General features: G+C 39.8%; 53 protein-coding genes (1 of these 53 running past the window's edge). 22 read left to right on the top strand and 31 right to left on the bottom strand.

The annotated features are described in order from the left end of the window. A protein-coding gene (locus AC2SLT_RS11435; protein ID WP_486547778.1) for a nitrite/sulfite reductase crosses the window boundary here: on the bottom strand, positions 1-1,466 show its 5' portion. 217 nt of this gene lie to the left of the window's left edge; the window shows 1,466 of its 1,683 coding nt (coding positions 1-1,466); the start codon lies at positions 1,464-1,466; its stop codon lies beyond the left edge, outside the window. A 300-nt stretch (positions 1,467-1,766) separates the two neighbouring features. Here AC2SLT_RS11435 and sat point away from each other — a divergent pair, with 300 nt between their 5' ends. Continuing rightward, positions 1,767-3,050 carry a sulfate adenylyltransferase gene (gene sat / locus AC2SLT_RS11430; RefSeq protein ID WP_486547777.1) on the top strand — a complete coding sequence of 428 codons (1,284 nt, stop codon included), beginning with the start codon at positions 1,767-1,769 and terminating at the stop codon, positions 3,048-3,050. A gap of 540 nt (positions 3,051-3,590) precedes the next feature. Here the strand turns inward: sat and AC2SLT_RS11425 are convergent. The 4 genes from AC2SLT_RS11425 to AC2SLT_RS11410 form a co-directional block, all read right to left on the bottom strand. Further along, the gene (locus AC2SLT_RS11425; RefSeq protein ID WP_486547776.1) at positions 3,591-4,526 is read right to left on the bottom strand and encodes a WG repeat-containing protein; all 936 of its coding nucleotides are present in this window, start codon (positions 4,524-4,526) and stop codon (positions 3,591-3,593) included. Between the two features lie 237 nt (positions 4,527-4,763). Beyond that, entirely contained in the window at positions 4,764-4,880 is a 117-nt protein-coding gene (locus tag AC2SLT_RS11420) for a YgjP-like metallopeptidase domain-containing protein (RefSeq protein ID WP_486547816.1), read from the bottom strand. Between the two features lie 257 nt (positions 4,881-5,137). Beyond that, on the bottom strand, positions 5,138-6,019 hold the full coding sequence (locus AC2SLT_RS11415; RefSeq protein WP_486547775.1) for a hypothetical protein: 882 nt from the start codon (positions 6,017-6,019) through the stop codon (positions 5,138-5,140). A 307-nt stretch (positions 6,020-6,326) separates the two neighbouring features. Continuing rightward, positions 6,327-6,824: a hypothetical protein gene (locus tag AC2SLT_RS11410; RefSeq protein WP_486547774.1), complete on the bottom strand. Its 498-nt coding sequence runs from the start codon at positions 6,822-6,824 to the stop codon at positions 6,327-6,329. 272 nt (positions 6,825-7,096) lie between these two features. Here AC2SLT_RS11410 and AC2SLT_RS11405 point away from each other — a divergent pair, with 272 nt between their 5' ends. Together AC2SLT_RS11405 and AC2SLT_RS11400 are read left to right on the top strand one after the other, a co-directional pair. Beyond that, positions 7,097-7,426 carry a hypothetical protein gene (locus AC2SLT_RS11405; RefSeq protein ID WP_486547773.1) on the top strand — a complete coding sequence of 110 codons (330 nt, stop codon included), beginning with the start codon at positions 7,097-7,099 and terminating at the stop codon, positions 7,424-7,426. 125 nt (positions 7,427-7,551) lie between these two features. Continuing rightward, entirely contained in the window at positions 7,552-7,950 is a 399-nt protein-coding gene (locus AC2SLT_RS11400; RefSeq protein ID WP_486547772.1) for a hypothetical protein, read from the top strand. 146 nt (positions 7,951-8,096) lie between these two features. Here the strand turns inward: AC2SLT_RS11400 and AC2SLT_RS11395 are convergent, their stop codons facing one another. Beyond that, positions 8,097-8,822 carry a hypothetical protein gene (locus AC2SLT_RS11395; RefSeq protein WP_486547771.1) on the bottom strand — a complete coding sequence of 242 codons (726 nt, stop codon included), beginning with the start codon at positions 8,820-8,822 and terminating at the stop codon, positions 8,097-8,099. 303 nt (positions 8,823-9,125) lie between these two features. On the opposite strand from AC2SLT_RS11395, the gene AC2SLT_RS11390 reads away from it, so the two are divergent. From AC2SLT_RS11390 to AC2SLT_RS11370, 5 genes are all read left to right on the top strand, one after another. After that, complete coding sequence (locus tag AC2SLT_RS11390; protein ID WP_486547770.1) at positions 9,126-10,238, top strand: sulfate ABC transporter substrate-binding protein; 1,113 nt, start codon at positions 9,126-9,128, stop codon at positions 10,236-10,238. 359 nt (positions 10,239-10,597) lie between these two features. Next, positions 10,598-11,728, top strand: a complete 1,131-nt coding sequence (locus AC2SLT_RS11385) for a sulfate ABC transporter substrate-binding protein (protein ID WP_486547769.1) — start codon at positions 10,598-10,600, stop codon at positions 11,726-11,728. 262 nt (positions 11,729-11,990) lie between these two features. Next, positions 11,991-12,881 (top strand): sulfate ABC transporter permease subunit CysT, encoded by an 891-nt coding sequence (cysT, locus tag AC2SLT_RS11380; protein ID WP_486547768.1) that lies wholly within the window; start codon positions 11,991-11,993, stop codon positions 12,879-12,881. A gap of 43 nt (positions 12,882-12,924) precedes the next feature. Beyond that, entirely contained in the window at positions 12,925-13,842 is a 918-nt protein-coding gene (cysW, locus tag AC2SLT_RS11375) for a sulfate ABC transporter permease subunit CysW (RefSeq protein ID WP_486547767.1), read from the top strand. A 103-nt stretch (positions 13,843-13,945) separates the two neighbouring features. Continuing rightward, positions 13,946-14,668, top strand: a complete 723-nt coding sequence (locus AC2SLT_RS11370; protein ID WP_486547766.1) for a sulfate/molybdate ABC transporter ATP-binding protein — start codon at positions 13,946-13,948, stop codon at positions 14,666-14,668. A 261-nt stretch (positions 14,669-14,929) separates the two neighbouring features. Here AC2SLT_RS11370 and AC2SLT_RS11365 read toward each other — a convergent pair whose 3' ends face one another. Then, positions 14,930-15,853, bottom strand: coding sequence for a universal stress protein (locus tag AC2SLT_RS11365; protein ID WP_486547765.1), 924 nt, complete (start codon positions 15,851-15,853; stop codon positions 14,930-14,932). 141 nt (positions 15,854-15,994) lie between these two features. Then, a complete protein-coding gene (locus tag AC2SLT_RS11360) occupies positions 15,995-16,324 on the bottom strand; it encodes an ArsR/SmtB family transcription factor (protein WP_486547764.1) in 330 nt (109 codons plus the stop codon). 340 nt (positions 16,325-16,664) lie between these two features. On the opposite strand from AC2SLT_RS11360, the gene AC2SLT_RS11355 reads away from it, so the two are divergent. The 3 genes from AC2SLT_RS11355 (at position 16,665) to arsH (ending at position 19,433) form a co-directional block, all read left to right on the top strand. Next, a complete protein-coding gene (locus AC2SLT_RS11355; protein ID WP_486547763.1) occupies positions 16,665-17,954 on the top strand; it encodes an arsenic transporter in 1,290 nt (429 codons plus the stop codon). Between the two features lie 108 nt (positions 17,955-18,062). Continuing rightward, positions 18,063-18,590, top strand: a complete 528-nt coding sequence (locus tag AC2SLT_RS11350) for an arsenate reductase ArsC (protein WP_486547762.1) — start codon at positions 18,063-18,065, stop codon at positions 18,588-18,590. Positions 18,591-18,665: 75 nt separating this feature from the next. Further along, positions 18,666-19,433: an arsenical resistance protein ArsH gene (arsH, locus tag AC2SLT_RS11345; RefSeq protein WP_486547761.1), complete on the top strand. Its 768-nt coding sequence runs from the start codon at positions 18,666-18,668 to the stop codon at positions 19,431-19,433. Between the two features lie 189 nt (positions 19,434-19,622). Here arsH and AC2SLT_RS11340 read toward each other — a convergent pair whose 3' ends face one another. The 3 genes from AC2SLT_RS11340 to AC2SLT_RS11330 all read right to left on the bottom strand — a co-directional run bounded on the left by AC2SLT_RS11340 (position 19,623) and on the right by AC2SLT_RS11330 (position 23,694). Then, on the bottom strand, positions 19,623-20,366 hold the full coding sequence (locus tag AC2SLT_RS11340; RefSeq protein ID WP_486547760.1) for a proteasome-type protease: 744 nt from the start codon (positions 20,364-20,366) through the stop codon (positions 19,623-19,625). A gap of 247 nt (positions 20,367-20,613) precedes the next feature. Further along, positions 20,614-21,399, bottom strand: coding sequence for a transglutaminase family protein (locus AC2SLT_RS11335; RefSeq protein WP_486547759.1), 786 nt, complete (start codon positions 21,397-21,399; stop codon positions 20,614-20,616). Between the two features lie 3 nt (positions 21,400-21,402). Further along, a complete protein-coding gene (locus AC2SLT_RS11330) occupies positions 21,403-23,694 on the bottom strand; it encodes a circularly permuted type 2 ATP-grasp protein (protein WP_486547758.1) in 2,292 nt (763 codons plus the stop codon). Positions 23,695-24,002: 308 nt separating this feature from the next. On the opposite strand from AC2SLT_RS11330, the gene AC2SLT_RS11325 reads away from it, so the two are divergent. Continuing rightward, complete coding sequence (locus tag AC2SLT_RS11325; protein WP_486547757.1) at positions 24,003-24,722, top strand: YidX family protein; 720 nt, start codon at positions 24,003-24,005, stop codon at positions 24,720-24,722. A 75-nt stretch (positions 24,723-24,797) separates the two neighbouring features. On the opposite strand, the gene AC2SLT_RS11320 is transcribed toward AC2SLT_RS11325, so the two are convergent. After that, positions 24,798-26,240 carry a DHA2 family efflux MFS transporter permease subunit gene (locus AC2SLT_RS11320; RefSeq protein ID WP_486547756.1) on the bottom strand — a complete coding sequence of 481 codons (1,443 nt, stop codon included), beginning with the start codon at positions 26,238-26,240 and terminating at the stop codon, positions 24,798-24,800. A gap of 154 nt (positions 26,241-26,394) precedes the next feature. Beyond that, positions 26,395-27,282 (bottom strand): alpha/beta fold hydrolase, encoded by an 888-nt coding sequence (locus tag AC2SLT_RS11315; RefSeq protein WP_486547755.1) that lies wholly within the window; start codon positions 27,280-27,282, stop codon positions 26,395-26,397. Between the two features lie 254 nt (positions 27,283-27,536). On the opposite strand from AC2SLT_RS11315, the gene yghU reads away from it, so the two are divergent. Both yghU and csdA read left to right on the top strand, forming a co-directional pair. Beyond that, positions 27,537-28,427, top strand: coding sequence for a glutathione-dependent disulfide-bond oxidoreductase (yghU, locus tag AC2SLT_RS11310; protein WP_486547754.1), 891 nt, complete (start codon positions 27,537-27,539; stop codon positions 28,425-28,427). Positions 28,428-28,908: 481 nt separating this feature from the next. Beyond that, the gene (gene csdA, locus AC2SLT_RS11305) at positions 28,909-30,435 is read left to right on the top strand and encodes a DEAD/DEAH box helicase CsdA (protein WP_486547753.1); all 1,527 of its coding nucleotides are present in this window, start codon (positions 28,909-28,911) and stop codon (positions 30,433-30,435) included. Between the two features lie 130 nt (positions 30,436-30,565). Here csdA and AC2SLT_RS11300 read toward each other — a convergent pair whose 3' ends face one another. Continuing rightward, a complete protein-coding gene (locus tag AC2SLT_RS11300) occupies positions 30,566-32,125 on the bottom strand; it encodes an L-serine ammonia-lyase (protein WP_486547752.1) in 1,560 nt (519 codons plus the stop codon). 533 nt (positions 32,126-32,658) lie between these two features. On the opposite strand from AC2SLT_RS11300, the gene AC2SLT_RS11295 reads away from it, so the two are divergent. From AC2SLT_RS11295 to AC2SLT_RS11280, 4 genes are all read left to right on the top strand, one after another. Further along, positions 32,659-33,507: an amino acid ABC transporter substrate-binding protein gene (locus AC2SLT_RS11295; protein ID WP_486547751.1), complete on the top strand. Its 849-nt coding sequence runs from the start codon at positions 32,659-32,661 to the stop codon at positions 33,505-33,507. Further along, positions 33,504-34,241, top strand: a complete 738-nt coding sequence (locus tag AC2SLT_RS11290) for an amino acid ABC transporter permease (protein WP_486547750.1) — start codon at positions 33,504-33,506, stop codon at positions 34,239-34,241. Before AC2SLT_RS11295 ends, AC2SLT_RS11290 begins: the two co-directional genes overlap by 4 nt. 40 nt (positions 34,242-34,281) lie before the next feature. Next, complete coding sequence (locus AC2SLT_RS11285; RefSeq protein ID WP_486547749.1) at positions 34,282-35,025, top strand: amino acid ABC transporter ATP-binding protein; 744 nt, start codon at positions 34,282-34,284, stop codon at positions 35,023-35,025. Positions 35,026-35,490: 465 nt separating this feature from the next. Beyond that, a complete protein-coding gene (locus AC2SLT_RS11280) occupies positions 35,491-36,912 on the top strand; it encodes an aldehyde dehydrogenase family protein (protein ID WP_486547748.1) in 1,422 nt (473 codons plus the stop codon). Between the two features lie 220 nt (positions 36,913-37,132). Here AC2SLT_RS11280 and AC2SLT_RS11275 read toward each other — a convergent pair whose 3' ends face one another. The 9 genes from AC2SLT_RS11275 to uraD all read right to left on the bottom strand — a co-directional run bounded on the left by AC2SLT_RS11275 (position 37,133) and on the right by uraD (position 45,350). Then, on the bottom strand, positions 37,133-37,786 hold the full coding sequence (locus AC2SLT_RS11275) for an anthranilate synthase component II (RefSeq protein ID WP_486547747.1): 654 nt from the start codon (positions 37,784-37,786) through the stop codon (positions 37,133-37,135). A 165-nt stretch (positions 37,787-37,951) separates the two neighbouring features. Further along, positions 37,952-39,361, bottom strand: coding sequence for an anthranilate synthase component I family protein (locus AC2SLT_RS11270; RefSeq protein ID WP_486547746.1), 1,410 nt, complete (start codon positions 39,359-39,361; stop codon positions 37,952-37,954). A 14-nt stretch (positions 39,362-39,375) separates the two neighbouring features. Continuing rightward, on the bottom strand, positions 39,376-39,672 hold the full coding sequence (locus tag AC2SLT_RS11265; protein WP_486547745.1) for a Trp family transcriptional regulator: 297 nt from the start codon (positions 39,670-39,672) through the stop codon (positions 39,376-39,378). Positions 39,673-39,921: 249 nt separating this feature from the next. After that, positions 39,922-40,437 carry an ureidoglycolate lyase gene (locus AC2SLT_RS11260; protein WP_486547744.1) on the bottom strand — a complete coding sequence of 172 codons (516 nt, stop codon included), beginning with the start codon at positions 40,435-40,437 and terminating at the stop codon, positions 39,922-39,924. A gap of 72 nt (positions 40,438-40,509) precedes the next feature. Continuing rightward, entirely contained in the window at positions 40,510-41,595 is a 1,086-nt protein-coding gene (gene alc, locus AC2SLT_RS11255; RefSeq protein ID WP_486547743.1) for an allantoicase, read from the bottom strand. A gap of 121 nt (positions 41,596-41,716) precedes the next feature. Then, positions 41,717-42,694, bottom strand: coding sequence for an allantoinase PuuE (puuE, locus tag AC2SLT_RS11250; RefSeq protein WP_486547815.1), 978 nt, complete (start codon positions 42,692-42,694; stop codon positions 41,717-41,719). 170 nt (positions 42,695-42,864) lie between these two features. Beyond that, positions 42,865-44,175, bottom strand: a complete 1,311-nt coding sequence (locus tag AC2SLT_RS11245) for a urate hydroxylase PuuD (RefSeq protein WP_486547742.1) — start codon at positions 44,173-44,175, stop codon at positions 42,865-42,867. Between the two features lie 194 nt (positions 44,176-44,369). Then, a complete protein-coding gene (gene uraH / locus AC2SLT_RS11240) occupies positions 44,370-44,774 on the bottom strand; it encodes a hydroxyisourate hydrolase (protein WP_486547741.1) in 405 nt (134 codons plus the stop codon). Between the two features lie 63 nt (positions 44,775-44,837). After that, positions 44,838-45,350, bottom strand: a complete 513-nt coding sequence (gene uraD, locus AC2SLT_RS11235; RefSeq protein ID WP_486547740.1) for a 2-oxo-4-hydroxy-4-carboxy-5-ureidoimidazoline decarboxylase — start codon at positions 45,348-45,350, stop codon at positions 44,838-44,840. Positions 45,351-45,762: 412 nt separating this feature from the next. Between uraD and AC2SLT_RS11230 the strand changes: the two genes are divergently transcribed. Then, positions 45,763-46,407 (top strand): TetR family transcriptional regulator C-terminal domain-containing protein, encoded by a 645-nt coding sequence (locus AC2SLT_RS11230; protein ID WP_486547739.1) that lies wholly within the window; start codon positions 45,763-45,765, stop codon positions 46,405-46,407. Between the two features lies 1 nt (position 46,408). On the opposite strand, the gene AC2SLT_RS11225 is transcribed toward AC2SLT_RS11230, so the two are convergent. Further along, entirely contained in the window at positions 46,409-47,815 is a 1,407-nt protein-coding gene (locus tag AC2SLT_RS11225) for a uracil-xanthine permease family protein (protein ID WP_486547738.1), read from the bottom strand. A gap of 311 nt (positions 47,816-48,126) precedes the next feature. Continuing rightward, entirely contained in the window at positions 48,127-50,400 is a 2,274-nt protein-coding gene (locus AC2SLT_RS11220) for an ornithine decarboxylase (RefSeq protein ID WP_486547737.1), read from the bottom strand. A gap of 379 nt (positions 50,401-50,779) precedes the next feature. Between AC2SLT_RS11220 and AC2SLT_RS11215 the strand changes: the two genes are divergently transcribed. From AC2SLT_RS11215 to AC2SLT_RS11205, 3 genes are read left to right on the top strand one after another with little or no spacing between them, the layout of a single operon-like run. Next, positions 50,780-52,039 (top strand): DUF819 family protein, encoded by a 1,260-nt coding sequence (locus AC2SLT_RS11215; RefSeq protein WP_486547736.1) that lies wholly within the window; start codon positions 50,780-50,782, stop codon positions 52,037-52,039. A 52-nt stretch (positions 52,040-52,091) separates the two neighbouring features. Beyond that, positions 52,092-52,835 carry a M90 family metallopeptidase gene (locus AC2SLT_RS11210; protein WP_486547735.1) on the top strand — a complete coding sequence of 248 codons (744 nt, stop codon included), beginning with the start codon at positions 52,092-52,094 and terminating at the stop codon, positions 52,833-52,835. Then, a complete protein-coding gene (locus tag AC2SLT_RS11205) occupies positions 52,836-53,024 on the top strand; it encodes a hypothetical protein (protein WP_486547734.1) in 189 nt (62 codons plus the stop codon). 96 nt (positions 53,025-53,120) lie between these two features. On the opposite strand, the gene AC2SLT_RS11200 is transcribed toward AC2SLT_RS11205, so the two are convergent. The 6 genes from AC2SLT_RS11200 to AC2SLT_RS11175 all read right to left on the bottom strand — a co-directional run bounded on the left by AC2SLT_RS11200 (position 53,121) and on the right by AC2SLT_RS11175 (position 57,605). Then, on the bottom strand, positions 53,121-53,294 hold the full coding sequence (locus AC2SLT_RS11200; protein ID WP_486547814.1) for a DUF711 family protein: 174 nt from the start codon (positions 53,292-53,294) through the stop codon (positions 53,121-53,123). An 11-nt stretch (positions 53,295-53,305) separates the two neighbouring features. Then, the gene (locus AC2SLT_RS11195) at positions 53,306-54,019 is read right to left on the bottom strand and encodes an aspartate/glutamate racemase family protein (protein WP_486547733.1); all 714 of its coding nucleotides are present in this window, start codon (positions 54,017-54,019) and stop codon (positions 53,306-53,308) included. A gap of 101 nt (positions 54,020-54,120) precedes the next feature. Then, positions 54,121-54,807, bottom strand: coding sequence for a LysE family translocator (locus tag AC2SLT_RS11190; protein WP_486547732.1), 687 nt, complete (start codon positions 54,805-54,807; stop codon positions 54,121-54,123). A 117-nt stretch (positions 54,808-54,924) separates the two neighbouring features. Continuing rightward, on the bottom strand, positions 54,925-55,794 hold the full coding sequence (locus AC2SLT_RS11185; RefSeq protein WP_486547731.1) for an EamA family transporter: 870 nt from the start codon (positions 55,792-55,794) through the stop codon (positions 54,925-54,927). Between the two features lie 195 nt (positions 55,795-55,989). Next, a complete protein-coding gene (locus AC2SLT_RS11180; protein WP_486547730.1) occupies positions 55,990-56,409 on the bottom strand; it encodes a hypothetical protein in 420 nt (139 codons plus the stop codon). Between the two features lie 30 nt (positions 56,410-56,439). Further along, positions 56,440-57,605, bottom strand: a protein-coding gene (locus AC2SLT_RS11175) for an IS3 family transposase (RefSeq protein ID WP_486547055.1) whose coding sequence is annotated in 2 segments (ribosomal slippage) — positions 56,440-57,335 and positions 57,335-57,605 — 1,167 coding nt in all. Because the reading frame shifts where the segments join, the coding sequence is not laid out codon by codon here. Between the last annotated feature and the right edge of the window lie 66 nt (positions 57,606-57,671).

Raw genomic sequence — 57,671 nt, 5'->3', positions numbered from 1 at the left:
CAATGTTCGCCTTTTTTATCGACACCTAAGATACCGATATCGCCAACATGGTGATGAGCGCAGGCATTCATACAGCCAGACATATTGAGCTGAATATCACCTAAATCATAGAGATAGTCTAAGTTATCAAAGTGCTTTTCAATTTGCTCGGCGATATTGTAAGTAGTGGCATTGGCCAGTGAGCACAAATCAAAACCTGGACAAACAATCATATCGGTTAACGTACCAATATTTGGACGCGCTAAATCAATGTCAGTCAGTGCTTGCCATAAGGCGTAAAGGTCTGTTTCTTTAACATCAGCAAATACTAGGTTTTGTTGATGGGTCGCTCTAATTTCACCGAAGCTATAGCTATCAGCAAGATCGGCGATACGATCAAGTTGATACTCCGTGACATCACCTGCCGGTACATATTTACCGTCTACTAGGCCTGCTTTTAAGGACACTATGACTGCCCGATAGCCTGCCACTTTATGAGCCACCGTATTACGAGAATACCAGTCAGCAAAGGCCTTTTCTTGCAAATGTTTGTTAAGTTCAGTCTTGCTGGCTAGCGCATCAATATTGTCATAATCAAATTCTGGGAAGTAGCTTTTAGCAGTGTCGAAGTTATCATTAGTCAGTGTTAAAGGCCCATCTTTGGTGAAGGATTCCCACTCTTTTTCGACTAATTTGCCAAACTCTCTAGCGCCCATACTATCTACTAAGATTTTGATACGGGCTTTATATTTATTATCACGGCGTCCATGTAAGTTATACACACGCAAGATGGCATCTAAATAGCTTAGTAGATGCTGGCGAGGCAAAAATTCACGGATGGTTTTACCGATAATGGGGGTACGACCTAGACCACCACCGACAATCACCTCAAAGCCGATCTCACCTTCTTCATTTTTTATCACGTGTAAACCGATATCATGGACCTGAGTGGCTGCACGGTCCTCATAAGTACCAATCACCGCAATTTTGAACTTACGCGGTAGGAAGGCAAACTCAGGATGGAAGGTTGACCACTGACGGATAATTTCGCAATATGGACGGGGATCTTCGATCTCATTGGCATTAACGCCCGCATAAGGATCAGTAGTCGTATTACGGATACAGTTACCAGATGTCTGAATGGCGTGCATCTGCACCGAGGCCAATTCAGCAAGGATATCCGGTACTTCTTCAAGCTTAGGCCAGTTTAATTGTAAGTTAGTACGCGTCGTGAAGTGCCCAAAGCCTTTATCATATTTACGCGTAATATCAGCAAGCTTACGTAGTTGATAGCTTGCCATTAGTCCGTAAGGCACCGCAATACGTAACATAGGAGCATGGCGCTGTATATAGAGACCGTTTTGTAAGCGTAACGGTAAAAATTGCTCTTCGGGTAACTCCCCGGCTAGGTAACGACGGGTCTGATCGCGAAACTGCTCAACCCGTTCATCGACCATGGCTTGGTCCGCATGAGTGTACTTATACATATCAATTATGCCTTTGATGAATAAAAATCATGGCACTATACTACCTATCCATTGTTAAATCTATAAATTCATAATAGTCATATCTATATCCAAAGACAGCATAGATAAGAATAAGCAAAGTTCGATAGTCTAGTGCAATCAAAATCTAGTGTAATAAAAGTCTAGTGCAATCAAATAATGAGCACTATTTAAACAGCTTATGTTCATTTAACAGCTTATGTTTAGCGGCTTATCGTTAATAGCTTATAGTTTATAACTTTTTTTAAAAACAAACTTACTTAAACAATCGCGGATGATGTTATGACCGAACTAACAACCGAACAAGCAACAGAACAAAAAATTGTAAAACGCCTAGGCAAAACCAGCATCGTACCCCCTCATGGTAGCGCTGAGCTAAAACCATTATTACTTGAAGGTGAAGCCTTAGAACAAGCACTTGAAGCGGCTAAGTCATTACCACAGATTACTTTAAGCTCAAGAGAGCGTGGCGACTTAATCATGTTGGGTATCGGCGGCTTTACCCCGCTAGACGGCTTTATGAATCAAGCAGACTGGCAGGGTGTGGTCGATGAGATGACCTTAAAGTCAGGCGATCACAAAGGATTGTTTTGGCCCATTCCCATTACTTTGTCGACCAGTAAAGAGCAAGCCGCAACGCTAGCTCCGGGTGATGAAGTGGCATTGGTAGCTACTGATGGCGAAATCATGGGGGTCATTACGGTTGAAGAGACTTACGAGATTGATAAAGATCATGAATGTCAGCATGTATTTACCACCACTGATCCAGCGCATCCCGGTGTCAAGCAAGTCCTTGAGCAAGGGGAGGTCAATGTCGCAGGGTCTGTTAAAGTATTTAGCCAAGGCGAGTTCCCAACGCTATATCCTGAAATCTACAAAACCCCTGCCGAAACCCGTGCACTATTTGAAGAAAAAAACTGGCAAACCGTGGCTGCGTTCCAAACCCGCAACCCAATGCACCGCTCGCATGAGTATTTAGCGAAGATAGCCATTGAGATTTGTGATGGGGTTATGATTCATTCTTTATTAGGCGCCTTAAAGCCTGGTGATATCCCTGCCGATGTCCGTCAAGAAGCCATTAAAACCCTTATTGACAACTACTTCAAAAAAGACACCGTTATTCAAGCAGGTTATCCATTAGATATGCGTTATGCAGGGCCACGTGAAGCGTTATTACATGCTTTATTTCGTCAAAACTATGGCTGTAGTCATTTGATTGTGGGCCGTGACCATGCCGGTGTCGGCGACTACTATGGTCCATTTGACGCACAAGCCATCTTCGACACTATCGACAAAGATGCTATGGAGACCAAACCGCTTAAAATTGACTGGACATTCTGGTGCAACGCCTGTCAGGCCATGGCTTCTACCAAGACTTGCCCACATGATGCACAGCACCATGTCAAAGTATCGGGAACCAAGTTACGCAAAGCCTTATCAGAAGATGAAGAGGTTCCGGAGAATTTCAGTCGTCCTGAAGTATTACAAATCTTACGTGAGTATTATGCCGGTATTGCAAAAGAAGACCGAGCTGAGATTAAACTAACTGGCGCTTCTGCTGTTTAGGATTTTAGCTGATTCACTTTTCTTATTGATATTATTAAAGCCAGCGCACTGCTGGCTTTTTGCTATTTGCAGCCAAACCCGCTTACCGCTATATCTGCTTAATTATGCTCGGCGTTGGCTAAGGGCTGGCATGTCTCTTGCTTCGCGTAGCCACGCCAGCCTTTGCCACCGCATCTCAAGACAACTATATTTTACTGAAATAATTTGGAATAACCTTAATTCAGGACAATCAACCCATAAAATTTAAGGTAATAGGCTTCCTCTTTTACAAAGCAATGCTTCTCACCTTTTAGACATATGATCTTCATCCCTTTTTAACTTTTGAAAGGTGAGCTCCCTTCCTTTTCCAAAGGAAGGGTTGGGGATGGATTTTTTAACCCAAATAAAAATAACGCCTAACAAAAACTGATATCCCGATTTCAGGCTATCAATGAAGGCGAGCGTTACGCTATAGACAGTAAGTTTAGTAAGCCTGACAAAGATAGGTTGTTATATAGAAAAGGTATACGTTTTATTATGACATCGATTGTGAAACAGACCTTAATCACAAGAGATTTTATGACCTTTTGTGTTAATGCAATAGAAGTTTCTATTACGATCCAGTACTTGAGCTTTACCATTTCTAAATGAAGGTAACTCACCCTCAAATGACTCAATGACGTAATTATAAGGGATAACAAGGTCGCCTTTGGTATTTATAAAGCCGTATGAATTATCATCTTTAATCACTGAAGCCACACCGTTTGAGAATTTACCAATCATCTGATCGAACTTTAAAGGGATTACTGTACGCCCATTTTTATCGATCACGCCCCACTTACCCGTATCGTAGTCGCCTTTTCGAACCGAAGCTAGGCCTTCTGAGAAGTCGCCTGCATAGTCATAGACAAAAGGAATAACAGTGGTACCTGTTTTATCGATATAGCCGTATTTTCCTTCTTGATACTCATCACCAACATACCTACCATTATTGACCGCTGCTAAGCCTTCTGAAAAATCACTGGCTGCCCCGTATTTAAATGGAATGACGGTTTCGCCTTTTGTGTTTTTAAAGCCATATTCCTGTTTATCATTTAGTAAGGCGACCAAACCTTCGCTAAAGCTATTGATGCCAATATCGTATTCACCTGTTGAAAGATATTTTACCGGTATTACCTCTTTGCCAGTAGCACCACTCACATAACCGACTCTAGTGTTATTATCGCCATCTTTGCCTACGCCAATAAGACCTTCAGACTCATTAAAGACATAGTCATATCGATGGTTAGGTATGATTAATTTTCCTTTATTATCATAAACTATAGATCCTGTCTCGGTATAAATGGACACCCAGTTATCACTAATACAGTGCATTTGAGTTTTACTAAATCCAGATAACGTTGGTTTGATGCAGTCATCATCAGCCAGTGCAAAGGATGCTGAAACTAAACACGTGGTTGCTATTGCAAGTTTAAATAATAAGTTGTTGAAGATCATTGCATCACCCTACCGTTTATTAATATTGTTTAAAACATATTGATTTATAACAGGTTATTAATTATTTCAGAATATCTTAGCATGACTTTTTAATCAAAATGAAGTCGTATTATCGATAAATTTTTAATTAGTAATGACACGACATTTATTAACGGCGACAATCTTATTTTTTGAGTACGTCCTAAATACTGTAGGTTAAGTCGTATAGGTTAAAAACGTGAATTACTCATTCAAATATTATTCATTTAAATAAAGCTCAGCCATACTATCCAGCTGGGTTTTAACCGCTTTCCAATGCGGCATAACTTGGGTTAGCAGTCGCCAAAATCGCTCACTGTGATTATGCTCTACGATATGACATAGCTCATTGTCGCCTTGCGCACTGTTATAGGATATTGTGTTTATCGGTGCGTGGGACGCACCCTACGCACCATAGTATGGATTTTTTCATGTTATCCCCACCGACTACGAACCTTAGTCTCAAAATGGTCAAGCAATCTTAGCTTTGTAATAAGAAACTCATGAGCGGTATCTTTGTCAAATCCAAAAATCAGACTACTGAGCCTAATAAGGTAGAGCAAGACCATTAATTGTATCGGTTTTTTTCAGTACTAGATTCGGAATGTATTGTGAACGACAGGAAACTGTTTAGATTTCTGTTGCCAATAATTCATCTGTTCCACATATTGATTTGGATATTCATTATTTAGAGTTTCATAAGTATCAGCAAGTATATCGATAGCAAGATGGCTACCTTTATCTGCTAAGGCGATCAAATCGGAAATTAAAACCTCACGACAGGTAGGCTCACTACCCTCTAACATTTTTTCTACTAATATTGCCTGAGCATCTACTGAGCCCGCTTTTGCAAGTAGGGCGAATAATCTATTTTCAAGCTCATCATTATATGATGCATCCGTATCGGATAATACGGCATCATACTCCTCTAGTAATGCAGGAACATCACTGTCTGATAAGGAGTACAAAAGAACAAGATACAATAAATCTGATATATTACCAGGATTTTCAAGTTCCCAATAATCTATAACTCTTGACAAATAAACGATCGCTTTAGCATCATCTCTAGGAATATATTCCCCCGTTATATGGGCTCTATATAAACCTAACAATAGGTCTATTGACTCTAATATCGAGAAGTTATCCGTCTCAAATAAAACCGTAAACTCATCATCAGAACCAAAATAAAAGCGATAAGGTGGGTCAGTAGGGTGAGTTGATAAAATATACTTATGTACAAATCGTCGCAATATATCTAATGCTTCAGCAGTTTCTTTATTCACAATCACCGGCTGACTACGTTTTATGATAGGTAGGGTAGGTGCTTGATGCTGTGCATGACATTTTGCGATAACCGCAGGCTCTGGTTTTATAATCAAAGCACTGTTATTGTTGGTATTTGCATAGCAGCTTATGCTGAATACTATGCTTGAGCAAAATAGGGGTGTTAATATGATTCTTGATATCGATAGCATGTCTGTCCTTAAACATTAATGTTTGGTAAGCGCTTGAAGAGATGTCTAACACAAGTAAGTACATTTAATTATAATAATGACGGCTAAGGTATTTAGGGAGCCAATCCCGCTACTATCTGCCCGACAGTACAGAGCAGTGGTGCAGCTTAGCATGTCGCTTGCTTCGCGCGCCATCCCAAGTCTGACCACTACACCCTGTGCCGTCCGTCAGTATATCCGCTGCAATCGTGGCTAAACCTCACCTAAGGCGGGGTTGATAGTTTAAACCGTAGGATGTCGCCTTGCGCATCTTTATAGGTTGTTATGTTTATCGGTGCGCGGGGCGCACCCTACGAATTGTAGAGCGAGCGGGACAAGTCTCATTATTAAGGTCTACAGCAGTGATTGTTTGGTGGTTAAGGTTTTTTATAGCATAGGTCACCGTGACATCATTGGCAGCGAGATACTTGTCTGTATAAAAAAAATTGTCGCACAGTATGCTAATACTACTGGGTCGATGTGAATACTCTTGGATTTGTGTTTTTTCTGAATTAGAGTATTCATTAGGGTTAATCAACGTTATAGAAGTGGCATAGGGAGACAGCGTCAACATCACATCTTCACCATTGGACGCTGCCATATCTACTTCCCGTACCGATTCAAAAATGCTTTGATTGAAATCTAACACTTCTTGCGCCGCATCTAGATCGATATATACATAATTTTTGTCTACTGCGCCAGACTCGACCAGCATATCATCTAAAATACTTGCCATAACTGTGGTAGATAAGGCGGTACCAATTAGAAAAACCAATCCTTTTTTCATATTTATTCTCTATACTTATAATGTTAACTTAATAGCTTATTACAACTATCTGATTTTGTCATACTGGTAAATAACGTGACCCTTCCAGTTTATCACTTATAGCTTTCGGCACACCAATAACGTCAAAATTAAGTTTTTGCTTTTAGCGTTTATAATTTTTAGATTTGATAATTTTGCGTTAGTATTAAAAGCGTTTATAAACAGTTAAACTAGTTTTAAACGGCTAAATCTACTCAAGTGTTCAAAGGCTTCAAAAATCAAAGGCATCCGATATGAAAAAGACGCTATTGGCATTGTGTATCACTTTCGTCTTAATATTTTCGAACTCAGCACAGGCCAATGAAGTTTGCCAAGAGATATCACAGTTGGCAGGCTGGGTAATGGTGGCAAGACAAGAAGGGTTGTCGGCTGCCGAAATGGCGCGAGTGTCTAATAATGCACTAGAGGGCTATGGGCAGGATTATCATGTGTTGGTCAAGGCGATGATTGAGGATGCGTTTAAAGTCCCGCGTTATTTATCTCAACAAGATAAAACGCATGAAATTCATGACTTTACACTTCAGTATTATCAAAGTTGTGAGCAGGCATACGCTAAACCGTAGCGAATTTTAAAGGTTCTAGTGAATAAGTCCTCATGGTTCTAAAGACTCAATCTTTATACTGAATTTCATTGGGTTTTTAGCAGTTTTAAGGTATAGTTTAAAAAACCTAATTAAGATGAGTAGATATGAAAAAGCTGTTATTAGCAGGATTGACCTTTATATCGGCGCTAACCATGCCAATAGTCGCATCCGCGGATGAACCCCAAGCTTTAGAAGCCCAAGAGCCGCCAGCCATGTGTCAAAGCTTTTATGAATTGGCGATATCTGTGATGGCATTAAGGCAGCAAGGTGCGCCAGAAGAAGCATTGTTAGAAGCAGCGACAGAGCGATATAGCAACTCTCCAAAACAAGGTATCGATGACTTTATTTATTCTTCAACCAATCAGATCGTTGAGTTAGCGTATGAAGCTGACGTTCAGCCGACTGAAGCGTTACAAATTGAGAGCATACAGCAGTATGGCTATCTGGTCTTCGGCGGCTGTATGGAAATGCTAAAAGCGAATGAAAGTTTAGAATCCAGTTAACGGTCTAAGCTTCAGTTAACGGTCTATTATCAGTTAACAACGGCCATTAAACAAAAACTCAGCAATTATCGATTGCTGAGTTTATTATTTGGAAGCGGGCTTAGTTATTTATAGGCTTAAACAGTTGACTATTAAAGTAAATTTAATCATTTACTGATGTGTAGTGGGTTAACGTAGCTTAGTTTAGCGTAGTCGCCTTTTAAAGAAAGAGAACCACTGCAAAGCGTATTTAACGCCTCTGGATTGTTACTATCAATAGTAAGCATACCCTCTTTAAAGCGTAAAAAAACCAACCCTTTCTCATCAAGCTGAGTGCCATCTAAGGACGATGTCAAGGAAGAGGCTAGTTGGTTTTGATCGTCATCAAGTCCCTTGACAGGTATGGTATAAATCAAACCATGTAGCGCATCTTGCCCCATTAACTCAGCGGTACCACGATAGTCGCAGGCAGGAGAATTAGAGGATACGTTTAGCGTGTTCTCGCTGTTAGCGTATTTCGAATCGTGACGTAAAGGATCTGGTGCCATACTGACACTTATTGAGATCTGTTTTGCCGGGTCCATAAAACTAACTTGCGCAACATGGACGACGACTTCATTAGAATCATCCAAGTTAGTATTATTTATCAACTTACGGCTGTAATGTCCTGCTATCTTTTCGTTATGGTGACTGCCTTGGTTAGCATTGCGCTCATGATGTTGTTTATGCCCATTATCCGTTAGGTTAGGTCTATGAATTTGAGGGTGCGATTTACTAGGGTATTCACTTTGTGAATGCGGGGGTACATAACAGCCTAGTAAAAGGCTTGCAGTTAGTGTACTTAGCATGACAGTCTTAAAAGTCTGAGCAGTTATGGCGTTCGAGAGTTTCATAGTTCACCGGCAAAAGGGCATAGGATTATTTTTTTAATCTGTCTATATTATAAGGGCGAAACATTAATTTACAAGAATTAACAGGGGTAAAACTCCAAATTATTCACTTGAATTATGTTTATAGCCAATTATTCAATAAAAAGACGATTAATCAATGAATAACTGTTTCAGTCCTACCTGTATATTCCTAAAAGTCACATAGATAACCAAAATCATCATTAAACATCATTAGGGCGTCCTGTTAGCATGGCACTCATTACTATCTAAAAGATGGCAAATTATTGCTAATAAAGGAATGAGTCAATGCCGATTAAATTTAAAGAAAATTCATCTAGGTTTAAAGCGACTAAGGTGAAAGCGACCAAGATTGCTGCGATATCAGGTATAGCTGCCTTAGCATTAGGGTTATCAGCTTGTGGTAATCAAAACAATGAAGACTCCGCAACGACAGAGGGTGCTACGACAGGCGGTCAGGATATCGAGCTACTTAACGTATCCTATGACGTGGCACGAGACTTCTACAAAGACTACAATCCAATGTTCATCGAGCACTATAAGACCGAGCATCCCGGCGTCAATATAAATATCAAACAGTCTCACGGTGGATCAAGTAAGCAAGCACTATCGGTAGCAAATGGTTTGCAAGCCGATGTAGCAACCATGAATCAAGGCTCAGACATAGAGTTATTGCAGAAAAAAGGCTTAGTGGCAGACGACTGGGCGGATCAATTCCCTGATTATTCCGTACCTTTTACGAGCACCATTGTCTTTTTAGTGCGTAAAGATAATCCCAAAAATATTTCAGGTTGGGAAGACTTAACACAGCCCGGTCTTGAGATTGTGATGGCCAATCCGAAAGTCACGGGCAATGGACGTTATGCCTTCTTAGGTGCCTATGGCTACGGCTTGCACAGCTTCAATAATGATGAGGATAAAGCCAAAAGCTTTGTCCGTGATTTACTAAAAAACGTCAAAGTTTATGAGAATGGCGGGCGAGCTGCGACCACTACGTTTGTTCAGCGTAATATCGGTGATGTACTCATTACCTTTGAAAATGAATCAAACTTAGCGGCAACTAAGTTTGGTAAAGGACAAGTAGAGATCGTTTATCCCGACTATTCTATCAAGTCAGAAAGTCCAGTTGCCGTGGTTAAGGCAGTGACAGACAAGAAGGGTACAACGGAAGCGGCAACCGAATACTTAGACTACCTATGGAGTGAGCCTGCTCAGCAATTGGCGGCAGATCTATATTTACGTCCGAGTGTTAAGTCTGTATTGGATGCTAATAGTGATAAATTGCCACCTGTGCAAACTTTCCGCCCAAATGATTCGTTTGGATCTTGGGATGAGATCATGGATAAATTCTTTAGTGAAGGTGGCGTTTTTGATCAGTTGGCGGTCAATGCACCTGAGTAAATAAGTTTATGCAACCCAAATTATAGCCCGTTCTCAACTAATTAAAATTTACTTTGACCTTGTTTTAGCCCAGCAAACGTTAAGACTTGGAAATAGGGTAAATTATTAATATCTAAATGACATATAAGTATTAGATTCAATTAGCTGAGGACTATAATCAATGCAGTTATGTAATCATAGCTGCATTTTTTATGCCTGTGCCTTTTAAAACTATTTTTATAAACTATTTCAATAAAAACTATCTTTGTCAGGCTTATTCCTATCTTTCATTAAGATAGGGTTATATATCACTAATTATAATAACAGGTTGTTGATAGCATAAGCGAATTCAAATTATTATGCATTATAGGACACCTGTTATGGCAACTCCTTTATCACTTAGCCAGCTGCTCAGCGTGCCATTTCAATACTTACCATTACAACTAAGTAAATGGGCAACAATGACCACTTTATTTAGTGTGGGGTTAAGCTTATCCGCCTGTGGCAATCAAACACAAAGTACCACGATTACCAATGCCGACGGCAGTACGACGACAATTGAAACTAAAAACGTTGAGTTGTTAAATGTCTCTTTTGATATCTCGCGTGATTTTTATAAAGAATACAATCCTTTGTTTATTAAACATTATCAATCTCTACATCCAGAACAGAATCTAAAAATTAGTCAATCTCACGGTAGCTCAAGCAAACAGGCGATGTCCGTTGCCAGTGGTCTGCAGGCAGATGTCGTTACTATGAATCAGGGTTCGGATATCAAGAAGCTTCACGATAAAGGGTTGGTTGCGGACAACTGGGCAGCTGCTTTTCAAAACCATGCCGTCCCTTTTACCAGTACCACCGTATTTTTAGTTCGCAAGGGCAATCCTAAACACATTAAAGACTGGAATGACCTTACTCAGCAAGGGCTGCAAATCATAATAGCCAACCCTAAAACCTCAGGTAGTGGACGATATAGCTTCTTAGGGGCTTATGGTTACGGTCTCTACGCGTTTGACCAAGATGAGGCTAAGACCCAACAGTACATGAAGCAACTGTTGGCAAATGTCAGAGTCTATGAAAGCGGCGGACGCTCTGCCACGACTACTTTTTTGCAACGTCAAATGGGCGACGTTTTAGTGACATTTGAAAATGAAGCTCATTTGACTGCTAGCAAATTTGGCAAAGGACAAGTAGAGATAGTCTATCCAAGCTACACCATTGAGTCTGAAAACCCAGTGGCGGTGATTCAACCCGTTGCCAAGAAAAAGGGCACGACTCAGGTTGCAAATGAATATTTGTCTTATTTATGGAGTAAACCTGCCCAGCAATTGGCTGCAGAGTTGTATTTTCGCCCAAGTGATCATTCAGTACTTGAGTCGAATAGAGATAAACTACCGGCAATAGATACCTTTCGAGCAGAAGAGGTGTTTGGTGATTGGAATACTATAATGGATACCTTCTTTAAAGAAGGGGCTATTTTTGATCAATTAGCGGTTAATGTACCGGAATAAATAAGGTGTAGTTACACCAAGCGCTGGTGTTATGTTAGATCTAATTACTTCTTGTGATATTCCTTTTAGTCACTAAGATAGCCTTATTCATCATTAAACTTAATAAGTGAGCCCTGTTAGCATGTGCACTATTAATATCGCTTAACGTATTAATCTAGCCTAGAGCCTGTATTAATAAAGTATTTAACCAAAAGAGCCTTTAACAAAAAGAGCCATCATCCAAATTTAATGCCGTTACCGAATTTAATGTAGTGAGAGTTTAATGAACCAGCCATCCTCAACACCACCACCGGTCAGTCAACAGCGTAAGCGCCCTTGGTTAACAAGATTGCGTCAGCGTAACGTCTTACCTGGTTTTGGTCTGACAATGGGTATTACCGTACTCAGCTTGTCGTTGTTGGTGATACTGCCTTTCGCTATGATGATATTTACCACCTCCCAAATGGGATGGTCTGGATTTTGGGAAACTATTAATCAGCCTACCGTTATGGCTGCCATTATATTGTCACTAAAGATGGCATTCTATGCGATGTTGACCAATCTGGTGTTCGGGACATTAGTGGCTTGGGTATTGGTGCGTTATGAATTCTGGGGTAAGTCAATCATAAATGCCTTAGTGGATCTGCCTTTTGCTTTGCCAACGGCTGTGACAGGTATTTCACTAGCGACTTTGTATGCGCCCAATGGATTGATAGGGCAATGGTTTGAGAAGATTGGGGTACAAGTTGCCTTTACACCTATCGGTATTTGGCTAGCGTTGGTGGTAGTGAGTTTTCCCTTTATTGTACGCGCGGTGCAGCCTGTGCTTGAGGAGTTATCCATTGAGTATGAAGAAGCCGCTGCCGTATTAGGCGCCAATCGATTAACCACCTTTCGTACGGTGATATTGCCAGAGCTGATGCCAGCGCTATTAATGGGCTCAGGAATGATGTTCGCACGGGCGACGGGTGAATATGGATCGGTAATTTTTATTGCGGGAAATATCCCGATGGAATCTCAGATATTACCGGTGATTATTATCAGTAAGCTTGAACAAGGTTCAGTGATAGGGGCGGCAGCGGTTGCCTTATTTATGTTATTGATATCGTTTGTGATCCTACTGGCAATGAATATCCTTCAATGGCGACTGTCACGTCGTGTTGGTGCCAAATAGCATCATTTGAGTTATAAAATACGATTAGATTTGGGAAAGTGTTATGCAAATATCCAATGGTTATAATTATGAAGGCAACGCTGCCACCAGAGATGCGCCATGGATTAGACGCTTATTTATAATAGTGGCTACCTTATTTATGGTGGTCATGTTGGTGATTCCTTTGTTTGCCGTATTTTATGAGGCATTAAAAGGCGGATGGGATCTCTATATTGCTGCATTGACCGATGCAGAAGCCGTTGCAGCCATTAAGCTGACTTTATTAACAGCCGCTATTGTCTTACCTATTAATATGATCATAGGCATCTCAATCGCATGGTTAGTCACCAGATATAACTTTAAAGGCAAACAGTTGGTTACTACTTTACTTGACTTACCTTTTGCGGTTTCGCCAGTTGTAGCAGGTTTGATGTTTGTTTTACTATTTGGACTAAACTCTGTAATGGGCGGCTGGTTAGAGTCTTGGGGATTTCAGGTAATCTTTGCTGTGCCGGGCATTGTATTGGCGACCTTATTCGTCACTTTTCCGTTTATTGCCCGTGAGCTAATCCCATTAATGCAATCTCAAGGAGACTCAGAAGAGCAAGCAGCATTAACACTTGGCGCATCAGGCTGGCAGGTATTTTGGCACATCACCTTACCAAATATTAAATGGGCATTGTTATATGGTTTGATACTCACCAATGCTCGAGCTATGGGCGAATTTGGAGCTGTGAGTGTGGTGTCAGGTCATATCCGTGGCGAGACCAATACCATGCCGCTGTTAGTAGAGATTGCCTATAATGAGTATAACTTTACCGCAGCTTTTGCCTTGTCAAGTTTGTTAGCACTATTAGCGCTACTGACACTATTGATACAGCAGGTGATGACAAAAATACAAACGCGTAAGTTTGCTAAAGGTAGCAAGCGTGAACCGATAACTGCCCCCGCATTGGTCATTACGAAAACCAATGAGAGATAAAGATTGAGTGGTAAAGATTGAGTGTCAAAGATAAATGTTTCAAAAAATTTAAGATTTAGCGGTTAGAAAGTGCAACTCAATTGATAATTAAAAAGAGTGAAATATGAGTATAGATATTCAACATGTCCATAAATCCTTTGGCAATTTTGTGGCACTTAAAGACATTACGCTAAGTGTACCGACAGGTAAAATGACGACCTTATTAGGGCCATCAGGCTGTGGTAAGACGACCTTGTTACGAATCATTGCTGGCTTAGAATATGCCGATAGTGGACGGATTTTATTCGACGGCGAAGATGTGACCGATACTCCAGTTCAGAAGCGTCACATCGGCTTTATGTTTCAGCACTATGCGCTATTCCGTCATAAAACCATCAGTGAAAATATCGCCTTTGGGTTGAAGTTATTACCGAAAGATAAGCGTCCCACTAATAATGAGATCAAGCAGCGGGTAGAGCATTTGTTAGAGTTGGTTCAGTTACCGACCTTAGCCAATGCTTATCCGCATCAGTTATCCGGTGGTCAACGTCAACGTATTGCGCTGGCACGTGCTTTAGCGGTTCAACCGAAGTTGTTGTTATTAGATGAGCCATTTGGCGCACTGGATGCGAAAGTACGTAAAGAGCTACGCACTTGGCTGAAGTCGATTCATCATGAGCTAGGGGTTACCAGTATTATGGTAACCCATGATCAAGAAGAAGCCCGTGATGTCTCCGATGAGATTGTGGTCATGAATCATGGTTCAGTCGAGCAAATTGGCACACCAGACGCTCTTATCTCCCATCCTGCCAGTGACTTTGTGGCTGATTTCCTAGACTTGGTTTAATTTATAGTTATTGAGATTTTGTTTTAGTTAGGGCAACTGAGAGTAAATGAAGTTTATTTTTAATGTACTTAGATTATTTTACTCAATAAAAAAGACCTGATAGATATCAGGTCTTTTTTATGGCTACAATATTATTGATGGTATGTTATTGAGGGCTGTTATTTAAAGGTTGTTAGTGCCAGGTTTAAACGTTCAAAAAAATAGGCTGATAATAAGCGAAGTTGTATTATTGCAATGCCGTTTTATTAGTTTATTATTTTATTACCTTAGCAAAATAACAGGGGCAGTGGTTTTGGTTAACAGCTTGGTGGTGGTACTGCCCACCAATAGACGACGCCATTTTGAGTGACCATACGCACCGATGACAAACATGCTGATGTCATTTTCATGTCGAAAAGCGGTTAATGCTTCAACCACTTTGTCATGGTGACTTTTAAGTCCTTGCTGATTACTTTCTATAAGGTGTGCGGTTATATCAAATCCTGCATCACTCATTTTCTTCTGTGCTTTATATAGCGCCGTTTCATTGTCCGTGTCTTTATTGTCCACCATCACGATGTGACCTTTTAGATTCTTGGCAATCTGGTTATCGCATATAAGGTTTATCGCTTTTTTGGCTGTTTCACTTCCGTCATACGCTACCATGTAAGAGTCTGGCGTGATAAATCCATCGGAACATACCATGATCGGAAGATTTACCGCACGGACCACGTTTTCAATCTGACTGCCGATATTCACATGATCATTCTGATGATCTTGGCCGCGCCGTCCTAAAATAATCACCCGACTGTCATTTACAAAGTGCTCGATTGCAGGCAGGAGTTTACTGCGGCGTAAATAGGTATAAACTTCCGCTTGCGGAAAGGTAGTCAATACATGGGCTTTGGCATCTTGTAATAAGGCTTCACCATGTTTGTTCGCTATCCGAGCTGTTTGTTCATCTAAAGAAGCCAACTCTGTTAATAGTGACTTACGGCTGTCCATGCCTATAGCACCGCTTAGATCATGACGATTGGATTTGGGCACATCAATCACGTGTAGCAGACTAACCGGTAAGCCTAGTTCACTGGCATACCATGACGCATAGTCACAGACTGATCGAGTCACATTTGAGCCATCAATACACGCCAAAACGGTATTATCTCCATTGATCGTATGGGGCACTGTGCTTTTTGTAACGGGCATATGGCTATCCTTTTTTATTCCTAGTTTACAACATAGCTAGTAAAGAGAAGCAAAACTTTATTATCAAGCCTGTTTAGGATTTAATCAAACGTTAAACTTAACCGCTTAGACTTATGAATTAATTTATGTCACTTATTCGCGTTAGTCGCAGCATGGATTGTCTATTTCATTATTTATTCCATTATGCATATTATTAAACGTGACGTTATCTGTTTCAATGGATTGGATAACATCCAAACACCACTGCGGCAATTCTGGATTAATGGCATACCACATCCAAGTGCCACGACGCTCAGCAGTAACAATACCCGCTTTACGTAAATGACTAAGATGACGGGAAATGGTGGGTTGTGGTTGATCAAGTCGTTCAGTGAGATCGCAAACACACACTGAGTTTTGTGCCCGCATTTGAAGGACCAGCTTTAGTCGAGTAGCGTCAGATAAGGCTTTAAAAAATAGAACCGGTTGCATAAGAAGTCTTATTAATAGGAGTTAGATAAGTAATGGAGCTGGCATAATAATAAAAATATACCTTTTCTATAAAAGAACCTATCTTTGTCAGGTTCACAGAACCTACTATTTGTAGCGTTGGTACTCGCCTTCCTCGATAGATTAATTTCTAGATTTGGTATTATATTTCTAGTAATTAGGTTATATTCGTATATCCGAATATAGTATAATTGTCATTAATTTAGTTTACACTTTTAAGTGAACAGTCTACTCAGTACAGATTCTTATACTAGCATACCCACAATATTTAAGCTGTAGAGCCCTTTTAATTGTAAAGCCCTTTTATAAATAGAGACTCACTATGTTACTTGCCAGCCTTATTTTTATTTTTACCCTAGTACTGGTCATTTGGCAACCCCGGGGGCTTGGTATCGGAGTCAGTGCCACTATTGGTGCAATCGTGGCATTACTAGTCGGGGTCATTAGCTTTAGCGACATACCTGTGGTTTGGGATATTGTTTGGAATGCTACCTTTGCTTTTATTGCGATTATCATCATTAGTTTATTGCTGGATCAAGCTGGATTTTTCGAGTGGATAGCGCTTCATGTTGCCAGAATAGGGGGCGGAAATGCTAACAAACTATTTGCATTGATTGTGTTACTAGGTGCAGTGGTTGCCGCTTTGTTTGCCAATGATGGGGCAGCACTTATACTCACGCCCATTGTGATTGCTATGCTATTAAAGATGCGAGTCTCAGCCGCCACAACCTTAGCGTTTATCATGGCAGCAGGATTTATCGCAGATACAGCAAGCTTGCCATTAGTCGTCTCAAACTTAGTCAATATTGTATCAGCAGACTTCTTTGATATTAGCTTTGATCGCTATGCGCAAGTGATGGTGCCGGTCAATATAGTCTCTGTGTTAAGCTCCTTAGTAGTGTTATATATGTTTTATCGCCAAGATATACCCTCAAGCTATGATGTGGCGAGTTTACCGAAGCCAAGTACGGCTATAAAAGACAGTGTTACCTTTTATACTGGTTGGCTAGTGCTACTGGCTTTGTTAGTCGGATTCTTTGTGCTAGAGCCATTAGGTATCCCCATTAGCTTAATAGCTGGATGTGGTGCGCTGGTATTAATGATTACCGCGATCGTGAATAAAAAGCTATCGGTAACTACCGTGATTAAAGGGGCACCTTGGCAAGTCGTGATTTTTTCGTTGGGTATGTATCTAGTGGTTTATGGCCTTAAAAATGAAGGATTAACCGATTATCTGGCGATAGCATTAAACGCTTTAGGGCACCAAGGACTATGGGCGGCCACGATCGGAACAGGTTTTATGTCTGCTGGACTGTCTTCAATAATGAATAATATGCCAACGGTATTGATTCAGTCTTTGGCGATAGCGGATACCAACCAGCCTGATATGATCACACAAGCGATGGTGTATGCCAACGTGATTGGTTCGGATCTTGGGCCGAAGATTACGCCGATTGGCTCTCTAGCAACGTTGCTATGGCTGCATGTGCTGGCAAGTAAGGAGGTGGTTATTACTTGGGGGTATTATTTTAAAGTGGGTATTGTTTTGACCGTACCGGTACTCTTAGCAACGTTGACCGCATTGGCACTATGGCTACCTATTGTTAGTTAGCGGCATAAGGGGTCCGAAAAATATCAATGATATAAAATAGCCTAAGCAAAAAATTAAACTCTTATAATAAATAATTCACTCCACATATCAATTAAAGTAACTTATCTTATGAAACCTTTAAAAATTCTCTATATCTGTACTCATAACCGCTGCCGTAGTGCACTCTCAGAAGCGATTACCAATCAGATGGCAAGCGACAAGCCAAGTGAGACGACAGGTGAACGTCGATTGATCGCTAAGAGTGCGGGTAGTGCACCCTCTGGTAAAGTGCATCCACTGACAGTGAGGTATTTGACAGAAGCAGGCTATGCGACTGAGGGTCTGACCAGTAATTCGTGGGATGACGCTGAATATATGGGCGACTTCGAACCTGATTTGTTAGTAACGGTATGTGATAATGCCGCCGGCGAAAGTTGTCCTATCTGGCTTGGCAGTTTACCGAATATGGTCAAGATGCATTGGGGACTGGCAGATCCCTCTAAGCATACCGATGATCCGGTGCAAACCAAACAGAACTTTGCCGAGACCATAGCCATGATTGAACAAAGAGTTGCCACCTTAAATGATATTGCCAACTTACCATTAGAACAACGTCATAGTGCCCTTATTGCCTTAAAAAATAGCCTAAGCAAATAAAATTAAATTCGCTATACACCTTAAACTTCACCTCCAAAGAAACAATTAACTCAACAAACAAGTAAATAAAAATTTATGACAAATTCTACAAGAATATCTAACAACCTAAATTTATCCAAGCTACCTAATATAGAAAAAGAACAATTTCAAATACCATCAACCACTGATTTTACTAAAACATATAGCAATCATCCGCCTAAGATTGTGCTGTTGTATGGGTCTTTAAGAGACGTCTCTTATAGCCGTTTAGTGGTAGAGGAGTGTGCACGTTTATTGCATGCTATGGGTGCTGAAACCAAGATTTACAATCCACAAGGATTACCCTTACCTGATAGTGAGGACATCAGTCATCCGAAAGTGGCTGAGCTAAGAGAATTGGTTCAGTGGAGTGAGGGTATGGTTTGGTGCTCCCCCGAACGCCATGGGGCAATGACTGGCATTATGAAGTCACAAATTGACTGGATACCTTTATCAATCGGCGCTGTCAGACCGACTCAAGGCAAGACCTTAGCAGTGATGCAGGTCAATGGTGGTTCGCAGTCTTTTAATACGGTCAATCAACTGCGAATATTGGGACGCTGGATGCGTATGATTACTATCCCTAACCAGTCCTCTGTACCCAAAGCTTTCTTAGAATTTGAAGACACTGAAGACACACACGGTAATACGATTAAACGCATGAAGCCGTCAGGGTACTATCTACGTATTGTTGATGTGATGGAGGAGTTAATTAGATTTACGCTATTAACCCGGGATAATGCCGAATATTTAGTCGATAGATATTCTGAAAGGGTGGAGAGCGCTGAAGAATTGATGAAGCGGGTTAATCAAAACGACCTTTAAATATCATAAACTAAATTAAATATAATAGCCTAAGCAAATAGAAATATCTAAACACTAAACATTATAAGTTAAAAATTACTCAAAAAAGAAAATCATTTTCTAACTAAAAATGAACCCTTTTTGATTAAGAGGGCTCATTTATATATTATAACCAATTGAACTTAAATTATTATAGATCAATCAAACACTTTAAACTTTCCAGTAATCTTCAGGATAGTCTGGAAGGCCCAGTAATGTATTAGATAAGGCTTCAGACCACAGCTTACTTAACTCACTAAAATACTCATCATTTTCACATATACGGCGAATAATAGGTTTTTTAAAATTGTCATTTTTGTAAATAACCATATCGATGGGCATACCAACAGATAAGTTTGAGCGGATGGTTGAATCAAAAGACAACATAAGCGCTTGGGCAGCATGATGTAAATCTATATCGAACTTAACCGAACGATCCAAAATGGGTTTGCCGTATTTACTTTCACCTAACTGAAAAAATGGGGTATCTTCTGACGCTCGAATACAGTTACCTTCTGGGTAAATCATATACAACTCTGACTTCTGTCCGTTAATCTGACCCCCTAATAAGAAGGTACTGTCAAAGGTTGAGCTAACATCGTCGTTGGCAACATTTTGAGCTTTAGCAATAACTTCTCGGACTAACTCACCAACCATCTCGGCGGCATCAAACAACGTCAATACGGTCAATAAATTCTGATCAAGGCGCTGATCAATTGCATTTTGTAGTTTGGTAAAAACGGCTTGCGATGTGGCAAGGCTACCTGCCGTTTGAATCACAATACTTCTTTCACCGTCAATACCATAAGTATATAACTTACGGAACGTAGAGATATGATCAACACCGGCATTTGTACGAGTATCACTTGCGAATACCATACCGTCCTTTATTCTTAATGCAGCGCAATATGTCATATAAATCCTATTAATAGAGTAGGGGGTGAGGGGCTAACTGCTAGGTTTTAAGTTCACAATTTAGGAATCTAGCTAAAAACGCTATCACAACGCTATAAAACTTAGTTTAATTAGATAAGTGAACTCTAAAGTACCCTAAAGCAAATAAACTGAAGCGCATTTTAATCAAATTTTAATAATTTAATAGCCAAGATTTGTTAGTTATTGTATGTTCGTTTCAGTATAACGTTAAGAGATAGCATCGCTCTTAATTTATGCGATTAACCATGACTTGACTATACAGATTTTCATAACCACCACCGATACGGACACCGCGAACGGGGGCAGCATCCAGATAGTCACGCCCTATGGCCACATAAACATGATTACTAGGCGTAAATAATTGGTTTGAGATATCAAAGGTATACCAATATCCATCTAGGTACGCTTCAGCCCAAGCGTGACTTGACATATGATTTTGATCAGGATCATAAATATAACCAGACACATAGCGCGCTGGAATGAGAAAGTCTCTTAGGCAACCTAAAAACACATGAGTATGGTCCTGACAAACACCCGCACCTATCTCAAAACTTTCTTTAGCAGTCGTCCCAACATGCGTTACATTAGGCGTGTAAGGCATTTGAGAAATAAGTGCCTTTGCAAACTCTATAAGACTGTCATGATTCGGTGAGGTTAAATAAGGAGAAGCAAATTCACGCATTTGTGTTGAGCAGATCGTCAAGGGTGTTTGAACGGTGAACAGTAAATAAGGGATCTCTCCGGTATCTTGGATGCTTTGAGTTGACGTATCAATTTCAACGATGCCAGATGCTTGCATCTGTAAATTATCATGCAATTCATTACGACTTAATGTGAACCAAGTATTGCCAAAGCCATCCTTTAAAGAAGTGGCAAGTTTCGGTAACATGACCGTCCATTCATGCACCGTTTGATGTGGTAAATGCATGGGCGACATTCTTATGTATTGCACACTTCGCTGAGCAAGCTCTGCATAATAATAATTCGTTTGATGATTAATATTAAGTTTCATAGTCTATACACCCTGCTGTAGTAAAGAGTTGAATTCTTGACTTAATTGACTGTATTCATCATATGCTTGTGACTGCATTAACTGATTGGTCAATCGAATCAGCTCTCTCCATCGTGTATTTTGCGGTAAGTTGTTCACACACTCTTTAAAGTGGATACAGATATCCGTAACCTCTTCGCCTAATAACACCATGCGTTCTAACTCTTCAAAGTAGCGGCCCAGTTGCCAAAAGCAGGTGACCGTAGGATGCTCTTGCTTCATAGCAGCGTTACACGCCTTAAGCTGAAGGGTTGCCGCACGGTAAGTGCCAGCACTGGATAGACGTTTAATTAAGTTATATAACTCAGCGGTATCTTTACCAAGTACACCTTTTGCTTCTTGTACATTGGCTTCAATCGCCTCGATAACACTTGGTATTTTTACACTTTCTAAATCTTGCAAGACACCTAGTATGGCGGACTGTGCGTTGTAATAATCGTTTTGCGAACTATCAGCATTAAAGCCCAGATGATGGACAAGTTTATTGATATCGGCATCGTTTAGCTCATTTTTAATAAGTTTATTCATTACCGCATCGTAATAGTGCAATCGTTCACTATATCTACCCAACCAAACAAGATGATTGGCAGTAGACAATAGCAGTATCATTGGTGCATCATCATTACTCTCATAACCCACTTCAACAGGATATGCGGTCACATTGCGATAGGTATGACGTGCCGCGATAGAGTCAATAATTAAATCTTTAGTGTCATTTAGTAGGCTGCTATTGTTTGATTTACTAACTGAGTCATCGACAATCCAAGTATCTTTAACACCGCCACCTTGGGATGAGTTAACCACCAGCGATCCTTCAACCATCGCAACCCGAGTTAGACCCCCTGGGACAATATCTACACTATTATCGCCATGGCTTAATATAAAGGGACGTAGGTCAATGTGACGTGGAGATACCCCATCAGCTACTGTTGTAGGGTTGGTTGACAATGAAATAGTCGGCTGCGCCACAAATCCTGCTGGATTATCAAGTAAACGCTTACGATAATTCTCAATCTCTTGCTTAGTGGACGTCGGACCGATTAGCATTCCATACCCTCCTGAGCCTTGAGTCTCTTTGACCACCAGTTTGTCAAGATTGCTCAACACATATTTGAGATCATCAGGCTTGCGGCATTGGTACGTAGTGACATTTGGTAAAATAGGATCTTCATCAAGATAAAATTTAATCATATCGGGTACAAACGGATATAACCCTTTGTCATCTGCGACACCAGTACCTGGGGCATTGACAATGACCACATTCCCTGCGCGGTAGGCACTCATCAATCCTGAAACCCCTAATATCGAATCAGACTTAAAGGCAAGGGGATCTAAAAAAGGATCATCAATACGGCGATAAATAATATCAACCTGAACGTTACCGCGAATACCTTGCATGTACACTTTGCTATCTTCAACGATTAAATCGTAGCCGTGAACCAAGGGCACGTGCATCTCATTTGCTAAGTAGGCATGCTCATAATAAGCACTATTAAATCTGCCCGGTGTTAAAATAACGATTTGAGGATCGTACTTATCGGTAGAGCTTGCTAAACAAGCTTTAAGACGTTGCGGATAATCATCGACGCTTAAGACAGAAGCAGCTTGATATAGCTCAGGTAGTAGCATTTTAGATATGTTACGACTTTCAAGCATATAAGACACACCAGATGGTGTACGCAAATTGTCTTCTAACACACAAAACCTGCCATCTTCATCACGAATTAAGTCAATGCCACTGATATGCGAATAGATAGGTTTGTCTAATTTAATATTCATCATCCACGGCTCATAGCAACCACTGGCAAAGACGTAAGACTCTGGTACGACGCCAGATTTCATTATATGCTGCTCATGATAAATATCATCCAAGAACATATTCAACGCATTTATTCGTTGTTTGCAGCCCTTTTCAACCGTTTGCCATTCACTTAGACTGATTATCCTTGGGATAATGTCAAAAGGTATCATCCGTTCAATATTTTGTGCATCGCTATAGACTGTAAAGGTTACGCCTTTCCTATAGAATATATCGGCCGCTTTGTCATTATATTGAGTCAGCTCATCAAGGTTAGAGCTTTCTAACCAGTCACCTACTTTCTTAGCGACCTCGCGATACTCTGAGTCACTGGCTTTGAGCTCATCATAGCTAGGTCGCTTTGTAAATTCAGTTGGATATTCTGACTTTGTTTGGGTTTGACTTTGCGTTTGAGTTTGAGACTGCGTGCTATTATTTGAAGATGCTTTTGAAGACATAATTAACTTCCTTTAAAGTCTAAAGCCTTTGTATCCTTACTTACTCATTATTAATATTATAATATCGATTAAAGTAAGAGAAATCTAATATTGTTTAGGAACTTAACCTTAGTATAGAACTTGCAAAGTTCATTCCACATACTGTATTAAAATGACCAGTAGTGAAAATTAAGATGGCGATACGCTAATATAGACGAAATATGAACAACGTATGACCAAAATGTGAATATTTAGCCTTTATAAAATTTTAGTCATAATGTGACAATAATAGTATGACGATGAATCTCTACTAGCACCAAAGGACTATAATGTTAAAAATAAACCATAAATCGAGTTATTTAAATGCTCTAAATTTTAAAGCCACATTTATAATAGTGATTACTATATTAACTCTATTTATGAGTGGTTGTGTATCCCTAAATAAAAATAATATTGAAGATATCGATACTAGTTATGACGATGCGCCTACAGATGTTATTCGTAATATTGGATATCCGATGTATCAAGGTGTAAGGCAAAAGGGCATGGTGCTAATGGGAGATAATTACTCTTACTTAATTTCATCAGGTGACGAGGCTCTTGAGCGGTTAATGACATTAAACGCTCATAACGTACAATTAAAACAACCGATTTTGATTGATAAATACCCTGACAACAGCGTTAAAATAACTCTAAATGTCACTTTTACCCCTTCTTCTGATGATTTTAAAATGATTGCACAATCAGGTTTCAGATCGCTTTGTCTTAACAATGAGACGAACCTGCAAAGCCCTTCAACGATTCAATCGGAATTGATCTTAGAGTATGGGTGCCAAATTCATTTAGAAGGCGGTATGTACCAGCCATTAGCGACTGCTCAAAGTAGCTATAAATTGGATGACGGTGTAGCAGCAGTCATTCGAACGTTAAATAAGGAAAGGCTGCCAAACCAAGCTGAAGTAGGGGTCATCCCTAGAGGAGTGGTCATTGAGGCTATTAATATCCCTTTACAATTATTAATGATAGGAAAAAATCTAGGCGGGTTGTGATCAGAAAAGTTGCGATAATTTCACCCAAATAAATATTAATATTGCACCTAAATACTATATGACGAAAATTAACGTTTAATACATACCTTGTCCGTCATCAGTATTTAATCGCAGGAAATACAAGCCAGACAAAATTGTGATGATACCCATTACCCAGAAGGTACTGGTAAATGCGGTCGTGGTTTCAAAGTTAAAGCGATCATTAAAGATGACCAACACTGCCGCACCGAACGCCAGTCCAAAACTCATCGCCAACTGTTGGTTTACCGCCATCAAACTATTACCACTACTGGTCTGAGTCCCTTTTAAATCCCCAATAGTAATGGTGTTCATCGCACTAAATTGTAAAGAGTTACAGCCCCCCATGATAAATAAAATAGGAGCTATAAAGTACCAAGGCATACTGGCGTCAAACTGTCCTATCATAATGATCAAAATACCCAATAGAGTTGTATTGGAAAGTAATACCTTACGATAAGAGAGTTTACGAATGATGGGGCTTACCCAAGGCTTTACAACCATTGAACCTGCGGCAATAGGCATTAGTAACCAGCCTGCTTGAGAAGGGGTATAATGAAAAGCGACCTGTAATAACAAAGGTAGAAGATAAGGAACGCCACTGATACCTAAGCGGGTAAATAAATTACCAATAATCCCGACTTTAAAGGTTCGCACTGAAAATAATGATAATGGAAATAAAGGTGCAGCATGTCTTCTGGCATGAGCGGCATAACCAAATAATAGTGATAGTCCTAATATAATAAATCCTATTGCAAGTGCGGTGTCTTCAGGACGTGAAATCATCTCAACCGCTAAAGTTAATAAAGCGGCTGCAGAGGCAAATAATCCAAAACCTAACCAATCAAATTTCGCTACTTTCTCAAATAAATCAGGCGCAAATTTTAGTGCAAGCACCAGTCCTAAGGCACCCATGGGTATATTAATCAAAAAAATCCATTCCCAGCTGGCATACTCTACGATATAGCCTCCAACCAATGGACCGATTAATGGGGCGATAAGAGCGGGTATTACCGCATAATTCATAACGGTCAGTAGTTTATTCCGAGGAAAAGACTTAAATAAAATCAACCGAGCAACGGGTGTCATCATTGCACCGCCAATACCTTGTATGACTCTTGAAGCGACTAAGATATCAAGCGTTGGAGACAACGCACAAAACAATGACCCCATACTGAAAATAATAAGAGATGCAAAAAATACCTTTCGAGTACCGAATTTATCAGCAAGATAGCCACTCACTGGAATAAAAATGGCTAGAGTTAGAGCATAACTAATCACCGCCCACTGCATTTTTAAGGGTGACTCACCGAGCGCAACAGCCATTCGTGGCAATGCCGTATTTAGAATAGTGGCGTCTAGAATCTGCATAAACAAAGCCACTGCCATGACAAAGGGCAGGAACTTAGCTTGTTTAGGCGTGAGTTTGACTTTTGGATCAGTATCTTGAGTTGGTGACGCTATATTTGAAGTAGTTGAGCTTGATGAATTATTAGACATAAGAAGACCTAAATATTTAGGTTTATTTATTGGGAATAAACAATTGTCTATATTATCATGACACCTTCTTCAACTATTTAGTGTTAATGTTAGTGCGCTGATACTAGGCTTGATATTTAAAATTAACCTTATGCAATCTAGTCAGTTACTAACTTCAAACTGACTTCAAATTTTCATAAATAGCCTCAATCACTTTATCTGGTCTTTTAACCCAAATGCCGTGCTGATTACCTTTAAGATCGTCATCTAGCTTAACTCTGACAATATTAGAAGTTGCACAAAGATCGGCGAGTTTTTGGGTGGCTGTTAAGGGAGCAAAGTCATCGCCAATAATGTTAATATATAAACCACGGCCTTTATTACTATCCATTTGTTGAGTTATAAAATCAAATTTATTCGTAAGAGCGATTCTGCACCAATTGTGCATCATCGTTTTGGCTTCACGCTCTCCCAAACCTATCTTATAACCTGGTAGAAATCCATAAAGTCTTATCAAACCTTGAATGATGGCAACCGCTGACAATATTCTAATACGTCCACGACCCCGCCAGCTTTTATAATGGGTACTACCACAAGCGATACCTATAATTGGTACATTGTGAATGGCTGAATAAATTGTACCAAGATGCCCACCCAAACTATGACCAACTAATACGATATCGTTATTTGGCGCATATTCTTTGGCTTTTTGAACCAAATCATGAACAAAATGATTCACCAGTTCATCGTAGCCGTAATCAATGCCCCGTTTTATATGTGGTTTATTTTCACCACAATTTGGATAATCGGCACTGATAACAGTAAACCCTTTTTCAGTCAGCCCCTTTATAAGCTTGTCATATTTTTTTATGGTTACGCCCAGCGCATTAAGCATGATAAGGGTTGTTTTTGACGCTCTGCTCTCATCACTATGTTCAGCTCCGTAATTTAGAACACTGTTATTTTGAGTACTGGAATCAGCAATGTGATCCGAGGAAGGGGTGCTAATATTGACATTAACAGGGTAGGCGCCATTTGTGGTTTCAAATTGAAAACGTGTCACGATAGATTGTCCTTAATCTTGTTTTAAATGTGAGTATTCAAGTATAGTTTTATAATATGTTTTCTTTATAACTTCTCCTATATATATCATAATGACCAGGCATACAGCATATTAATCAAATTTTTTAATTAATATTACCTAAATTAATGTTAAGTTGTATTAGATTATCATAATACGAAAAGACAAGAATTAAAAAACTAGCCAATATAAACTAATAACAACTAAAAAATACAACCTCACAATAAGGATAAATTATGAATACCACTTCTATTAATGAGTCAAACAGCCAGCCTACTAATCAATCAGACAATCAAACCACTACTAACCATACTGCCTATACACCTCCAAAAGTATGGCAACCTGTGGAAGGCAACGGCGGCAAGTTTGCCAACACCAATAAACCAACAGCTGGGGCAAGACAGCATCAAACTCTACCAAAAGGCAATAACCCCCTACAGCTATACTCACTTAACACACCCAATGGCGTTAAAATAAACATCTTGCTTGAAGAGTTGGCGGAGTTGGGGGTGAATGGGGCGGAGTATGATGCCTTCTTAATTAATATCATGGAAGGTGATCAGTTTGGCTCAGACTTTGTTGAGATTAATCCAAATTCTAAAATTCCGGCTTTAGTTGATTATACCAATCAAGATGTCCCTGTGAATGTCTTTGAGTCTGGCGCAATAATGATGTATTTGGCTGAGAAGTTTGAAAGGTTTATACCTTTGGCGACTGATAATCCCAATGAACGAGCGACTTGCTTAAGCTGGATAATGTGGCAAATGGGAAGCGCCCCTTATGTCGGTGGTGGATTTGGTCACTTTTATAACTACGCGCCATATCCAATGCAGTATCCGATTGATAGATTTAGCATGGAAACCAAACGTCAATTAGATGTTTTGGATAAGCACCTCGCGAATAACGAATACATGTTAGGTGACGGGGACGCTTGCTACTCTATCGCCGATATGATTATCTGGCCGTGGTATGGACGTTTGGCGCTTGATGAGCTATATGACAATGCAGGAACGTTCTTAGATGTGCAAAGTTATACTCATTTACAGCGATGGGCTAATAAAATAGCCGACCGTCCAGCAGTAAAGAGGGCAGTTGCGCTTGAATTGACACCTATTAAAGACAGTTAAAGATTCAAAATAAACTGGCTAACACTATTTACTAAATATAGTGTCATCAATACAGTCAAAAAATGGTAGGTGATTGACTTTAAAAAGATAATTTAAAATAATCCACCTATTAAAATTAGTTGTGTTATACTATGCGCCTTGCTGATTGATAACATCGCCCGCAATTGTCGTCTGGAGAAGACACCTTTTAAAATTGTTGCCGATGATTTTGCTATTAGCCAAATTCATGACATTATGAAATAGTAGACTTAAAGTCTTAAATTACATAATTTTTTTATAAAATGATTTATTAAAAAATAAGTGTCATACCGGCTAATAAACTCACGGTAACAACCACCAAAATACGTTGCTAAACTGTACATCGGATGTACAATTTAATTAACGCTTATCTGTGTTGTGCCTTATACTTCTAACTGTTCACTATTTGCCATCAGCATTGGCAAAGTAATATAGTGCCAGTAAAAAAAATGGACACACATTTATGTCGAATTTAGACAACTCAAACACTAATACTTCTAATCCTCTTGATAACGCATTAAACACTGCTACCGATGAAGCTCAAGGCGTCATTAAAACTGACGACGATCTAAGCTTTGTTGATTTAGAGCTAGCGCCTGAGCTTATCGATGCGCTAACCGCAAGTGGCTATGAAATGCCAACCCCAATTCAAGCACAAGCAATCCCACCTGCTATGGCGGGTCGTGACCTATTACTATCTGCACAAACGGGTAGTGGTAAAACTGCTGCATTCGTACTTCCCATGCTTGACAAAATCATTCGTGAAAAAGCCACTAATAAAGTTGTTCACACCGTGATCTTAACGCCAACGCGTGAACTTGCTAACCAAGTAAGCGATAGCGTACGTCAATATAGCTCAAAAACTCGTAACATCTTTAGTGTACCCTTAGTTGGTGGCGCTCCTTACGGTGGTCAGATTCGTGCACTTAATAAAGGTGTTCAGGTTATTATCGCAACGCCAGGTCGTTTCATCGATCACATGAACTCAGGCCGTATTGATTTATCACAATTAGATATTCTAATTCTTGATGAAGCCGATCGCATGCTTGACATGGGCTTTGCTGATGATATCGAAAAAGTCATGAAAGCGGCGCCTAAAACTCGTCAAACGATTATGTCATCTGCTACATGGGATGGACCGGTCGGCAAAATCGCAGCCAGCTTTACTAACAACCCTGAACGTATCGCTATTAAAGTTGAAACGGCTCACATTGATGAATCTGTCTATTATGCAGATGATTTTAATCATAAAAATCGTTTACTTGATACGCTATTGACTCAAAAAGACGTTAATCAAGCTATTGTATTCGCAGCGACCAAGCGTAGCTGTGAAACATTGGCAAAAAGCTTAAAAGAGCAAGGCCATAAAGCCAGTTTCTTACATGGTGACCTGCCACAAGCGAAACGTACTCGTATCATTAATGACTTAAAAGCGGGTAAAATTACCATACTAGTTGCAACCGACGTTGCTGCTCGTGGTATTGATGTGAGCGGTATCACTCACGTATTTAACTATGATTTACCCCGTCAAACAGAAGATTACGTGCATCGCATCGGTCGTAGTGGCCGTGCTGGCCGTACAGGTATCGCCATTAACATCTGTAGCATTGATGATCGTCCACAACTAGAAGCAATCAACCGTTATCTTAAACGTACAATGCCTGTTCTAGAAATAGAAGGCATGGAACCTAAGAAAAACACCAAAGATATGAAAGTAGGTTCTGACTCTAAACGTGGTCGTGGTGGCAATCGCCGTGGTGGTCCTGGTGCTGGTAATCGCCGTGGTGGTAATGGTGGCGGTGGCTATCGTGGTAAGACCTCTAACAGTGAAGGCGCACGCTCTGGTAATTCTGACAACAAACCTTCAGGTCGTCGCTTCGGTGGTAAACCAGCCGGTTCAGGTGGCGCAGGCAAACCGAGTGGTCAACGCCGTGGTGGTCCCTCTCGCTCAGGCGAAGGCCGTCCAGCACGTCGCAGCAGCAACGGTTAATTGCTAAAGCAGCTTTTATATACGCTATCTGAATCCTAGATAGCATAAAAAAGACCAGCTTCATTTGAAGCTGGTCTTTTTTGGTTTAAACGTTATAAAAAACTCAAATAAATAAAAAACGATATTATCTTTAACACTGCGGATAGCCTACACCGACCTCAACCATTTCAATACGTGATCCATCTATGCTGCCATCATTAGGGTTATAAGCATGCACCGCAAGCCCGCCCATCGCCGTCTCTTTATACTTATCCATCATATCCGCTCCCGTGGCTTTCATCGTTGCAATAGCTTTATCCAGAGACACATGGTGTTCACCATCACCTCGGCTTGCCAGCCGTGCGGCGTTGATTGCTTTAACAGCACCCATTGCATTTCTCTCAATACAAGGTATTTGTACCAATCCGCCGATTGGGTCACAGGTTAGACCTAAATTATGTTCAATACCAATCTCAGCTGCATTGGTGCACTGCGAGGGAGTCAATCCCATGACATGAGCAAGACCTGCCGCTGCCATAGCGCATGCAGAGCCCACTTCACCTTGACAGCCTACTTCTGCACCAGAGATTGAGGCATTTTGTTTAATAATAGTGCCGATAGCTGCGGCCGTTAATAAAAACTCACGAACCCCTTGCAGACTATAATGAGATATGAAGTCACGATAATAGTGGAGTACCGCTGGGATGATACCAGCGGCACCGTTGGTTGGGGCAGTGACGACACGTCCACCATTTGCATTTTCTTCATTAACCGCTAGCGCAAATAAATCAACCCAATCCATCGCCATTAACTTATCACTGTGATTCTTTGGATTATCAAGCTCACTAAGTAGCTGTTGATAGAGCGTTCTGGCACGTCGTTTAACATTCAGACCCCCAGGCAATACACCATTGCCTTCACAGCCATTTTTAACGCATTGTTGCATTACTTCCCAGACATCATCTAGATATTGATAAATGGTCTCCTCGTCACGCAATGACAGCTCATTGGCCAACATAATGTCACTGATAGTCAAATTATGCTTTTTGCATTGTTCCAAAAGCTCATTACCATTTGTAAAAGGGTAGGGCACAGTACTGTCACTGGTTATTGCCACACTATCGGCAGCATGAGAATTATGAGTGTCTGCTAAATTCTCTGCGTTGGGATTATCAAGCTCCTCTGCGGTAGCGACAAACCCACCACCGATTGAATAGTAAGTTCTGCTAACCGCTAGACCCTTATCCTGATTATTTATAGTATGAGATACCTCAATATCTTGAGTATTCTTTTCTGTACGGCTGCCCTCATAGGTAAAGGCGGTAAAGCTAAGACCATTAGGGTGGTGTGGTAAACTGGTTTGGGGATGCCAAACAATATCAGTCTCGTAATCAAAGTCAATATTATGCTGTCCAGCTAAGTTTAAAACATGGTCGTTAAGTACGGGCGATAAATATTCAGTGACTTTGGTAGTATCAATTAAATTGGCTTTAAAACCCAATAATCCCAAAATACACGCTGTATCAGTTGCGTGGCCTTTGCCGGTAGAGGCAAGTGAACCATATAAATCGACTTTTACCCGTTTAATGTCTTTAAATTCAATATGCGACTTTAACTCTTCGATAAACATGCCAGCAGCGACCATCGGCCCCATAGTATGGGAGCTTGATGGGCCGATTCCAATTTTGAACATATCGAATAAACTAATCATTATGAAATCCTTGCTTCGATTCAACTTTTATTTTTAACTTTTATTTTTAAATTTGACGGTAACTTATACTTTGGATGCGTTTACTAAAATTGTTATGGATTAAGTAGCATTAAAATTTAAAACCACTGGGAATTAAAATGCAGTGACTTACATAAGTCCTAATGGCTTATCAAATTAGTTTATCTGAGTTAAGCGGTAACAAATTGAGCTATAACAAATATTGTGGGCTATTATAACTAATAGTTGACTGATACTATAACCATTCAACCGTTAGACTTATGTATAGTCGTGTCAGTAAATTCATACATAGCAAATATCATTTAGATAGGTTTAAGTCATAGTTATACCATTTTGGAATAATCTAATCACTTGAAAACTTATTGTAGATGCCCATCAACTTCTTTCAGTATATTTTTTTACCATCTATAATCTGTTCAATTTTTTAACGTTAAAGCTTAGAACCTGTATTTCATTACTTATTTCATTACGTATTTCTTTACTTCAAACATTTTTTAACTTATTAAGGATTCATCATGACATTCAATTCATTAAAGACGCTATCCACGTTTAAGACGTTAACAATATTGATGGCTAGTACTGTATTGCTAGCCGCTTGTAACCAAACTCCTTCTGATGAAGCGAGCGCTACTGACGCTACAACTGAATCAGACTTGTTAACCCGTATCAATAATGGCGGTGTAATTAATGTGGGCACAGAAGGCACTTATCCTCCTTATACCTACCATGATGAACAAAACAAACTCACCGGTTATGACGTTGAAGTGACTCGTGCAGTGGCGGATAAACTGGGTGTCAAAGTTGACTTTAAAGAAACTCAGTGGGATGCCATGTTAGCAGGTTTAGATGCCAAACGTTTTGATATGGTGGCTAACCAAGTTAGCTTGACCACGCCAGAGCGTAAGGCTAAGTATGATAAAGCAGACGCGTATAGCTGGTCTGGGGCTGTTGTATTGGCACCGAAGTCAGACAATCGGTTTAACGCGTGGGAGTCCTTAAAAGGTGTTAAATCTGCTCAGTCTTTAAGCAGTAATTATGGTGAATTGGCTGAGAAATATGGTGCTGAGATTGTCCCTGTTGAAGGGATGGCACAGGCCATTGAGCTGGTTAAACAGGGACGTGCAGATGTTACCATTAATGACAATCTTGCGGTGCTTGATTATTTGAAGAAATTCCCTAATAGTGATTTAGAGATCAAACTTAAAGCGCCAAAAGAAGAGCAAACGGGATCAGGTCTTGTATTGTTAAAAGGCAACGATGAGGTCGTTCAAAAGTTAAATACAGCCATGCAAGAATTACATGAAGACGGTACCCTAACTCGCCTAAGTGAAGAGTTCTTTGGTGAGGATATCAGTAAACAATGATCTCAACTTTGCTAGAATTACTAAAAAATCTGCTCGCTGTGTTGCCGTTTATGTCACCTGAGCGGGCAGATATCGTTATTCATTCCTTTTGGCCGATGCTCAAAGGGGCTATCTATTACTCTATCCCTTTGGCCATTGCATCATTTGTGCTGGGAATGGCTATAGCCTTGGTAGTTGCCCTAATACGTGTGGTCCCAAGGCAAGCACTTTGGCATAAGATTGCCTATCGTTTGGCACGTGTCTATGTTTCTGCGATACGCGGTACACCGATGTTGGTGCAACTGTTTATTATTTTCTATGGATTACCCAGCATTGGGGTTAAGTTAGAACCTTTTCCTGCTGCAATTATCGCTTTCTCACTAAATATAGGTGCTTATGCGTCTGAAACAGTACGTGCCTCTATTTTATCTATCCCAAAAGGTCAGTGGGAAGCGGGGTCTACCGTCGGGCTCACCTACTTACAAACGTTCCGCCATGTGGTCTTACCGCAAGCACTACGTGTCTCCGTACCGCCACTGTCCAATACGTTTATTAGTTTGGTAAAAGACACTTCATTGGCCTCTTTAATTTTGGTTACCGAGATGTTTAAACAGGCTCAGATAATCACCGCACGTAACTATGAATTTATGCTGGTGTATACAGAAGCGGCATTGATCTACTGGGTAATTTGTCTGGCATTAAGTACCCTGCAAGGCCGATTAGAGACTCGCCTTGACCGCTATGTTGCAAAATAGTGCCTTATCCATTGACTATAGATGCTTCTAGGATAATTAAATGATTAAAATATCCAACATTCACAAAGCCTTTGGGGATAATGAAGTACTCAAAGGCATTGACTTAAATATAGAAAAGGGCAGTGTGGTGGTCATACTCGGACCTTCTGGCTCTGGGAAAACCACATTTTTAAGATGTCTCAATGCGCTTGAAGTACCAGAGAAGGGCGTTATTGAATTTACTGACGGCAGCTTAAACGTAGATTTTGAGGCTAAGCCATCGAAGCAGCTGATGCGCAAACTTCAAAAAAAATCTGGCATGGTCTTTCAATCGTATAATCTATTCCCACATAAGACAGCGTTAGAAAACCTCATGTTAGGGCCAGTGGTTGCTCAAGGTGAAGACAAACAAAAGACTCGGCAAAAGGCTCTAAAACTTCTTGATAAAGTAGGTCTATCAGACAAAGTAGATTTATACCCCTTTCAATTATCAGGTGGTCAACAACAGCGTGTGGGAATAGCACGAGCGCTTGCGATAGAGCCTGATTTATTGTTGTTTGATGAACCAACGTCTGCACTAGATCCTGAGCTGGTCAATGAGGTGTTAAAAACCATGCAACAGCTTGCAGCTGAAGGTTGGACGATGGTTGTTGTCACCCATGAAATTAATTTTGCTCGTAATGTCGCTGATGTGGTGATGTTAATGGAAGATGGGTATGTCGTCGAGGTCGGTCCTCCTGAGCAACTGTTTCAGCATTCTGAGCATCCTAGAACCAGAGCATTTTTACAGCGTATTAAGGTTTAGTGACTATGTCATTCATAAATTGAGTTATTTGACAGGGTGTACTATAGTAAAGTGTCATTATCAAATGATGTGGTTAAACCTCATTTGGTATGATCACGACAAGCAGACGATATGGATATCGTCTTAATAAATTAGATACATAGTTAGTTTGTTGAACATCACATTTCGAATACCAACACTCCAACTAAAATCTCAAGTTATCCGCCTAATTACCTCCAAAATTTATTTACAAATCTTTTAATAGCAGGGTAACTCTTACTTTTAAGCTCCTAAGCCATTAGGCTAAGTTATGTTTTTTAAAATTTTTTAACGTCAACTTGCAAATCTTTAATATACGTCCTTATCTCTTAAAGCTTATACTATTGTGTACCGGATATTACATTTTTCGGTTAAACGTTAAGATAAATTTATTAATAATATTTAAAAATTAGAACTAATTAATTAAAAAAAATAAGGATTTTTAATATGAAAGAGTATAAATTAGTTATTAATGGGAATTTAGTCGATACCACCGACTATTTTGATGTCATTAATCCAGCAGATAAGTCTGTAGTAGGCCGCGCGCCTAAAGCCACTGAAGATCAATTAAATGATGCAGTCGCTGCAGCTAATGCTGCTTTTCCGAGTTGGTCAGCACTTGAGTATTCTGAACGCCGCGAACTATTGCACAAAATTGCTGATGCGGTTGAGGAGAATGGTGAAGAGCTGCAAACCTTATTGACCAAAGAGCAAGGTAAACCTCTTAAAGGTTTTGGTAATTTAGGCGCAGGGTTTGAATTCGGTGGTACATTACAATGGATACGCACCACGGCAGATTTTGAATTACAGCCTGAAATTATTGAAGATAATGATACCTATAGAGTAGAGGTTCATCATAAACCATTAGGTGTTGTTGGCTCAATCACACCATGGAACTATCCTTTACTAATCAGTATCTGGCATATCATTCCCGCAATGTTAGCCGGAAATACTGTGGTCATGAAGCCATCAGAGATGACTCCTCTTACGATGCTACGCTTTGGAGAAATCGCTAATGATATCCTGCCACCTGGTGTGCTGAATATTGTTACTGGTGATGGCAAATTAGGTGCCATGATTTCATCTCATGAAGATATCCGCAAAATTGTTTTCACTGGATCAACTCCTACTGGTAAAGCCATCATGAAGAGTGCCGCCGGTAACTTAAAACGTCTTACCCTTGAGCTAGGCGGTAACGATGCCGGTATCGTGTTAGACGATGTGGATGTTGAAGAAATCGCTCCTAAGATTTTCGGTTCTGCATTTATCAACAACGGACAAACTTGTGCAGCTCTTAAACGCTTATACGTTCATGAAGCGGTACATGATGAGCTATGCGAAGCCCTTACTAAGATTGCAACCAGTATGAAAGTCGGTAATGGCTTAAATGAAGATACGGATCTTGGTCCACTTCAAAATGAGCAGCAATTTAATATCGTTAAAGATCTTGCTGAAGATGCTAAGAAAATTGGTGCTAATTTCTTATGCGGCGGTGAGGTAACGGATGAAAGCGGTTATTTCTATCCCCCAACGTTAGTCAATAATATTAAAGATGGTGCAAAACTGGTCGATATTGAACAGTTTGGTCCAATTCTGCCAATCATTAAGTTCAGTGATGTCGAAGAAGCCCTTGAAGGTGCAAATGGCCTTGAAATTGGCCTTGGCGGTTCTGTTTGGTCAAAAGATTTGGTTAAAGCCAATGAAGTCGCTGAGAAAATGGAATGTGGTACCGTTTGGATTAACAACCATGCTGCGGTATTACCGATAGCGCCTTTTGGGGGTGTTAAGCAGTCAGGTTTCGGTGTTGAATTTGGTGAAGAAGGGTTAGCTGAATACACTTCTGTTCACACGATTCATACTTATAAATAATTCATTCATGATTTGATGGCTTTATTTGTTGATCGTTTTAAATCATTGAATTGTTTTTAAATAAAAAAGGGTTAGTGCCTTTAGGCACTAACCCTTTTTTATTTTGCCTCAACCCCTGTCTAAATGATAAAGAAAGAGGAAAAAAGGTTAGTCAATCCAGAAAATTGTTAGGCATTAAAGCGTTATTTTTCTGTATGAGATATACGTTTTCTGCTTGTCATTACTTTTGCAGTAAAAAGTTTGCTAGCAATCTTTTAGCACCTTCAGTAGCAAAGGACTCTGGGTGGAATTGAACGCCTTGAATAGGGTAGTCTTTATGGCGCAATCCCATTATTTCGTCACCAGCTTTTGCTCGCTCACTTAAACTTAACGACTCATTATTGTCGTTTGCAACTACTGAAGTGACAACCATACACTCTGGCAGGGTTTCAGCTTTTACCATTAATGAATGATAACGCATTATCTCAATATCTTGTGGCAGACCATTATAAACACCTTGTTCATCATGACGAATAGGGGAGGTTTTACCGTGCATAGGCACGCCAGCACGTATCACATCGCCACCGAACACATGGGCAATACCTTGCATACCAAGGCAGACGCCAAGCAAGGGTATAGTTGGACCTAGCTCCCGAATAACCTCACTACATACCCCAAAGTATTTTGGATCATCAGGAGACCCAGGACCTGGTGAGATGATTATTCTATCGTAATTCTGAGATTTGACTTGTTCAAGCGAAACCTCATTATTACGCTTTACGGTTACCTTGACGATATTGTCATGATTGTTAATTTCAGTTTGCAGTATTTCACCGACATACTGGTACAAATTAAAGGTAAACGAGTCGTAGTTGTCAATTATTAGTACATTCATCTGTAAGGATTCCAAGGTTTTAAATTCATCAATAGCGCATGCTAAATATTTATCTCGCCTTCATTTAAAGAGAATCTAAATAAACGATCGTCTAAATAAATGTTGATATTCTGCCTATGTTTTGTGTTGACTATAAATTGAGTTAATCGATATCACTAATAGAGTTTACATAAAACTGTCTAATACTATTTTCATAGCTGAAAGCTTACGTTGAATTTCAAGGTATTCATCTTCCGGATTTGAGTCATAGACATTTCCCCCGCAAGTTTGAGCATAAGCATTGTCTTTATTAATAAACAGGCTACGAATAGGAATCGCAAATATACAATCACCGTTGAAATTAAAGGATCCTACCGCACCACCGTAAGCTCCGCGTCCATCTGGCTCAAGCTCATTAATAATCTTAATGGCCTCTATTTTAGGTGCGCCTGATAAAGTACCTGCTGGGAAATTACTTGCCAATGCCGTAAACATATCCTCATCAGGGTGTAATATACCCACAATTTCAGATGAGATATGCTGAACATGAGAATAGCGTTTGATGTCCATTAGATTGCGAACTTTGACCGTACCGAATCGAGCGACACGTCCGATATCATTGCGGTGTAAATCAACCAGCATATTGTGTTCAGCAATTTCTTTGGCATCATTTAACAATACACGTGCCAATTGGCGATCTTCAATCTCATCTTTGCCGCGCTTAGCGGTACCAGCCAATGGATACGTTTCCATCTCTCCCTGACGCAACCTAAACAATAATTCAGGGGAAGCTCCAATAATACGCTGAGCCCCAAATTTCATAAAATACATATGCGGCGAGGGATTAACCTGACGTAGTTTTTCGTAAATAGGAATATGATCACCAATAATTTTATACTTTGACTTAAAGCCAACCTCACATTGAAATATACGGCCTGAAATAATGTCTTCTTTTACCTTCATCACCGCTTTAGCATGCTCTTCACGACTCATACCATCGCCCAAAAATTCAACTTTGGTAGTCGAATAGGTAGGACATGGCGCCTGTAGTAAAGTCTTCACTTTTTCAATGCGATTATTTTGTAGTTCAGTCGGATAATAAAAATAGAAAATCTCACCTGTCATTTTGTCTAACGTTAATCCGTCTAAGTAGACGCCGAATTTAAAAGGCTCAAAATCATCACTGGTTTTGGCATTTAAAATGGGCTCAAAGAAATTTATACTGTCATAACCTAGATAACCAACCAAACCACCGGTTTGATCTCGGGCAATAACGTGTTGCGGGGTAATCTGACGTAACAATTGATAGGGGTTTTCTGTATGATATTCTTCACGATGACCGTTTCGATTGTTTGTGATCTTTAAAGTATGACGATCAGAAGCAGTTATCGTCATAGCAGGCGAAAAGCCAATGGCATGATGCCGAGAAATATGACTTTCTGCACCCAAAGATTCAAGAAGATAGCAGGTATCAAACTCTGCTTCGATACGCTTAAATAATTCAAAAAAATCAATATCTTCAGTGAGCTTAATTCGAATTGGTTTACTGGGTATTTCAATCATTTGTGGCTGCTTTGACGTTATAGGGTTGGTCATAACTATTTTCCGTTTTATTGGTGATTTGACTGGCGATGAGTGGCTAACATGTCATCTATAACTGCGTTATCCAATTGTTGTAACGCTTTTGCACCGCGAGAAACAGTGGCAATACCTACCCCTAATTGTTGGGATATAATACGTTGGGTGACGCCTTGCTTCAGTAAATCAAAAATTAGGATACGATTGGTAATATCAAGCTGTTCTTTATCAGTGAGCAGTGCCTTTAAAAGCGCATTTATTTCATCAGCGTCGTTCATTTGAGACAGATGATTAAGTAAGCTATGATAGGCATGAGTTTGTCTTGGCATAATCGTCATAAGAGTGAAGTTGTTAATTTAATGTTTCAGCATTCTAGTACAGTAGTACAGATAAGTAAACCGTTAATTTTTATTGACGTTATAAAAATAGTAGCGTTGGGAAGAGGCTAGAGAGTTGAAGTAAGGCACATATAGTCAAAGAACTTTAAAGTAGTTACAAGGCAACCGAGTGCAAGTACTATTGGAGTAGGCCTAACGAGGTTAACGCCGTGACTCTTTATAAGTTCGCCGACTATAGCATCATATAGTGATTTGTACTTGCCAGTCGCTGATGTCTAATTCATGACAGTTATTACCCTCACCGTTAATCCTATCGACGACCAGGAATGCACTGGTTTTATTTAAAGCCAATAGCGGGTGGTGCCACACGCCCGCATCATACTGAACACCTTGATCCGATCTAGCATAAAAAACAGACAGTTCATCAGCAGACTGTGGGGCTTTACCTTTAGGTGCTACGACAATGATATAGTCCTCTCCTTGCATGGAGAAAAATGCTTGCGTACCCAGTGGATGATACTCCATAACCGTTAATTGAATTGGATTGGCGCGAGGTTTAGCGATAAAGATACTCATACCCACCTCTCCACCATCGTGAGCAACCTGAGCAATAGCATGGTGACGAGTCGCAAAACCGTTATTTATTTCATAACAATTGTCGGCAGTCTTTTGATCCTCATCATAGGGTTCAATAACGGTACCAAAGGGTCTGAAGTTTTGCTTGGTTAAGGGTATGGGCTTTAGTACAGTTGTCATAGATACCACCTTAATCTATAAATGCCTTGTCTTATAAAAAGACTTCTTTTCAATCTTATAAAAAGCTAATCGCTATGACACAAATTTGCCAAATAGGCGTACGCGACTAATACCGCCATCTGGGAATATATTTACTCTGATATGAGTAATGGGTTTTTGTAGGTTTAAATTATCAAATAGGTGCACATTATCTGCAGACAATTTTTGAGGGTCAAGTAATGTCTCCCAAAACATACTTTGGGTAATTAAGGTATCTTTAGGCATGCCTGGGGCATAAACAGCTTGAATAGACACTTCATCTGGAAAATTGCCCTTAAAGTGACTGGTGTCAATTTCAACTGATTCAGCGATACCTGCATTACCCAGTCCAATAATACACCAGTCATTACCTGGCTCTCGACGACGACGCGTTTCCCAGCCTTCACCCATATTGGGAGCTTTATGAGGTAGTAGAAGATTATCTACAGATCCAAAATGTTCATCATTAGTCGCAATCGCTTTACCCCCATTGCGCGCTGCAACTAAATCAATAGTTGAGTCTGTAATTTCACTGGTATCTATCTGAACATATCCATAAACGCGCAAACGGGCAATGCCGCCATCTGGATAAATATTTAATTTTAAATGGGTAATAATATCGGTTGATTTAGGTTTATTTATATCAATGAACTCATGAGAGTTGCCTTGTAACGGAGTCATTCCGACAAAACTACGCCATCGTAGGCTTTCCCAGTCTTCTTGACTCATTGATGTAAGTGTATCGTCACTTTTATTCATAATCTCCGGCGCATAAATAGCATCGATACTCGCTGAAGGTGGATAATTGCCTGTAAAATGACTGGTATCAATATCTATACCAATTATCCTAGTTGGACGTGCTAATTGAATAATACAATAATCATTACCTAGTTTACGTTTACGACGGGTCTCCCATCCATCCATCCATTTACCATGGTCGTCAAATTTACCAACGATAAAAACAGGGGTATCATGTTTTAATAATCTCTCTTTTGGTGCAAAAAAATCATCCGTAGCATAGAGTACTTTTGCCCCAAGACGGCTGTCAGCGACATTGGTTTTATTAACAAAAACGGGAAGTTGATCAGGTAGATTATCAGGTAAAATAATTTGGCCTGGATGGATAGATTTTTGTGACATGGCATTATCCTATACTTTTATTGGTATCGTTATCGAAGTCGTTAGCTAATTTGATAGTAAAATTTTAAGAACAAGACTCAACTCTGCATTTAAGCTGTATTGGATATGAATCAACGATTGATTATAACCAGTTTGTTATATTTTGCTCAGTAACCGGATGATGGGTATACCAATGTTCAGCAATATCATTGCGGCGGCAGACCCAAACATCTGGTTTCTCACTGATATACTTTAAAAACTTTTTCAATGCCGCAATTCGACCCGCTCGACCAATCATACGACAATGCAGACCTATCGATAGCATCTTAGGAACTTGGCTGCCATGATTGTGCTGACCTTCTTTATACAGCGTATCAAAGCTGTCTTTAAGATAGTGATAAAATGAGTCAGCGTTTGTGTAACCCGGGCTTGAGGCGAATCTCATATCATTTGTTTCAAGAGAATAAGGGATAACCAAATGTGACTTTCTGATAACTTGATCGTCTTGCTGGACTTTAACACTGACCCAGTAGGGAAGTTCATCGGCATAGGAGTCACTATCATAGCTGTAGCCCCCTTGCTCAACCACCAGCTCACGAGTATTAATGCTATCGCGTCCCGTGTACCAGCCAGTAGGTTGATACCCTAGCATTTTTTTAAATATTTCAGTTGCTTGTTGAATATGCTCGCGTTCAGTCTCACGGTACATATTCTGGTAGGTAATCCAGCGTAGTCCGTGACTGGCTATCTCATGTCCATCATCTAAAATACGATCGATTATATGTGGGGTTCTAAGCGCTGCAGTAGCACAGACGAAAGTCGTTATAGGGTAGCCATATTCTTTAAAGGTATCCAGTACACGCCAAACACCAACACGGCTGCCATACTCAAAAGCAGACTCTATGGATTGATGACGGTTATCGAAGGCAGGTGTGCCTAGTATATCGGATAGGAATTTTTCTGATTGAGCATCGCCATGTATTACATTATTCTCAGCCCCTTCTTCAATATTTAAAACAAATTGTACGGCTATTTTTGCACCACCTGGCCATTTTGGATCAGGCGGATTACTGCCATAACCTTTTAAGTCGCGTAGATAGGTTGGAGTATCATTATCCATCAGAAACTCATTTTTAATATGTTTAAAGGGTTGTGAATTCATAAATAAAACCTATATTTGCAAAAGTCTAATCTTTCTCGATAGTATTAGCTTTAAGCAATAAAAAAATAAATTTAAGATTGATAAAAAGATTACTATGTTTATAAGATAAAAGTTATTTAAGAGCTATGCTATAGAGATGCCATATAACTTAGTAAGTATTGTCGTTCAGTGTCCGTCATATTAGTGATATTGCCTAAAGGCATATATTTAGTCTGAATTGCAGTGATTATTTTAGCTTTGTGCATTTTTAAATCTTCAGGAGTCTGAAGAACGATTCCTAATGGTGGCGCATTCATCCCAGCTTGAGTCGGTTTGACTGAATGACAAGAGGTGCAACGCTGATTAACTATCTGCATGATTTTAGCATCATGGTTTTGATTATCAGTAGCGCCATTAAGGCTGGATTCAGGTTCAATGCTTGAGGTAGTCGTTTCGTCTGTTGGATTTAACTCAGGAGAAGTTGAATCTTTAGAAGCGCTTGAGACAGAAGTAGTAGTTGAAGCCGCTTGCTGAACCTCTATTGGTTCAGGACGCATCCAAAATATAAGAATAAGGGTCAATAATGCTGGTATTACCAGATAACGTGGTTTTTTATGACCTAGATGTTTTTGGTTAAAATAGTGACGTACTATAGCAGTAATAATTGAGATATAAACCAATATCAACCACCCTGACTCATGGGCATACGTCATAGGATAATGGTTACTGATCATGATAAATATTAGGGGAAGGGTAAAGTAGTTATTCATTAAAGAACGGTTTTTTGCTTGTAGCGCCAATTGGGCAACCTCTTTACCAGGTTTTACACCTTCTTTTACGCATTCAACTAAAGCACGCTGTGCTGGCATAATACCAAAAAAGACATTACCCACCATAATGGTGCCTAAAATTGCACCCATATGAATATAGGCTGCCCGATCACTAAACAACTGGTAAGCTAACCAACTGTCCATCACCATCAGAATAAAAATGAGTACACTAAAAATAAATGCATTTTTACCAAAACGACTACGTACTATCGCTTCATAAATAAAATAATTACCAAACAAAAATAGTAGACTGGTTGCGATAGCGACCATGGAAGAGCTAAAGGCAACCTTACTCGGGTCAATAAGGTAGGCAGTTGCATTAAAATAATACACTACGGTTAGCATTGCCATACCGGTAAGCCATGTGGTGTATGCTTCCCACTTAAACCAATGCAGCTTCTTTGGCATCTCTTCTGGCTCAAGTTTATATTTGGCTATTTCATAAAAGCCACCACCATGCACTGCCCACAGATCACCAGAAATCCCTTTTTCTTGTTTCCACTTAGGCGGTTTTTGAAGGCTTAAATCTAACCAGACAAAATAAAATGAGGCACCAATCCATGCAACGCCTGCAATGACATGAAACCAACGAAAAAATAATTGTAGCCATTCTAATAAATACGCACCCATGTCATTTCTGTCCTGTACTTAATTTATGGTTATTATAATAAGCTAGATAATCTAAAATATCGTATACTTAATACCTATTACGGCTTGTTGAAAACTTTATGCAAACTATATTTGAACGACACTTTGAACGGTTTAACAACGATATAGCTTTAGCAATAATTTATGCTATTGAAAGCTTCGTCTAAGAGTGTCGTTTAAGAGCCTCGATAGGTACTATAACCGTGTGAACTTAATAACAATGGTATGTGATAATGGCTATTGTCAGTAATAACAAAATCAATCACAACTTGAGGATAGAATACCGTTGTATTTTGAGCATCGAAATAGGACTGGGTATCAAAGGTCAGCGTATACCGTCCTTTGCATAGCTCAATAACATCTGTATCGGCAGATATATCTTGGGCTTTCCAATCTTTATGTATAACACGCCCATCAATGTTAGTTATGGCTTCACCTAGATACTTTTTATTAATCTGACTATTGCCAGAGTCAATTTCACGTTCATTTTCATTAACCACACGGTGTAACGTTATATGAACACCACTAGCAGGTTTACCAAGATGAGTGTCTAAAATATGCGAGGATAGGGTAGCGGACATAGTGATTCTCTCATAATAATTTTATTTAATGGTTTAGGGCTAGAGAATTAGAGCTAAGTGGTACTAATCAACAATCAGCTTGCTTAATCGTAATCGGGTAATTTTATTTTGTTCATGCGCGCCGTTCACTAATTCTTGCTCCCGAGTATTAGGAAGCCGCTCATTTAATAGCGTCAGCATTTGAGCCGCTGTTTTTCCTGTGGCAAATACAATAAAAATAAACCCAAACTTTTCTAAGTAGGCTTGGTTGGCATCTGTTAGAGCTTTTAGAGTTTCATTGTCAGCATTATTAGCACCTGATTGCTCAAAAGCGGCGCTACTGGCTGTATTTTGGTACTTAGTTTTTAATGTTGATACGTCACCAATTTGGGGATGGCCAGCAAATGCTTGTAAGTAATCAGTCTCAGTCATCTGTTGCCAAATCGCATCGCTACATTCTAGTAATGATTCAATGGTTGTAAACGGGCGTTTAGCGCTTAAATTTTTAGCCCAATTTTCACTGGTACAACAGGTAAGAAGGTGGTTTACTGCCTCTGCATCAGGCATAGTATTAAATAGATGCCGTTGTATAGTCATAATATAATTAGATCCTGTGATTTTAGACCCTTAATTTAAGATCCTTTGATTTAAGATCCTTTGATTTAAGATCCTTTGATTTAAGATCCTTTGATTTTTAGATCTGGTTGTGTTTCATCCTATTATTTTTATTCTGGTCTATCTAAAATAGGGTAGAAATGTGATTAATTGAAAAAGTTGTCTATTTAGTCAACTATTATAACGTCCTTTTTATGATTCGCCTAATTGTGTATTTTTTAACGGTATGTGAACAGTTTTAGTGCGTATGATGCTAAATTAAATCATTTTTACCGTATTATTTGCACCATATTGAAACTTATTATTATTGAGTATCTTTTATAAGCAACAGTCCTTTGATTTAAAGTTCGTCTAAATTCTGAAAAATTAAATCAGACTTTTAATTGGAAAAAATATGAATGAAGTTATAGAAACAAATCCCTCTAATGCACGCACGCAGCCAACTATTCGTGCTGAAAACGAGAGTGCCATCCTTAAAGCCGCTGAAATAGCCTTTGTGCGTCAAGGCTTCAAGGGAGCGACTATGCAGTCTATTGCAGATTTGGCAGGACTACCCAAAGCCAATGTGCATTACTACTTTAAAAGTAAGAAAAACCTATACCTTGCTGTATTAACAAATATAATTAGTGACTGGAATAATGGTCTTGAAGACATAACAGAATACAGTGATCCAAAAGAGAGTATAGAAAAATTTGTACGCATCAAGCTCGATAGTGCATTTAAATACCCAAATCGGCACAAGTTATTTGCTATTGAAGTTATCAATGGAGCTCCTCATCTCCAAGACTTTATGAACAGTCACATGAAGGAGTGGGCGCAACAAAAATCTGATGTCATTAAACATTGGCATGATAATGGTAAAATAGCCATAAGTGATCCATTACAGCTATTTATCGTTATATGGTCAACTACCCAGCGTTACGCTGAGTTTGAAACTGAAATCTTAAAACTGTTTGGTAAGGAGCAATATGACGACAGTGACAAGCAGCGTGCGGCTGATTTTTTAGTGCCCTTTATATTACGAGGGTGTGGACTTTAAACTAAGCGTCATCTACACTCTTTCCATAATTGTTTGGAATGATTGTATCTAATAATATAGCCACCAAACCTGCTACGGTAACCGCAGACCCAAAGATGTTTTGTACCATTTTAGGCATTTCGGCTAATACTTCTGGCACAAATGCTATTCCTAAAGCCAAGCCTAAAGTCGTCGCTATAATAAGAATATTGCGATGGCTAAATTCAACGGATGCTAAAATACGAATACCGGCTGTGGCAACCGTTGCAAACATTAATAATGTAATACCGCCTACCACAGGCTTTGGCAATTGAGTAAATAAAGACCCAATAATAGGAAACATACCCATTAAAAATAGAATGCCACCGACATAAAGGCCAACATGACGGCTAGCTATGCCTGTCATCTGAATAACGCCATTATTCTGACTATAGGTGGTGTTAGGAAATGTATTAAACATACCCGCAATCATCGAATTCACTCCATCGCCTAACACGCCTCCTTTGATACGACTCTCATATAGCTCACCTTTAATAGGCTCTTTAGAAATTATCGAAGTAGCCGTTAAATCACCAGTCGTCTCTATAGTCGTAATCACATACATTAGTGCAATAGGAACAAATGCTTGCCAATCAAAGGAAAACCCATATTTAAAGGGTATGGGTAGAGTAAAGACAGAAGCTTCAGCAACTTTCGAAAATTCAATTTTTCCTAAGAATATAGAGAGAATAAGTCCTGCCATTAAAGCTATAAAAATAGCATTAGATCGTATATATTTATTTTTAAAAGTACTAACAATAATGACGATTAAGAGGACACTACCCCCAAGAGCAAGGTTTTTCAAACTGCCAAAGTCTTCAGCTTTGAATCCCCCTGCCAGATCGGTCAAACCAACTTTAGTGAGCGACAGACCTATTGTAACAATGACACAACCTGTCACTAAGGGGCTCATAAAAGATTTTAATTTAGTAATGAATTGACTAAGGAATATTTCTATAAAGGCCCCTACAAAAGTTATGCTAAAGATCACAGCTAACACTTCTTCTGAGCTACCACCCTTGCCTTTAACAATAAAACCTGCGGCCAATATAGCACTTAAGAACCCAAAGCTGGTGCCTTGTACAGACATAAGACCAGAGCCAACTGGACCAATTTTGCGAGACTGTATAAAAGTTGCGACCCCGGATACTATCAGAGACATGCTAATCAAATAAGGAATATGTTCACCGAGTCCTAATACACCTCCGATGACCAAAGTTGGAGTTATAATACCAACAAAACTTGCCAAAACATGTTGTAAAGCAGCGAGTGCGGCTCTGTCCGGTTTCGGTTTATCGTTTAGCTCATATAGTAAACGGTTGTTAAGTATATCCACAGATTCTATAGATTTATTTCCTGGGTCATTCTTAGAATTTGTTGGCATTGTCATATCTTGCATCCTTAATAAATATAGAAAGAGGGTTCTTATAATTGATTCATTGATTGGCGATATAGAGCATTAAACAATCTGAGTTAAATCTGACCAAATGGTCAACTATATTTATAATAATGCAAAATCAATGCCAAATTGAATAAGCAAAATAAAAAGTATCTTGCAGAATGATATAAGTGATAAGAATTCATGTATTGACTATAAAAATTAGAATCTGATGACATAGTTTAATTCAATTACTATTAATACAAAAAAAGGACAACCCAATGGATTGTCCTTTTTTAGTACAAACAAACGATTTAAACCAATTAAATATGCCCAAATGGCGATAATGCATCTTGTTTATTAAGGAAGACATCGGTATCTGAATCTGCATCAAGCTCTTTTGGATCTTTAAAGGGCTCAATGTCACCATTATCAGGTGACGAAATTGAGTCATCTTTTAATACGTAAGCCCACGCTTGTTTACGACCATTTTCATCATACTCCCAGTAGACTCCTTGAACTTCAGGCTCAAAGCCTGGCAAAGTATTCACCCCTTCTTCAAGGGCCAAGAAATAGTCTAATACTGGACCACCCCATACTTCACCCGGTACTATGCAGTAAACACCAGGAGGATAGGGTAGTGCGCCTTCCATTGCGATACGTCCTTTTATTTTCGAAAGCGGAACAAGCTCAATATCATTTCGGATAAACGCATTGTGGGCATCAAAAGCGCGCATGGCAAATTTTGGACGATATTCACGTTTGAACATTTGTTGCTGCAATAAATTCAGCTTATGTTTAGCATAGAAGTCATGCAGACGTTGACAAAGCTCATTGATACCTAAGCTACGATATTGCGGATAGGCTTTGGCCAAAGACGGCAAAACTTCACTGACGAGGCTATTAGATTTAATATGAGCTTCAAAGCGTACTATACGTGCCACTAGATGCTGAAATTTAGCCAATGTCTCAGCTGGTGTTAATAAGAATAAAATTGAGTTTAAATCTGCTTTTTCAGGGATAACTGAGCTTTCACGTAAATAATGTGCCAATAAAGGGGCAGGTACACCCGTCGCCTCGTACTCGCCCGTTTCCATATTGATACCGGGGGTGGTTAATAACAATTTACAGGGATCGATGAAATATTGATTATCAGCATATTGCTCAAAGTCATGCCAGCGCTCGCCTGCTTTAAATTCAAAAAAGCGTATATCGTTAGCAATCTGTTCCGTGTCATAATCCTGCCAAGGTTTACCATCAATAGTCGGTGGCACAAAAGGTTTAATCAAAGTACACGTATCCAGTAGCATTTTGCGCGCCTCGATACCACCTACGACACATTCATGCCACATACGTTGTCCCGCTTTGCCTTCATGCATTTTTGCATTCACATCTAAAGAGGCAAATAAAGGATAAAATGGGCTTGTAGACACATGCATCATAAACGAATTGTTAAACCGTTTATGATTAACATATCGAGACTGACCCCTAATATGATTGTCTTTTTTATGAATCTGAGACGCTTGTGAAAAACCAGCTTGTTGTTTATGAACTGATTGAGTGACGATAATACCTGGATCATCTGGAGTCAAATCAAGCAATAACGGTGAGCAATCGCGCATCATCGGAATAAACTGCTCGTAGCCGACCCAAGCACTATCAAATAGAATGTAATCGCAAAGATGACCAATTTTATCAACCACTTGACGCGCATTGTAAATTGTACCGTCATAAGTACCAAGCTGAATCACGGCTAAGCGAAAGGGACGTTTGGCATCGGCCTTTTCCGGTGCAACTTCGCGGATTCGGTCTCTAATCTCATCATCCTCAAAACAATGCGCAGAAATACCACCGATCAAACCGTAAGCATTACGATCGGTCTCTAAATAAACAGCGGTACCACCACTCATGGATAATGCACTTTGATAAACTGACTTGTGATTATTGCGATCAAATAACACCAAATCACCATGAGCCACTAGTGCCCCAATGGCTATTTTATTAGAAGAGGACGTGCCGTTTAATACAAAGTAAGTTTTATCCGCATTAAATACTTTAGCTGCGTGGGCTTGAGCTTGGTACGCTGGGCCTTCATGGATTAATAAATCACCTAAACCGACATCAGCGTTGCATGAGTCTGAGCGAAATAGATTCTCACCAAAATATAAAAAGAAACGGCGGCCAGAAGGATGACGACGGAAGAATTGACCGCCTTGATGACCAGGGCAGTCAAATGCTGCATTGCCATAGTCGGTATATTCTCGCAGAGCTTGGAAAAATGGAGGATCAAGCGTATCGATGTAATGCGCTGCAGCAGCGTTCACCAATTGGCCATTATAGTACTTTTGGTCATCTGCAAGCTCTAGAACGCCATACACATGTGGCAACCACTCATCAGGCACACTATCCCCATATTTAATCGCCACAAAAATGGGAATGGTAAACCCTAGATCTTCAATCTCCGCATGAGCAGTTGGCAAATCTGCCATAGTAACCACGATAGCGGCAATATTAGTAAAATCTGTCGCCTCCACCTCCGTCAGACGGTAGTTACAATTGAGTGCATATTCGATGCCTTCACTGACGGCTATTTTCATGTTACTTTCCTTAAATTTAACAATTGAATAAGCGATGGCTTATTTTTAATTGATGACCATTTTACGCTAAGTCGCTAACCGGTTCATGGGTTTGTGATACTTTTTACCAAGGATATACAGTTTACCGCTGTAATATGAAAAAATTGGACAAATTTAGCGGTTAAGGAATTGCTGCTAAAGAATAGCTGCTAAATAAGTGCTTCTAAAGAGACGACTAACGAATTTAGTTTTCTATATTGCGTCCAAATGACGCGTTATTTATACTGCAAAACTTTAACTATTGATAATGTACTTCAGTAAATTAGCGATTAATAAATTGACTCTCAGTATGCAACCCTTAATACGACTATAATTACTGCCGAAATGCCGGACTCATATTATGACTGATTTAACCAGCCTAGATCTTACACACTATGCTATTGAAAGCTTACCCTTAGCATTTGGTATTATCATGGCCATTATAGGGTTGGTGTTTTATACCCAAGGCCTCCCGGGAAAATTCTGGAGACGGTTTTATGCGGTACTACCCGGTATTGTACTTTGTTGTTTTATTCCCGCTATTTTGAATAGTTTGGGTGTATTTGCTGAAGGCGTTGGCTCACAAATTTATGGCTTTACCGCTACATATCTACTGCCCGCAAGCTTACTGCTTATGACCCTATCCATGGATGTTCCCAAGATTTTAGGCTTAGGATGGAAGGCTATTGCAATGTTTTTGGCAGCTAGTATCGCTATTATTATTAGTGGGCCAATTAGTCTTGGAATTGCCAAGTGGTTATCGCCAGAGATGTTTATGGATGATACCTTATGGCGTGGATTCTCAGCGGTTGCCGGCAGTTGGATCGGTGGGGCGGCCAACCAAGCGGCGATGAAAGAACTATTTGGGGTGAGTGATGATTTGTTTGGTATGATGATACTGGTTGACACTACCAATGCCTCAATATGGCTATTGGCTATTTTAGTCATGACAAAACACAGCACAAAGATAGATAGATTTCTAAAAGCGGATACGGACAGTATAGATAAAGTAGTGGCTGCAGTGGAAAGTTACGAGTATGAAAACGCCCGACCAGCCAACCTTAATGACTTAATGGTGATGTTTGGACTGTGCTTTGCGATGGTCGGTTTTGCTCACTTTATTGGAGGGCAAATCGCCGATTATTTTTCTCCTTACGCATGGGCGGTTCAGTATAGCTTTGCCAGTTCATTTTTTTGGATGGTGGTTATCATTACCTTAATAGGGGTGGGATTTTCATTTACTAAGATTCGACGCTTGGATCATATAGGTGCCTCAAAGATTGGGACGGTCTTTATTTTTGTACTCATTGCCGCTATCGGTATGCAGATTAACCTAAATGGCTTAGTATCGCAGTGGCGATTATTATTAATTGGGTTATTATGGATGAGTATTCATGTCGCGATTATATTTATGGTTGCCAGACTCATTCGGGCGCCCTTCTTCTTTTTAGCGGTCGGCTCCAACGCCAATACAGGCGGGGCATCATCAGCACCTATTGTAGCGACAGCCTTTCACCCATCTTTAGCACCAGTTGGTGTATTTCTAGGTATTTTAGGCTATGCAGTGGGTACAGTCGGGGGGTATGTTAGTACTCAGTTAATGCGACTGGTGGTTGGTTAAAGAAATCTCAGCTGAGACCACTTTATGACAGTGCAAGACAGGGTTTAAAATCATGTTTGATAAAATAAAAGAGTGGCGTGATCAACGTATTATTGATAACAGCCCCTATACGCAAGATGACTGGAATGCGATTGCCGACCAATTGCCTCTGCTCAATAGACTGACTAATGACCAACGAGCCCAGTTATTTGAACTGGCTACTTTATTCTTGAATGAGAAATCAATTCAAGGCGTGCAAGGTTTTGAAGTTGATGATGTTATGAAGCAGTCTATCGCTTTACAAGCTTGCATGCCCATTCTAAATCTTGGGCTTGAATGGTACAAAGGCTGGTCATCAATCATTGTGTATCCTCGCTCATATCATAGTGACAACATAACGACCGATGAGTTTGGCATTGTACATCAAAGCAAGCAACACCGTAGTGGGGAGGCATGGTTGCGAGGACCTGTTATTCTGTCGTGGCAAGATGCTAAGCATGCAGGTGTCCGTGATGGCAACAATGTGGTTATCCATGAATTTGTACATAAGCTAGATATGCTAAATGGCCGCGCTAACGGATTTCCGCCTATGCAATCAGGCATGAATCCTAGCGACTGGACTCAGATAATGCAAAATGGATTTGAGGATTTTCAGCGCTATCCCAAAGCAGGTATTAATAACTACGGCGCTACCAACCCTGCTGAATTTTTCGCCGTATTGAGCGAGGTATTCTTCGAGCGACCTGAGGTATTGCAAGACGCTTATCCAGATATTTTCGAGCTGATGGTCGAGTTTTTTGGACAGAATCCGCTATAAATGAATTCACTATTTAATGAACCCAAATTCGGGATAAGGGTTATTGTAGCCAATCCTGCTTTCAGCTATATCTCCTCGTCATGCGGGGCAGTGACTAAAGTTTGGAGCGTCTCTTGCCAACGTAGCCACTCCAAAACTAAGTCACTGCACCCGCCTGAACGAGCAGTATACCGCTTCTATCAGGGCTAAAACGCTCTCACGGTTATAGTTAAAGTTAGTGGATACGTTATTTAGGTTATTGACAGTTAGGTTACTTAGTTAGATCATTGACAGATAACTAAACCCTTAAGGTACTGCCATCACTGCACAATTACACAAGTCATCACTCTCAAACTGAGTCATCTCTCCAGCAGACAGATTGGGTATTAGAAACACCCGAACTGTCAGCGGTTTATTAAGTCTAAACGCCATTGTACCTGTATCTCGCATTAATGCCGAAAGTTTCTCGTTTAAAGGGATGCTTAACCTACCTATCCAAGCAAAAACTCAACCCCAGCATCCGCATGAATTTGTGTCGTATCAAAAACAGGGATAGGACTATCTTCAGGCTTAATGAGTAGTCCAATTTCAGTACAGCCTAAAATGACGCCTTGAGCGCCTTGCTTAGCCAAGTCATTTATTACCTTAATATAGTACTCACGAGATTCGGCTAATAACTGACCTTGGCACAGCTCGTTATAGATAATATCGTGGATGTTGTCTTGGGCTTTTAAATCTGGTACTAGGACTATTAACCCTTTATCTATTAGGCGTTGTTGATAAAAATGAGTTTCAGTTGACTCACTATGCATTGTAAACTTAGTTCCCAATAGTGCAATAGTATCTAAGCCATGAATTTTAATCGCCTTTGATGTAGTATCAGCAATATGAATCAACGGTAGATCGACTGCTAATTGCACTTGATCAGCAACTTTGTGCATGGTATTAGTAGCAATGAGTAACCCATCCACGCCAGCTCGCTTTAAGCCTAGTCCGCTTTCAATAAGTATGTCGGCTAGTCCGTTCCAGTCGTCTTTAGCTTGCAGGCCAGCGATAGGGGCAAAATCCAAACTGTGCAGGATAATATCAGCGGAATGCAGTCCGCCAAGCTCATCTTTAACACCTTGATTAATCAGTTGATAATACGTTTGCGTACTCTCCCAACTCATTCCACCAATGATACCCAACGTTTTTTGAGTTTTCATATTTTTATCCTGTTTAAATTATTCTCAGAGTTAAAGGCGTTATCATTAGGGTCTGTTGAACATTCAAAGTAATCCATTAACCTAACACGACATCTACTTCCCTAAATCCATAAAGCCACCGCGCAATATAAAGTCATTACCACTATGATGATATGAATCAGTTTCATTAACTTAGGATTGTGTACTAAACGTCGTAACCATTGCCCGCCAGCTGCCCATACGGCTATAGATAAAAAACTTATAATCATACATAAAATAATTAATGGCAAATTTGCCAACCATGCGTAATTTGAGCCCGTATTTGCTAATTTAATAAGTGCAATACTGGGTAGCATGACCGTCATTGTCCAAGTCTTTGGGTTTAACCATTGAAACAACGCCGCTTGCCAAAAAGTAAGGGGCAGTTCTCCAAACTTCTTTTTAATTTTTGCATCCGAATTTTCAGAAGCCTCAAGTCTCAAAGCCTCAGTGACCATCGCGCTAAAGTCACTAATCGCCATTTGATAGGTCAGCCATAATAGATATGCCGTACCTAATATTTTTATACCCAACATGAGGGTAGGGTGGTCAACGACAATAGCGGCCATCCCCCAATAGCTTAACCACGTCATCACGCCAGCACCAAACGTTATGCCTAATAAATGACCTCGACAGCCCCACAACCCTTTTTTAATTCCCCCATGCAATAGCATTAAGTTATTTGGCCCCGGCGTTATGGAGTTGATAAGTATAAATACGGCTAAAGCAAAAACACTGCCTTCCAATCCTGTCATCATATTGGTTAACATCGGTTATTAACGCTCCAAGTATGCTGGGAAATTAATAAATTTTATGTATTATCATTTAATAGTTATAGAAATATTTTAACGAAATTAGTCTAAATTTTATGGTTACTAACTTAGCTTTTATACCTTCCTTGAAAACCGAATCGTCAACAACGCCAATCCTAATAAAATAAATAACGAACCAATAATTTCAGTTTGAGATAGTATCTCGTCATATACCCACCAACCAAAAAACAGTCCGCCAATAGGGATAAGCAAGGTATAAGGAGTTACAACAGCAAGCCCATGCTTCGTAATGAGTCTTGCGAATATTGAGTAACAGATAATAGTAATAATAAAGGACTCAAATAATACCACCAACCAGCTTTTTAGGCTCGGCCACTGAACCAATATGGAAAAGTCCGTGGGGGTAAAGTGGGTGTACACCACAGCTAATACTAAAACAGGCAGAGGAATAAATAAGCTTGACCACGCCGTAAAGCTCACCACATCTTGTGGTTTGGATATTTTGATAATGACTTGGCTTAATGTCATAAAAGTAGAGGCCAATAGCACTAATAATAGACTTGCCAAGCTAAAATTATCTGATTTAAATAAGCAGACGACTAACAGTCCAATGAATGCTATAACAATGCCTACCGCTTGTTGTTTGGTTAAAGCTTCTTTAAATACAAAAATAGCGATTAAAATGGTTAAAAATGGACTGGTTTGCAATATCAATGACGACATTCCAGATGGCATACCATTAAATAATGCTAAAAACACCAACCCCCAGACACCAATACCCAGTATCAATCCGTATAAAGCCACATAGATCAAAGACACATCAGGTTTCTTTAAGAAAAATACTAATGGAATGCCTGTAAATAAGAACCTTAAGAAAATGAAAGTAAAGGGATGCATATCCTCAAGTCCCCAACGGATTACCATAAAGTTAGCACCCCAAATGACGACAATGGCGAGCAGTATTAGCTTTTCTTTAAGGGTCATATCCAGTCCATTTCCATTTATTTTTTAAACTCTAAAATCCATATAGTTGTCTTACTAAAAGGCAAAAGGCGGTTGAATAAAACAAGGCGGTTGAATAAAGACCTATTATGAAACGTACACGTTTAGATTGATTGTTAAGCAGACTTAACACCCTAACAGGTTTAAAGTAAATTAACTATGTTTACAATCACCGACCTACAACCACAAGGCAACCGCACAATAAACGACCATCAATACGATAATGGCATGCACTAATCGCATGGTTAGAGGCCTTTTAACCAGTCTTCTTAATTGCTGCCCTCCTGCTGACCAAAAGCTAATACAGGTTAAATTAATCGCCATACACATTATGAGTAGGGGCCAGTTATTCAATCCAAACTTTAATTGTCCCAATGGAACGGCTAATACATTGCTACTCAAAATAGCCAAAGTAGGGGCGACCATAGTCATCGTCCACGCCTTGGGATTTAACCACTGAAACAGCACAGCCTCCCAAAAGCTTATAGGTAACTCGCCAAAACGTTGCTTATTGGCGATATCTCCATCCTTGCTTTCTAACGCTAATCGCACTATCTCCGCAAAGTCGCTTTTGGCCATATTGACCCCTGCTGTCAAATCCGTACACCTAAACTTGGGAGATTTTAATCAGGCAGCTTGACGATAGAAATCCATCCAAACTTGTCTTGGCGATCTCATACCTAAACTCTGCTGAATCCTGACTTGATTGTAATCTAACTCAATATATTTCAAGATGCTGTTGATTGCTTCAAATCGAGTTTTATAATTATGATGATATACCAGCTCATTCTTTAAAACGCCCCAGAAGCTCTCTATTGGCGCATTGTCATAACAGTTACCTCTCGCACTCATAGATCCTTTAAAACCGTGTTTAGTGATCATTTTGCGATAATCATCGCTGCAATACTGACTACCTCTATCTGAATGCACAATAAGTCCTTGGCTAGGTCTTTTATCTTTGATTGCTTTATTTAAGGCCTTACAGACTAAATCAGTCTTCATGCGTTTATCGATAGCGTAGCCAACCAGTTCTTTGGTATACAAATCTTTAACGCCTGCCAAATAAAGCCAGCCCTCATCTGTCCAGATATAGGTGATATCACTGACCCAGACACAATTAGGACGATTAACGCCAAACTTCTGTTTAAGCAGGTTAGGATAAACACGCTTGTTATGCTCTGAGTCCGTTGTCACTTTAAAGCGCTTATGACGTCTACATTTGATACCATGTTCTTCTTTGATACTACGTACCATATACTTGCTGACATCGTGTCCTTGTTCATTTAGGTGAGCATGCAGACGCTCATAGCCATATCGTTCTTTGGTCTTCCTGTGCGCAGCTTTTACAAGCAGCTCACAGTGATTGCGATGTATTTGCTGAACACTGATGTCACGCTTTTTCCAGTCATAGTAGCTTGATGGTTTGATATCAAGGTTTTTGCACATGGCTGTGATACTAAATTCATATTTGTGATGGTCAATAAAGGCGTACCTTACTGATCGTGTTTGGCAAAGTACGCCGTAGCCTTTTTTAATATCTCTCGCTCTTCTTGTGCTATTTTTAGTTCACGCTTTAAACGCTTAATTTCTTCAAGGGCTGAAACAAGCTCTGGATCGTATTGCTTAGTACCTTTGAGTTTGCCTTGATTGGCTTTTCGTTGCCAATTGGCTAGTGTCTGCATTGGTAGCCCTAAATGCCTTGCTGTGGCACTGACATTGCCACCATTATTCTCTATTGCTTTGACCGCTTCTGCTTTAAATTCTTCACTGTATCTTTTAGCTTTCTTTGTCATGGTAAACTCCTAATTGTCTTCCTTAGTTTACCAAGTTTTTATCTACGGTTTTTTCAGCATAGCTCA

This window comes from Psychrobacter sp. CX18 (assembly GCF_057396215.1).
The sequence above is the reverse complement of the archived record's forward strand: the minus strand, read 5'-3'. Positions and strand labels throughout refer to the sequence as shown.

Coding starts and splice junctions, on each gene's coding strand:
- AC2SLT_RS11270 (WP_486547746.1), bottom strand. CDS start 39,361: ATGACCAACCCTATAACGTCAAAGCAGCCACAAATGATTGAAATACCC.
- cysW (WP_486547767.1), top strand. CDS start 12,925: ATGCAAATATCCAATGGTTATAATTATGAAGGCAACGCTGCCACCAGA.
- AC2SLT_RS11300 (WP_486547752.1), bottom strand. CDS start 32,125: ATGATTAGTTTATTCGATATGTTCAAAATTGGAATCGGCCCATCAAGC.
- AC2SLT_RS11190 (WP_486547732.1), bottom strand. CDS start 54,807: ATGTTAACCAATATGATGACAGGATTGGAAGGCAGTGTTTTTGCTTTA.
- AC2SLT_RS11390 (WP_486547770.1), top strand. CDS start 9,126: ATGCCGATTAAATTTAAAGAAAATTCATCTAGGTTTAAAGCGACTAAG.
- uraH (WP_486547741.1), bottom strand. CDS start 44,774: ATGTCCGCTACCCTATCCTCGCATATTTTAGACACTCATCTTGGTAAA.
- arsH (WP_486547761.1), top strand. CDS start 18,666: ATGACAAATTCTACAAGAATATCTAACAACCTAAATTTATCCAAGCTA.
- AC2SLT_RS11260 (WP_486547744.1), bottom strand. CDS start 40,437: ATGACAACTGTACTAAAGCCCATACCCTTAACCAAGCAAAACTTCAGA.
- AC2SLT_RS11405 (WP_486547773.1), top strand. CDS start 7,097: ATGAAAAAGACGCTATTGGCATTGTGTATCACTTTCGTCTTAATATTT.
- uraD (WP_486547740.1), bottom strand. CDS start 45,350: ATGACTATACAACGGCATCTATTTAATACTATGCCTGATGCAGAGGCA.
- AC2SLT_RS11425 (WP_486547776.1), bottom strand. CDS start 4,526: ATGATCTTCAACAACTTATTATTTAAACTTGCAATAGCAACCACGTGT.
- puuE (WP_486547815.1), bottom strand. CDS start 42,694: ATGGATAATGATACTCCAACCTATCTACGCGACTTAAAAGGTTATGGC.
- cysT (WP_486547768.1), top strand. CDS start 11,991: ATGAACCAGCCATCCTCAACACCACCACCGGTCAGTCAACAGCGTAAG.
- AC2SLT_RS11195 (WP_486547733.1), bottom strand. CDS start 54,019: ATGAAAACTCAAAAAACGTTGGGTATCATTGGTGGAATGAGTTGGGAG.
- sat (WP_486547777.1), top strand. CDS start 1,767: ATGACCGAACTAACAACCGAACAAGCAACAGAACAAAAAATTGTAAAA.
- AC2SLT_RS11275 (WP_486547747.1), bottom strand. CDS start 37,786: ATGAATGTACTAATAATTGACAACTACGACTCGTTTACCTTTAATTTG.
- AC2SLT_RS11335 (WP_486547759.1), bottom strand. CDS start 21,399: ATGAAACTTAATATTAATCATCAAACGAATTATTATTATGCAGAGCTT.
- yghU (WP_486547754.1), top strand. CDS start 27,537: ATGAATACCACTTCTATTAATGAGTCAAACAGCCAGCCTACTAATCAA.
- csdA (WP_486547753.1), top strand. CDS start 28,909: ATGTCGAATTTAGACAACTCAAACACTAATACTTCTAATCCTCTTGAT.
- AC2SLT_RS11415 (WP_486547775.1), bottom strand. CDS start 6,019: ATGCTATCGATATCAAGAATCATATTAACACCCCTATTTTGCTCAAGC.
- AC2SLT_RS11330 (WP_486547758.1), bottom strand. CDS start 23,694: ATGTCTTCAAAAGCATCTTCAAATAATAGCACGCAGTCTCAAACTCAA.
- AC2SLT_RS11295 (WP_486547751.1), top strand. CDS start 32,659: ATGACATTCAATTCATTAAAGACGCTATCCACGTTTAAGACGTTAACA.
- AC2SLT_RS11350 (WP_486547762.1), top strand. CDS start 18,063: ATGAAACCTTTAAAAATTCTCTATATCTGTACTCATAACCGCTGCCGT.
- AC2SLT_RS11370 (WP_486547766.1), top strand. CDS start 13,946: ATGAGTATAGATATTCAACATGTCCATAAATCCTTTGGCAATTTTGTG.
- AC2SLT_RS11290 (WP_486547750.1), top strand. CDS start 33,504: ATGATCTCAACTTTGCTAGAATTACTAAAAAATCTGCTCGCTGTGTTG.
- AC2SLT_RS11220 (WP_486547737.1), bottom strand. CDS start 50,400: ATGAAAATAGCCGTCAGTGAAGGCATCGAATATGCACTCAATTGTAAC.
- AC2SLT_RS11385 (WP_486547769.1), top strand. CDS start 10,598: ATGGCAACTCCTTTATCACTTAGCCAGCTGCTCAGCGTGCCATTTCAA.
- AC2SLT_RS11400 (WP_486547772.1), top strand. CDS start 7,552: ATGAAAAAGCTGTTATTAGCAGGATTGACCTTTATATCGGCGCTAACC.
- AC2SLT_RS11365 (WP_486547765.1), bottom strand. CDS start 15,853: ATGCCCGTTACAAAAAGCACAGTGCCCCATACGATCAATGGAGATAAT.
- AC2SLT_RS11210 (WP_486547735.1), top strand. CDS start 52,092: ATGTTTGATAAAATAAAAGAGTGGCGTGATCAACGTATTATTGATAAC.
- alc (WP_486547743.1), bottom strand. CDS start 41,595: ATGTCACAAAAATCTATCCATCCAGGCCAAATTATTTTACCTGATAAT.
- AC2SLT_RS11205 (WP_486547734.1), top strand. CDS start 52,836: ATGAATTCACTATTTAATGAACCCAAATTCGGGATAAGGGTTATTGTA.
- AC2SLT_RS11355 (WP_486547763.1), top strand. CDS start 16,665: ATGTTACTTGCCAGCCTTATTTTTATTTTTACCCTAGTACTGGTCATT.
- AC2SLT_RS11410 (WP_486547774.1), bottom strand. CDS start 6,824: ATGAAAAAAGGATTGGTTTTTCTAATTGGTACCGCCTTATCTACCACA.
- AC2SLT_RS11225 (WP_486547738.1), bottom strand. CDS start 47,815: ATGACAATGCCAACAAATTCTAAGAATGACCCAGGAAATAAATCTATA.
- AC2SLT_RS11285 (WP_486547749.1), top strand. CDS start 34,282: ATGATTAAAATATCCAACATTCACAAAGCCTTTGGGGATAATGAAGTA.
- AC2SLT_RS11360 (WP_486547764.1), bottom strand. CDS start 16,324: ATGCAACCGGTTCTATTTTTTAAAGCCTTATCTGACGCTACTCGACTA.
- AC2SLT_RS11245 (WP_486547742.1), bottom strand. CDS start 44,175: ATGGGTGCGTATTTATTAGAATGGCTACAATTATTTTTTCGTTGGTTT.
- AC2SLT_RS11320 (WP_486547756.1), bottom strand. CDS start 26,240: ATGTCTAATAATTCATCAAGCTCAACTACTTCAAATATAGCGTCACCA.
- AC2SLT_RS11340 (WP_486547760.1), bottom strand. CDS start 20,366: ATGACATATTGCGCTGCATTAAGAATAAAGGACGGTATGGTATTCGCA.
- AC2SLT_RS11325 (WP_486547757.1), top strand. CDS start 24,003: ATGTTAAAAATAAACCATAAATCGAGTTATTTAAATGCTCTAAATTTT.
- AC2SLT_RS11395 (WP_486547771.1), bottom strand. CDS start 8,822: ATGAAACTCTCGAACGCCATAACTGCTCAGACTTTTAAGACTGTCATG.
- AC2SLT_RS11185 (WP_486547731.1), bottom strand. CDS start 55,794: ATGACCCTTAAAGAAAAGCTAATACTGCTCGCCATTGTCGTCATTTGG.
- AC2SLT_RS11280 (WP_486547748.1), top strand. CDS start 35,491: ATGAAAGAGTATAAATTAGTTATTAATGGGAATTTAGTCGATACCACC.
- AC2SLT_RS11215 (WP_486547736.1), top strand. CDS start 50,780: ATGACTGATTTAACCAGCCTAGATCTTACACACTATGCTATTGAAAGC.
- AC2SLT_RS11230 (WP_486547739.1), top strand. CDS start 45,763: ATGAATGAAGTTATAGAAACAAATCCCTCTAATGCACGCACGCAGCCA.
- AC2SLT_RS11265 (WP_486547745.1), bottom strand. CDS start 39,672: ATGCCAAGACAAACTCATGCCTATCATAGCTTACTTAATCATCTGTCT.